Origin of the sequence: Flavobacterium sp. UBA4197 (assembly GCF_002379575.1) — a bacterium.
Taxonomy (GTDB): domain Bacteria; phylum Bacteroidota; class Bacteroidia; order Flavobacteriales; family Flavobacteriaceae; genus Flavobacterium; species Flavobacterium inviolabile.
Genome location: NZ_DFUB01000018.1, coordinates 181,476 through 239,146, shown reverse-complemented (window position 1 = coordinate 239,146; position 57,671 = coordinate 181,476). Strand labels below are relative to the sequence as shown.

Annotated in this window: 49 protein-coding genes, 1 tRNA gene and 1 CRISPR repeat array (2 of these 51 cut by a window edge); of the genes, 26 read left to right on the top strand and 24 right to left on the bottom strand. The window is 35.5% G+C overall.

Translation table 11 applies throughout. The features are described from left to right. The 15 genes from B3394_RS11135 to B3394_RS11065 all read left to right on the top strand — a co-directional run. Positions 1–2,882, top strand: the 3' portion of a protein-coding gene (locus B3394_RS11135) for a hypothetical protein (RefSeq protein ID WP_286920780.1). Its footprint begins 463 nt before the window's first position; 2,882 of the gene's 3,345 nt are visible here — the last part of the coding sequence; the start codon falls outside the window, past its left edge; its stop codon occupies positions 2,880–2,882. A 12-nt stretch (positions 2,883–2,894) separates the two neighbouring features. Next, a complete protein-coding gene (locus B3394_RS11130) occupies positions 2,895–6,434 on the top strand; it encodes a DUF6443 domain-containing protein (protein WP_286920752.1) in 3,540 nt (1,179 codons plus the stop codon). Between the two features lie 6 nt (positions 6,435–6,440). Continuing rightward, a complete protein-coding gene (locus B3394_RS11125; RefSeq protein WP_286920749.1) occupies positions 6,441–6,836 on the top strand; it encodes a hypothetical protein in 396 nt (131 codons plus the stop codon). An 81-nt stretch (positions 6,837–6,917) separates the two neighbouring features. Next, entirely contained in the window at positions 6,918–8,189 is a 1,272-nt protein-coding gene (locus B3394_RS11120; RefSeq protein ID WP_286920741.1) for an RHS repeat domain-containing protein, read from the top strand. 412 nt (positions 8,190–8,601) lie between these two features. Continuing rightward, positions 8,602–9,348, top strand: a complete 747-nt coding sequence (locus tag B3394_RS11115; RefSeq protein ID WP_286920740.1) for a hypothetical protein — start codon at positions 8,602–8,604, stop codon at positions 9,346–9,348. A 301-nt stretch (positions 9,349–9,649) separates the two neighbouring features. Then, entirely contained in the window at positions 9,650–10,393 is a 744-nt protein-coding gene (locus B3394_RS11110; protein WP_286920709.1) for a hypothetical protein, read from the top strand. 44 nt (positions 10,394–10,437) lie between these two features. After that, positions 10,438–10,782 (top strand): hypothetical protein, encoded by a 345-nt coding sequence (locus B3394_RS11105; protein WP_286920708.1) that lies wholly within the window; start codon positions 10,438–10,440, stop codon positions 10,780–10,782. Positions 10,783–10,786: 4 nt separating this feature from the next. Continuing rightward, positions 10,787–11,233: a hypothetical protein gene (locus B3394_RS11100; protein ID WP_286920699.1), complete on the top strand. Its 447-nt coding sequence runs from the start codon at positions 10,787–10,789 to the stop codon at positions 11,231–11,233. Between the two features lie 78 nt (positions 11,234–11,311). After that, positions 11,312–11,809, top strand: a complete 498-nt coding sequence (locus B3394_RS11095; RefSeq protein ID WP_286920673.1) for a hypothetical protein — start codon at positions 11,312–11,314, stop codon at positions 11,807–11,809. A 65-nt stretch (positions 11,810–11,874) separates the two neighbouring features. Beyond that, positions 11,875–12,447: a hypothetical protein gene (locus B3394_RS11090; protein ID WP_286920672.1), complete on the top strand. Its 573-nt coding sequence runs from the start codon at positions 11,875–11,877 to the stop codon at positions 12,445–12,447. Between the two features lie 214 nt (positions 12,448–12,661). After that, positions 12,662–13,030: a hypothetical protein gene (locus tag B3394_RS11085; protein WP_286920671.1), complete on the top strand. Its 369-nt coding sequence runs from the start codon at positions 12,662–12,664 to the stop codon at positions 13,028–13,030. A 66-nt stretch (positions 13,031–13,096) separates the two neighbouring features. Then, complete coding sequence (locus tag B3394_RS11080) at positions 13,097–13,582, top strand: hypothetical protein (protein WP_286920668.1); 486 nt, start codon at positions 13,097–13,099, stop codon at positions 13,580–13,582. 139 nt (positions 13,583–13,721) lie between these two features. Next, entirely contained in the window at positions 13,722–13,880 is a 159-nt protein-coding gene (locus B3394_RS11075) for a hypothetical protein (protein WP_286920663.1), read from the top strand. Continuing rightward, the gene (locus tag B3394_RS11070; RefSeq protein WP_286920661.1) at positions 13,870–14,208 is read left to right on the top strand and encodes a DUF6984 family protein; all 339 of its coding nucleotides are present in this window, start codon (positions 13,870–13,872) and stop codon (positions 14,206–14,208) included. The genes B3394_RS11075 and B3394_RS11070 overlap by 11 nt, the downstream gene beginning before the upstream one ends. 206 nt (positions 14,209–14,414) lie before the next feature. After that, positions 14,415–14,543: a hypothetical protein gene (locus B3394_RS11065; RefSeq protein ID WP_286920660.1), complete on the top strand. Its 129-nt coding sequence runs from the start codon at positions 14,415–14,417 to the stop codon at positions 14,541–14,543. A gap of 103 nt (positions 14,544–14,646) precedes the next feature. Here the strand turns inward: B3394_RS11065 and B3394_RS11060 are convergent, their stop codons facing one another. The 3 genes from B3394_RS11060 to B3394_RS11050 all read right to left on the bottom strand — a co-directional run bounded on the left by B3394_RS11060 (position 14,647) and on the right by B3394_RS11050 (position 15,962). Further along, complete coding sequence (locus B3394_RS11060) at positions 14,647–15,384, bottom strand: YggS family pyridoxal phosphate-dependent enzyme (RefSeq protein ID WP_286920655.1); 738 nt, start codon at positions 15,382–15,384, stop codon at positions 14,647–14,649. Positions 15,385–15,401: 17 nt separating this feature from the next. Beyond that, positions 15,402–15,475 (bottom strand) — tRNA-Cys (locus B3394_RS11055). Between the two features lie 40 nt (positions 15,476–15,515). Further along, on the bottom strand, positions 15,516–15,962 hold the full coding sequence (locus B3394_RS11050) for a GNAT family N-acetyltransferase (RefSeq protein ID WP_177733502.1): 447 nt from the start codon (positions 15,960–15,962) through the stop codon (positions 15,516–15,518). A 91-nt stretch (positions 15,963–16,053) separates the two neighbouring features. Here B3394_RS11050 and B3394_RS11045 point away from each other — a divergent pair, with 91 nt between their 5' ends. Then, positions 16,054–17,502 (top strand): PLP-dependent aminotransferase family protein, encoded by a 1,449-nt coding sequence (locus B3394_RS11045; RefSeq protein WP_286920654.1) that lies wholly within the window; start codon positions 16,054–16,056, stop codon positions 17,500–17,502. A gap of 43 nt (positions 17,503–17,545) precedes the next feature. Here the strand turns inward: B3394_RS11045 and B3394_RS11040 are convergent, their stop codons facing one another. Further along, on the bottom strand, positions 17,546–18,304 hold the full coding sequence (locus B3394_RS11040) for a phosphatase PAP2 family protein (protein WP_286920642.1): 759 nt from the start codon (positions 18,302–18,304) through the stop codon (positions 17,546–17,548). A gap of 9 nt (positions 18,305–18,313) precedes the next feature. Continuing rightward, positions 18,314–19,150 (bottom strand): phosphatase PAP2 family protein, encoded by an 837-nt coding sequence (locus B3394_RS11035; protein ID WP_286920631.1) that lies wholly within the window; start codon positions 19,148–19,150, stop codon positions 18,314–18,316. Positions 19,151–19,220: 70 nt separating this feature from the next. Here B3394_RS11035 and B3394_RS11030 point away from each other — a divergent pair, with 70 nt between their 5' ends. Continuing rightward, a complete protein-coding gene (locus B3394_RS11030; protein ID WP_286920626.1) occupies positions 19,221–19,562 on the top strand; it encodes a hypothetical protein in 342 nt (113 codons plus the stop codon). A gap of 723 nt (positions 19,563–20,285) precedes the next feature. Here B3394_RS11030 and B3394_RS11025 read toward each other — a convergent pair. From B3394_RS11025 to B3394_RS10970, 12 genes are all read right to left on the bottom strand, one after another. Continuing rightward, positions 20,286–20,849, bottom strand: a complete 564-nt coding sequence (locus B3394_RS11025; protein WP_286920621.1) for a hypothetical protein — start codon at positions 20,847–20,849, stop codon at positions 20,286–20,288. A gap of 384 nt (positions 20,850–21,233) precedes the next feature. After that, positions 21,234–22,418: a hypothetical protein gene (locus B3394_RS11020; RefSeq protein WP_286920618.1), complete on the bottom strand. Its 1,185-nt coding sequence runs from the start codon at positions 22,416–22,418 to the stop codon at positions 21,234–21,236. 9 nt (positions 22,419–22,427) lie between these two features. Next, the gene (locus tag B3394_RS11015) at positions 22,428–22,730 is read right to left on the bottom strand and encodes a Pepco domain-containing protein (RefSeq protein ID WP_286920581.1); all 303 of its coding nucleotides are present in this window, start codon (positions 22,728–22,730) and stop codon (positions 22,428–22,430) included. Between the two features lie 123 nt (positions 22,731–22,853). Beyond that, the gene (locus B3394_RS11010) at positions 22,854–23,522 is read right to left on the bottom strand and encodes a hypothetical protein (RefSeq protein ID WP_286920546.1); all 669 of its coding nucleotides are present in this window, start codon (positions 23,520–23,522) and stop codon (positions 22,854–22,856) included. A gap of 173 nt (positions 23,523–23,695) precedes the next feature. Beyond that, positions 23,696–24,208 carry a glycine-rich domain-containing protein gene (locus B3394_RS11005; protein ID WP_286920508.1) on the bottom strand — a complete coding sequence of 171 codons (513 nt, stop codon included), beginning with the start codon at positions 24,206–24,208 and terminating at the stop codon, positions 23,696–23,698. An 18-nt stretch (positions 24,209–24,226) separates the two neighbouring features. After that, the gene (locus B3394_RS11000) at positions 24,227–24,835 is read right to left on the bottom strand and encodes a TauD/TfdA family dioxygenase (protein ID WP_286920479.1); all 609 of its coding nucleotides are present in this window, start codon (positions 24,833–24,835) and stop codon (positions 24,227–24,229) included. Between the two features lie 536 nt (positions 24,836–25,371). Then, on the bottom strand, positions 25,372–25,782 hold the full coding sequence (locus tag B3394_RS10995; protein ID WP_286920452.1) for an SMI1/KNR4 family protein: 411 nt from the start codon (positions 25,780–25,782) through the stop codon (positions 25,372–25,374). Between the two features lie 233 nt (positions 25,783–26,015). Beyond that, the gene (locus tag B3394_RS10990) at positions 26,016–26,435 is read right to left on the bottom strand and encodes an SMI1/KNR4 family protein (RefSeq protein WP_286920439.1); all 420 of its coding nucleotides are present in this window, start codon (positions 26,433–26,435) and stop codon (positions 26,016–26,018) included. 1 nt (position 26,436) lies between these two features. Then, positions 26,437–29,358, bottom strand: a complete 2,922-nt coding sequence (locus tag B3394_RS10985; protein WP_286920438.1) for an HNH endonuclease — start codon at positions 29,356–29,358, stop codon at positions 26,437–26,439. Between the two features lie 49 nt (positions 29,359–29,407). Further along, positions 29,408–30,877: an ATP-binding protein gene (locus tag B3394_RS10980; RefSeq protein WP_286920437.1), complete on the bottom strand. Its 1,470-nt coding sequence runs from the start codon at positions 30,875–30,877 to the stop codon at positions 29,408–29,410. A 616-nt stretch (positions 30,878–31,493) separates the two neighbouring features. Beyond that, complete coding sequence (locus tag B3394_RS10975; protein WP_286920436.1) at positions 31,494–32,174, bottom strand: MBL fold metallo-hydrolase; 681 nt, start codon at positions 32,172–32,174, stop codon at positions 31,494–31,496. A 53-nt stretch (positions 32,175–32,227) separates the two neighbouring features. Continuing rightward, on the bottom strand, positions 32,228–32,815 hold the full coding sequence (locus B3394_RS10970; RefSeq protein ID WP_286920435.1) for a Crp/Fnr family transcriptional regulator: 588 nt from the start codon (positions 32,813–32,815) through the stop codon (positions 32,228–32,230). 254 nt (positions 32,816–33,069) lie between these two features. Here B3394_RS10970 and B3394_RS18175 point away from each other — a divergent pair, with 254 nt between their 5' ends. The 6 genes from B3394_RS18175 to B3394_RS10945 all read left to right on the top strand — a co-directional run bounded on the left by B3394_RS18175 (position 33,070) and on the right by B3394_RS10945 (position 39,131). Next, positions 33,070–33,492: a DUF6597 domain-containing transcriptional factor gene (locus tag B3394_RS18175; RefSeq protein ID WP_414654268.1), complete on the top strand. Its 423-nt coding sequence runs from the start codon at positions 33,070–33,072 to the stop codon at positions 33,490–33,492. Between the two features lie 460 nt (positions 33,493–33,952). Further along, entirely contained in the window at positions 33,953–34,198 is a 246-nt protein-coding gene (locus B3394_RS10965; RefSeq protein WP_286920434.1) for a hypothetical protein, read from the top strand. Between the two features lie 90 nt (positions 34,199–34,288). After that, positions 34,289–34,852 (top strand): hypothetical protein, encoded by a 564-nt coding sequence (locus tag B3394_RS10960; protein WP_286920433.1) that lies wholly within the window; start codon positions 34,289–34,291, stop codon positions 34,850–34,852. Positions 34,853–34,954: 102 nt separating this feature from the next. Further along, entirely contained in the window at positions 34,955–35,512 is a 558-nt protein-coding gene (locus B3394_RS10955) for a hypothetical protein (RefSeq protein ID WP_177733468.1), read from the top strand. Between the two features lie 997 nt (positions 35,513–36,509). Next, a complete protein-coding gene (locus B3394_RS10950; RefSeq protein ID WP_177733466.1) occupies positions 36,510–38,042 on the top strand; it encodes a sulfatase-like hydrolase/transferase in 1,533 nt (510 codons plus the stop codon). A gap of 60 nt (positions 38,043–38,102) precedes the next feature. Further along, on the top strand, positions 38,103–39,131 hold the full coding sequence (locus B3394_RS10945) for a hypothetical protein (RefSeq protein WP_286920432.1): 1,029 nt from the start codon (positions 38,103–38,105) through the stop codon (positions 39,129–39,131). Between the two features lie 626 nt (positions 39,132–39,757). Here the strand turns inward: B3394_RS10945 and B3394_RS10940 are convergent. The 4 genes from B3394_RS10940 to B3394_RS10925 form a co-directional block, all read right to left on the bottom strand. Further along, positions 39,758–40,180, bottom strand: coding sequence for a hypothetical protein (locus B3394_RS10940; protein WP_286920431.1), 423 nt, complete (start codon positions 40,178–40,180; stop codon positions 39,758–39,760). Between the two features lie 197 nt (positions 40,181–40,377). After that, positions 40,378–41,072: a CRISPR direct-repeat array (repeat unit 36 nt; unit sequence GTTGTGTTTACCCTTCAAAATAAGAGCAGTCACAAC). A gap of 112 nt (positions 41,073–41,184) precedes the next feature. Beyond that, positions 41,185–44,700: a type VI-B CRISPR-associated RNA-guided ribonuclease Cas13b gene (gene cas13b, locus B3394_RS10935; RefSeq protein WP_286920430.1), complete on the bottom strand. Its 3,516-nt coding sequence runs from the start codon at positions 44,698–44,700 to the stop codon at positions 41,185–41,187. A 537-nt stretch (positions 44,701–45,237) separates the two neighbouring features. Beyond that, complete coding sequence (locus tag B3394_RS10930) at positions 45,238–45,948, bottom strand: RloB family protein (RefSeq protein ID WP_286920429.1); 711 nt, start codon at positions 45,946–45,948, stop codon at positions 45,238–45,240. Between the two features lie 11 nt (positions 45,949–45,959). Next, a complete protein-coding gene (locus B3394_RS10925) occupies positions 45,960–47,225 on the bottom strand; it encodes an AAA family ATPase (protein ID WP_286920428.1) in 1,266 nt (421 codons plus the stop codon). A 426-nt stretch (positions 47,226–47,651) separates the two neighbouring features. On the opposite strand from B3394_RS10925, the gene B3394_RS10920 reads away from it, so the two are divergent. Beyond that, entirely contained in the window at positions 47,652–48,674 is a 1,023-nt protein-coding gene (locus tag B3394_RS10920) for an HNH endonuclease signature motif containing protein (RefSeq protein ID WP_286920427.1), read from the top strand. Between the two features lie 100 nt (positions 48,675–48,774). On the opposite strand, the gene B3394_RS10915 is transcribed toward B3394_RS10920, so the two are convergent. Next, the gene (locus B3394_RS10915) at positions 48,775–49,368 is read right to left on the bottom strand and encodes a TIGR02391 family protein (protein ID WP_286920426.1); all 594 of its coding nucleotides are present in this window, start codon (positions 49,366–49,368) and stop codon (positions 48,775–48,777) included. A gap of 190 nt (positions 49,369–49,558) precedes the next feature. Between B3394_RS10915 and istA the strand changes: the two genes are divergently transcribed. Then, positions 49,559–51,136 carry an IS21 family transposase gene (gene istA / locus B3394_RS10910; protein ID WP_286920425.1) on the top strand — a complete coding sequence of 526 codons (1,578 nt, stop codon included), beginning with the start codon at positions 49,559–49,561 and terminating at the stop codon, positions 51,134–51,136. After that, the gene (istB, locus tag B3394_RS10905; RefSeq protein ID WP_286920424.1) at positions 51,133–51,930 is read left to right on the top strand and encodes an IS21-like element helper ATPase IstB; all 798 of its coding nucleotides are present in this window, start codon (positions 51,133–51,135) and stop codon (positions 51,928–51,930) included. The genes istA and istB overlap by 4 nt, the downstream gene beginning before the upstream one ends. A gap of 280 nt (positions 51,931–52,210) precedes the next feature. Here istB and B3394_RS10900 read toward each other — a convergent pair whose 3' ends face one another. Both B3394_RS10900 and B3394_RS10895 read right to left on the bottom strand, forming a co-directional pair. After that, positions 52,211–57,328 carry an ATP-binding protein gene (locus tag B3394_RS10900; protein WP_286920423.1) on the bottom strand — a complete coding sequence of 1,706 codons (5,118 nt, stop codon included), beginning with the start codon at positions 57,326–57,328 and terminating at the stop codon, positions 52,211–52,213. Continuing rightward, positions 57,325–57,671 carry the 3' portion of a ComEC/Rec2 family competence protein gene (locus B3394_RS10895; RefSeq protein WP_286920422.1) on the bottom strand. Its footprint extends 700 nt past the window's final position, so the window shows 347 of its 1,047 coding nt (coding positions 701–1,047); its start codon lies off the right edge, out of view; it ends in the stop codon at positions 57,325–57,327. The genes B3394_RS10900 and B3394_RS10895 overlap by 4 nt, the downstream gene beginning before the upstream one ends.

Here is a 57,671-nt window from a genome sequence, read left to right as displayed (position 1 = left end):
TTAAACCGGATATGTTTAATTTTTCCTTTCCCGGTTATTCCGGATCGTTCTATCTGGATGAAAACTTTATACCGCGTGTTTCCAAACTGGACAGCAATATCAAAGTAGAAATCGTTGGACCGGAAGCCGATTTAAAAACCCGTTTCCGTAACCATGCCGCTTTTTGCATTACGACTGCCGATGGGGTGAAATACTATTTTGGCGGCGATGGTGCTACCGAAAATTCTTTTACCGGAACCCATAAAGAAAATCCGAATGCCCCAACAGGCTTCTATCTTACCCAGATTGTCCATCCGGACAATGGTGTGGTTTATTTTGACTATACCACGAGCGTAACAGGAAAAACGGTGACGTTGTCCCGTACCGAAACCGTGAGTAAGATCACCTACGAAGAAGATGCCCTGGGCTGTACCGCACCGGCAGTAAATACTTCGCTGGTAGCCGGGATTACACAAAATACGGTTTTTAACGGAAAAACCCTTTCGAAAATACGGGCCGGAAACAACTATACCGAAGTCGTGTTTAATGTTGCTAACGGTTCGACCGGGCAATATGCCAACATCCTGAACAGTATAGAGGTAAAAGAAGGAACTACCCTGTTGCACAAAGTAAACCTGACGTACCTTTTCCCGAAAGCGCCTACTACTTCCCACCGTTTTTTCCTGACCAAAGTAGAATTTAACAAGGACAAGAACTACGGTACCGGAAGAAAATACGAACAGTACACACTGGAATACAATGACCCGACAGCACTTCCGGATCGTTTGAGCTATGCTCAGGATTTAGCCGGTTATTACAACGGGGTAAATTCCAACACGATGGTACTACCTAAAAACAATGATGATAACTGGAAGTATTATTCTTCGGCTTTAGCCGACAGGAATTCTTCTTTTGGCTATGCCCAGAAAGGATCGCTGAAAAAAATCACCTACCCTACCGGCGGTTATACGGAGTTTGAATATGAGCCCCGATATGCCAAGGAATACGAAAAGCAAATCATTTCGATGAATATCTGGCGAAATGATCCGGGACGTACGCCCAAATCCAAAACAACGGCTTCGAACAGTATCTTAGGAAATTCAATTGTTAATCCCGACGGTTCCTTCGGATTTTCCGGCGCTTTTATAGACGAACAGATTAAAGTGGACATTACACTGACGGCCAATGCCCAGATGGGGCATACCGACCGTACCTATATAAAACTGACCGACAATACCACCAATACTTCCGAAACGAAATTTGTTGTCATGCCCGACGGCAGCCAGGAAATAGGAACCGGTAATTTTAGTTACAGTACCTCATTAACATTCCCGATCCTTAAAGGCCATGTGTACAAGCTGGAATTGTATAACACCTATGTGTCGCTGGTAAAGTTTGATGCCTCGGCAGCTTTTAGCTATACTTCCAATTTCAAACAGATCGAAGATGGCGGTATTCGTGTAAAACGTGCTGTTGATTATACGGCAGCTACGCAAAATGCATTTGTAAAACGTTTTTATTATATGCCGGCAAAGGATCTGTCTAAAGATATTTTTGAGCTGATCCCGTTTAAAACCAATTACCTGGATGCGGTTACCAATCACGTTGTTCTGAAATGTTGCAGCGGTACCGGAGCAATATTGTTCCCTAAAGAAGTAAATTTCAGCACTTTTGCATCCAGCATGCCCAATCTGGATGTATTTGACCAGAAATATGAATATGTGACCATCAGTTACGGAGGCGATAATTTTGAACTGGGCGGAAAAGAAAAACACTTCCACAACCAGGACATGAGCAGCCAGCAGGATATCAATCCTTTCTACAACAGTCCTTTCCAGCAGGAAAGAAGTACCTATAAAGGAAACCTGGAATCGGTATACAACGGAACGCTGTTAGGAGAAGCGGAGCTGATAAAGCGCAAAGACGTTTTGTATAAAACCAATGAACAGTCGTTTACCTATCGTTATGACAATGTGTATACTTATGGCGGTACGACCGGCGGACTGGCTTTTGCCGTTTGTGAGAACCGCCTGAAAACCGTTCAGAACCTGGATATCGGTATTTACAACCTGTATTCCCGAAAAGCAGAATTGATTAAAAAAGAAAGTAAAAACTTTATTGAACCAATTCCGATTACTACCGGAGGCGTTAACGAAGCCAATTATAAAACCGTGGCTTCCACACAGGAATACCAGTACAGTTTGCTGCCGGGATTACCACTGGCCGTAAAAACAGCTACCAGTGACGATACGGTGTTTACAGAAGTACGCAATGTTTATGCCGACCAGCCGAACCTGCTAACCGGATTAACGGCAGCACAGATCAGTGCCTGTAATAAATTGGTAGCACTAAATAAAGTGAGTACGCCGGTACAGGTAAAAACCTTCCGCTATGCCGACAACAATGCCCTTCCTGTTTTAATGGGAACCCAACGCACGCTGTTTAAAAGCTGGAACAACAACCCGAACCTGATCCTGCCGGAGATTATCCAGGCATCAAAAGGAAGCGAAGCGCTGGTGGATCGTGTGGTTATCGAAGAATATGATACGCATGCCAACATGACCCTTGCGGCTATGGTAAACGGACCGAAAACCAAATATACCTACAATCAGCTGGATCAGGTTATGATCAAGATTGAAAACTATATTGCTCCGTCATCCGGCGGCGGCGATACGTTTCCGGAACCGGATCCGGCGGCTCCCTGCACGCTGCATCAGACCTATCCGGAATCGGTGATTTCCTGGTACCAGTATGACCCGGTTACGCATCTGGTCACTCAGTCCATCAATAATAACTGCCGTAAAACGACTTACGAATATGATGCCCTGCTGCGCCTGAAACGCATCAAGGATCACGACGGCAATGTTATAGAAGAGTATGATACCAATTATGTAACCAATTAATACGATAACACCATGAAAAAACTGGCAATACTATTGCTTTGTGCACCGTTATGGGTTATTGCACAAACCACCACACAGAATTACACGAAAAAAACCGTTTACCGGGAAGCCAATGGCAGCCGTCCGGCAAGTACGGTAACCTATTATGACGGACTGGGTCGCCCGGTACAGCAGGTAGCGAACAAGCAATCGGCTACCGGCAAGGATATCATCACCCATATCGAATATGACATGGGGCGCCAGCTAAAGGATTACCTTCCGTATGCAGCTACCACGGTCGATATGAGCTACCAGAACAATGCCCAGCAGGCTACACTCAACTATTCCCAGTATACCGGGCAATATCCGTTTAGCGAAAAACTGCTGGAAGCCGCACCATCGGCACGGCCTTTACGACAGGGTGCTCCGGGAGCCGACTGGCAGCTTGCCCCAAATGAAGAGGTCGATCACAGCGTTAAAATGGAATACCAGACCAATACCGGCAGTGAGGTAAAATACTATGCCGCAGCGACCACCTGGGATGCCGCACAGGGATTATATGTCCCGCAGCTGCAGAACAAAGGCTATTATAAAGCGAGTCAGCTGTATAAAAACGTCAGCAAAAATGAAAACTGGACCTCCGGTAAAGACAATACCGTGGAAGTGTTTAATGACAAACAGGGAAAACTGATCCTGAAAAGGCTTTATAATGACGAGGTGGCACACGATACCTACTATGTCTATGACGAATACGGCAACCTGACCTATGTAATCCCGCCATTGGCAGCCAATCCGGAAACCCAGCTGAACGATTTGTGCTACCAGTACAAATATGATTCCCGCAACCGGATGGCCGAAAAGAAACTACCCGGCAAACAATGGGAGTTTATGGTTTATGACAAACTGGACCGTGTGGTCGCTTCCGGCCCTGCGCTGACACCGTTTGGCGGTACGCAGACCGGATGGATCGTATCCAAATATGACGGACTGGGACGTGTGGTCTATACCGGATGGCTGGCTACTTCCGATACACGAAGTGCTTTACAATCCCAGCGCAATGCGGCCAATACCAATTTTTCGGAAAAAAGAGCTACCGCTACTACGGTGGACGGCATAAGCATCGGCTATACCAATGTGGCCTTCCCGACCAGCGGCATGAAACTGCTTTCGGTATTGTATTATGACGATTATGCCTATCCGAATGCGCCAACTGTACCGTCGCAGGTGGAAGGACAAAACATTACCACAGCCGTAAAGGGACTGGCTACCGGAGGCTGGACGCGTGTACAGACGAATGCTTCCGAAACCTTCAGCGAACAGGGCTATACGTTCTATGACCTGAAATCCAGACCGGTTCGTACCTATACCACCAATTACTTAGGCGGGTATACGCAAACCGATACCAAACTGGATTTTATGGGGAAAACGCTGTATACCAAAACCTATCACAAGCGCAGCAGCAGTGCCACATTGCTAACGCTTACCGATAGCTTTACCTATACCGAGCAGGACCTTTTGCTGTTGCACAAACAGCAGATCAATGGTGGTGCCGAACAACTGTTAGCTAAAAATACGTATGACGAATTGGGCAAACTGATCTCCAAAAACGTGGGTGGTTTGGATCCAACCGGTACCTTCGGTTATCAAAAAGTAGACTACCGTTACAACATCCGCGGCTGGCTGATGGACATTAACAATACCGCTGCCATAGATAGTCCCCGTTTACAAATGGAAGAAACCGACCTGTTTGGGTTTAAGATCAACTATAATGAAGTAACTGAAAGTCAGAATGGCGGCGTTACCAAAACAACAAGCAGCATGAGCGGTAAAGTAAAACCTTTATATAACGGGAATATAGCCGAAACCTTCTGGAAAACCAAAAGCGACTATATCCTGCGCAAATATGGCTATCAGTATGATAATCTGAACCGTCTGAACACTGCTTTCTACCAGAAACCGGAAACCCAGAATCCTACTCCTGGTTCCTATAACGAAACGGTAAGTTATGATAAAAACGGAAATATTACAGCTTTACAACGTACCGGAAACCTTGACAACCCAGTTTTTGCTATTGATATTGACAACCTGAGTTATTACTATAATGGCAACAAACTGATGCGGGTAAATGATGCGACCAACAACCCGGAAGGCTTTACCGATAACGGTTACGGGAATACTTATGACGATTATGCTTATGATGCAAACGGCAATATGATTAAGGATGAGAACAAAAAGATCACGAATATTGTGTACAATCATCTGAACCTGCCGGTGGAAATAACCTTTTCCGGCGGGAATAAAATTAATTATCTTTACAATGCTGATGGTGTAAAAGTACATAAGATCATTACCGAAGGTGCGTCGGTTAAAACAATCGATTATTTAGGCGGATTTCAGTATGTGAGCAATAAATTAGTTTTTTTTCCACATACCGAAGGCTATGTAAAGGTAACTGACGATGTTTATTTTAATTATGTTTTTCATTTTACCGATCATTTAGGAAACATCCGTACCAGCTGGACTCTTAATGAAAAAACAGGTGAATTGCAGATCATGGAAGAAAACCATTATTATCCTTTTGGATTAAAACATAAGGCATATAATACAGAGCAATATACCTATACGATGCCAATGGATGGCACACCGGGATATAATGTACCTGAACTGGCACAGGAAGGAAGTAGAAATCCGAATCCGTTTAAATATAAATACAACGGGAAAGAATTACAAGATGAGTTAGGCCTTAATATGTACGATTATGGTGCTCGAAATTATGACCCTGCAATTGGAAGATGGATGAATATCGATCCATTAGCAGAAAATTCAAGGCGCTTTTCTACTTATGTATATGCTTTAAACAATCCAATGTTCTTTATAGACCCGGATGGTATGCAGGCAATTAGTACCTCCAATATTTATGATGATCGTATACAGATGACTACAGCTATAAATAATGATAAAAATATAGAGCAAGAAGATGGAGTTATATATAAAGGTGGGCATTGGTCTGATGATATTAGAGAGGCTAATAGTGATAAAGAAAATGATACCGATCCTAAAAAAAATATTAAAAGTCTATCTAAAAATGGGGATAAAGTTTTAAATAATGTAACCAAGAAAACTATTTTAGGTAAAATTTGGTCAACAATTCAAGGTCAAAGAGAATGGGCTGATCCTGAAACTGGACTTACATATATGGTGGACGATGAAGGAAAAGTTACCATACCACAACCAATTGGTGGTTTGGGTGTTTTAGAATTTACTGGCGGTGGCGGAGCTTTTAAAGTAACACAAATAGGTGGATTTTATATTAGAGCAAAAACTTTCTTTTCTGGTGGAATTTATACTAAAACTGTTCAAAGTTTAGCCAGTTTAGAAGAAGGTACAAGTATGATTAAATTATTAAAGTCCTTTGAAGCCGAAGCTAAAACAGCAGGTGCAAAAGAAATAGTCATTAAAGGAGTAGATATAGTTGAAAAAAGATTAATAAATAATATAAATTTTGTAAAAAAATTAGGCTATAATATTGAAAAAACTACTGAAACGTCAATAAAAATATCAAAAAAACTTTAAAAAATTATGTTTAGTATATCAGCAATAAAAGGAAAATTTAATCGAAGTAAAATAAATTTTAAGGATACGTATTTATATGATGAAAAGCCATTTTCAAATATTGAAACTTTAAAACAGTTTCAAATAAATGAAAAATGCATTATATATTATAAAAAAAATAATACCTATAGTTGGTATTTAACAAATATAAGATTCATTATACCAAATGAAGGAAGATTTGTTAATCTAACAGATTTAAAAAAAGTAGATTTTGTAAATATAAAAGAAAACCCAAATTTAAAAATGGAAAACAAAGAATTAACCTTATTAACTAGAGATGAAAAGTTTACTTTTTTTGTTGAAGAGAATAGTTGGCATTTATTTTATAATATATTTAAATTTATAATTGAACACAATCACTAAAAAAACATGAATTTTAAAAGATTAAAATATTCCTCAATTATTAAGAAAGGATGAACTAATCTCCATCCTTTTTAATAAACAATGCTCTTCAAATCCTGTGTAGAAGATTATGAAAACAGTATTTTAAAATTTTTCCCGCATGCAGAGGGTTATGTAAATGCCGTTTACGGATTTGGGGATTATTTTTACAATTATGTGTTTCATTATACCGATCATCTGGGGAATATACGCCTGTCCTATACGGAGAATAGTTTTACCGGAGAGGCCACCATTATGGAAGAGAATCATTATTACCCGTTTGGTTTAAAGCATAAGGCCTATAATACACAAGGCTATACTTTTGTATTGCCTATGGATGGAACTCCGGGTTATAACGTACCGCAATTGATGCAGGAAGATGAAATGAATCCTAATCCGTATAAATACAAATATAACGGAAAGGAATTGCAGGAGGAATTGGGATTGAATCTGTATGATTATGGGGCGCGTAATTATGATGCGGCTATCGGAAGATGGATGAATATTGATCCATTGGCAGAGAAATCCAGACGTTTTTCGCCTTATGTATATGCTTTAAACAATCCGATGTTCTTTATTGATCCGGATGGGATGCAGGCGATTAGTACTTCTAATATTTATGATGACCGTATACAGATGACGACGGCGGTAAATAATGAAAAATATGTTGGCCGAGATGATGGAGTTATGTATAAAAGCGGACATTGGTCTGATAATGTGAGAACACAGAAATCTACTGATTCTCCTCCGGACGATATTACTGTAAATTCGAAGGGAATAGTTACTAATGTTGTAAAAAATAATAAACCAAATAGATTCTTTGATGAAACTGGGAAACAATTATTCTTTAATGACCCTGAGAATGATTTTTCAGAAATAGATAGTTGGTCGGTTGGTGATCAACTATATAATCCTATTTCAAGTGAAGAGTTAGCAAATGCAGCTTCAGAAGCGGGGTTAGACCCTCTAATATTAAGAGCTCAAGGAAAATTAGGAAAGGCATGGTTAACAGCTGCTGCAATGTCAAGGGGTAGTGCTGATTTTACAATGTCCTATTTAGTTCCTAATTTTTTTACTGAGGGAGAAAAATCATATTTAGAAACAGGAACTTTAAGAACGAGTTATAATTCTTATATGCATTTTTTCAGGTTTGGAGACTCCAAAAGTATTTATAATCTATATGATGCAGGTAATTTTATGTGGGGCAATTGGATGGGTATGAATGGTTTTAATTATGGATCTATAAAATTTGGTTCACAAACAAACGAATTAGGTAAAGATAGTCCTGAAGACCAAAGGGCTATTAAAAATGGATTTAATTTTAATAAATTTTAACATGAAAAAAAGTGTAATTCTTTCTTTATTTTTCTTTGTAATTGCCATATTGCTTTACTTTTTACAGGTATTTTGTTATCAAGATTATTATAGGAAATATTTTACTATCATTAATTTTTTAATATTTTACCCTGCACTATTACTATCGGTCTTTTTTTCATTAAAGAGTATCCTTTTTTTAATACAAGAAAGAACAAAAAATAGATTTATTTTTTTGACACTCAGCTTTCCTGGCCTTATTTTTTTTCTTTTTTTCATTTGTCAAATGATAAAAGTGATATTGTAATTAGATGGCTCTGAATGAGTTTTATTGCAGGTCAATAAATTTTGGATCAAATACTAATGAAGCACTCAGAGGTTTTGATTCGAAAGAAGACCAAAGAGCAATTAAAAATGGATACTATTTTAAAAAATGAAAAAAATAATTTTGTTAGTGATAATATTCTTCTTTGTGTCTTGTAAAAATGAAAATCAGGAGATTATCCAATATGATAAACAAGGAAAAATGATTTCAAAAGGTTATATGAATGATGATGAAGAATCATTAGATTCAATATTGTATTTCAATGATGGTATGATGAACTCAAAAATGGTTTTTAGTAAGGAAAATAAATTATCTTTTTATACTAAATTTTATAATGAGAATGGATTAGAATCCGAAGGAAATACTATTAATAAGGTAAAGGATGGGAGATGGAAATATTATGATTCTAAAAATAGATTACGAAAAACAGTAGAGTATAAGAATATATGTAATGAAGAATTTGCAAATCAGGAGTTTAATTATGATGAAAAAGGAAGATTAATTGCTGAAAAAAGCACTTATTATACTCATAAATTTAAAGATCCTAAGTTTGAATTAAATAAAGTAAATGAACTAACGGTTAATTATGTTCCTTTTATAAAAAAAGGAACTACTTCCTTATTAGTTTTTTCGCCTGAATTTGATTCAAGTTTTTGCAATATCAATGCCGTTAAAAAAGATAGTGTAAGTACAACTACTCATTTGACGTTTAAAATTGATGTCAGTTTTGGAGATAAAGGCAAGAATAATTTCAGAGGTTATATTTTAGAATACTATTATAAAGAAACTTCTGAGAATGTTTTTACAAGAAGAGAGAAAAAGACTTTTATCAATATTCCGGTTGTTGTTGAATAATTATTAAACAAACAGTATTAAGAAGAACGTTATAGTACTAAAAACGGATGGATATTGTCCATTCGTTTTAATACACAAATACTATTTATAGAATGTAGACTCTCTGACGAGATCTTCAGGTATTTTAAAGTTTCCCCCCACCCACATGCTGACGGTTCTGTAAAAGGTGATCGGTAATATTTATTTTAATAATGCTTATCGTTACTACAGTTATGTCCTGTAAATATGAGTTTATTAAAAGATATCAAACAGAAAATGGAAATGCTGTTTGTAAAATCCGGAAACCAAAAAAAGATACAAAATGAGAATTTTAACGATAATATTAATTTTATTTTTAGTTGGTTGCAATTCAATCAAAAATATTGAACTGCAAAATAGTCCGGCAGGAACCTATATTTTAAGAAGTGATAAGTTATATCAGGCATTATCGGATAATAATTATTCACAACTCGAATTAAATCCTGATGGCACATTCAAATTGTTTAAAGCAGAAATAACATTTAGCCCCGTAGTAGAACAATGTGAAATAGCATCCAAAGGCAGATGGACTGTTTTGTCTAATGATCTTCTTGAATTAAACAGTGAAGACAAGAATCTGAAACAAAAGGGCTTTGAGTATGATTTAAAGAAAGAAAACAAATTTTCACAGGATAGTCTATATATTCAGGTAAACTTTCCTTCTGATTATCATCCTGTCAGGCTCAACTTTCATTTTAACAACAATAACAGTAAATCTGTCAAAACGGACAAAACATTTATGGCTATACCTAAGTCAATGCATTTATGGGATAGAAAAATCACTGCTAATCTGATCCGTTTTAGTATGGATGCCGATGTTTCAGGAACTGCACTTTACAGAGGAAGAATATTGTTTTCAATTTTTGAAGAGTATATAGATACTGAAAAATATAACTGTTTGACGATTACATTACCATATTTTGACAGATGCTTTTTGGAATTTGAACCATATCAAGAATTAATTTATATTAAAGACAAGAATAAACTACAATGGAAAGGTCAAGTTTGGGAAAGGAAAATTAAATGATCTCCTAATGTTATATTCTGTATTTTACCTAAATAGCTATTAAGATGAAAAAAATAATATGTCTTTTTGTTTGTTGTCAATTTTTCTCATGTGAAAAAATAGACTGTGAAAAATTATCACATATAAAAAAAGATTATGAGTGTCTTTTAATCGTTAAAAATCTTGTTGATAGTACTTCTGTATATAATTTTGAAGTTGAAGGAAAAAGTTTAAAAACCAATAAAGATACGCTGTATAAGCAAGAAAACAGATGGTTTTGTACTTACTATAAATATCTTGATAAAGGAGACACAATTATAAAAAAGAAGGGAGAATTAGTATTTTATATACATAAAAAAGACACAATACTATCTTTTAATTGGGAATGTGACAGTAAAATTTATAAATAAATTTATGAGAAAGCTATTCGTTATAACGATTTTATTGGTATCAGTGTTAACATCATGCAATTTTAGTGCTAATGTTAAAAATGATAATGAATTACAAGACAAGCAAGATGCTGAATCCGTTGCCGGATTATTGTATCTCTATACTTCCAGAAAAGAATATAAATCAGTTCTCAATCTTATGAGTACTGATTTTTATAAAGTTGCCTCAAAAGATCAATTTTTAGAATTCTTAAACGCCAAAGAGAAAAAATTAGGTGAATACAAAGATTTAACGCTTTTGGATTGGAAAACGACAAGTCTTAAAGGTACAGATTCCAAAACAGAATATTTGCTAACTTATAAGGTTGTTTATTCCAATTATACTGCTGAGGAAAAAATTTCTATGATAAAAGAAAACAATAAAGTAAAAATTTCAGGATATAATGTTAATTCAGAAGGCTTTATAAAATAATTGAACTTGTAAAATTTGTTCATAATTATACCGTATGATAAACAAGGAAAAAGAATTTTAAACTTTAAATAAAAAAACATGGAATTATCGTTAACACTTTTTAAGCATTTAAAAATGCTGATAATTTTGATTTTTACTTCGGTAGTCTTTTTGGGTTTAGCGCTTTACTTTTATGATGATTTTTCCAATAAAACTTTAGTTTACTTGCTTATCCTTTTTTTTGTGCTTTTTATGTTACCTGTATTGTATTTACATTACAATTATTATGAAAACAGTAAAGGCGTTACTTATGAAATAGAGAAATCAGGATTAATAATAAAGAAAAACAATATCAAAAGAGAGATTAAGATTGATAGTATAAATGAAATTGTGTTTTTTATGACTGCAAATAGACTCCAAAAAAGTGGCTATAGTCAATTTGCATTTGAGAATTACCATTATGCAAAAATCATATTGAAAGACGATGAGCAAATCATAATAACTTGTTTGTTTTCTGATAAGATTGAAGCAATCCTTGAATCGAATTTTAAAGCCATTAAAATCACAAAGATTAAAACGTTTTATCCAGTAATTTAACATCAGAAACAATAATAACGACACTATGTTTATAACATAACGCCAGCCATATTAACAGTAAAACTATGAGAACAGTTGTAAAACTTTTATTGATATATTTTCTTTTTCTTTCCTGTAAAAGCAGTATTAACTCACAGATGATTCAAAAAGGGTTAAAACAAGATGCTATTATAAATGTTGTGAACGATTTTTCAAATATTAATAAGAGTAAAACAAATACTGTATACGAAGTACATGAATTAGAAGAATCTAACAACTTATTCTGTTTTATGATTACTAAGAGAGATAAGGTTTGGCCACAACCACATGATACAATTGGGGCAGTTTCTAAATATTTTCCAACAAAATTTAAAGAAATAAACAAAAACTTATTTGTATGGAATGATTCGACCTCAATCCTTAGTAAGGAACTCATTAGTAAATTACAAAATTATAAAGCAATAGACTCTACAGTTTATAAAATAAAAACCGGAAAATTAGACGATAGTAATTGGCCAATCGTAAAAAGTGATGATTCAAAGAAAGCTGTTTTTTACTTTATATGTAAGGAGAACATATCAAAATTATATAAACAGAATTTAAATACTATAAAGTCTCCTGAGAATTATCCTAAAGTTGATTGTGGTGATAAAAAGTAATATCCAATTAAGGTAATTATATATTTATGAAACATTTAATCATAGTTGCTATCGCTTGTATTTTAATTAATATATCATGTGGTAAAAAAAACTCCGATGGCGCGGATTTGCAATCCGTTTCAATTGTATTTAGTAATAATAAAGGATGGATTAAGGCTTATATGAAGTACGTAATCACGACCCTGCGATTGGCAGATAGATGAATATTGATCCGTTGGCAGAGAAATCCAGAAGATGGACACCGTATAATTATGCCTATAATAATCCGATGTTCTTTATTGATCCGGATGGTATGCAGGCTGTAAGCACCTCTAATATTTATGATGACCGTATACAGATGACGACGGCGGTAAATAATGAGAAATATGTTGAGCGAGAAAATGGTGTTATATATAAAAGCGGACATTGGTCTGATACAGTTAGAGAAGATAATAATAATGATGAACCACCTGTTAATCTTTTTAAACCAACAGCTAAACAATCTAATCAAAAAGTGTTTAATGATGTCTTTAATGAGATGAATAAAAAAGAAAATTATGAAGACGGTGATGGAATATTTTTAATAATAACCAAGGTTATATAGTTACCTATAAAAATGGGCAGGAAATAAATAGAATATTATATAGTGAATATAAAAAACAAAAAAAATATGAAAGGATTTTTTTTTACCACAATTGGAATACTTATTTGTTGCTTTACATCATGTGAAAAAAGAGAGAGCAAGGAAAAAATAGAAGAAGGTATTTCCCCTGCAAAATCATATTTTGAAGATTTCAATAATGACAAGAAAATACGTGAATTATCAGCCAAAATAGCCGAAAAAGGAGATACATTAGCATATAATGAATTAAAAGAGATATATTTTTTTAGCAGTCACACAAGGGACTTTTTACGTAACTCATTATTAATGGCTAATAATTTTGATTATCCAGAAGCATATTTTGATGTATATTTTATTTTAAAGGACGATTTGATTAATGGCTCAAATGTAAAATCAAATAAGCTAGCTAATTTTTATTTACTAAAATCAAAAGAAAAAGGAGTACAAAGTGCTGAATCAATTGTAAAGGAAAGATTTGGAAGCCTGTCTACTTTACCTAAAGCTGATGATTATTGGATAGAAATTAATAGATAACAGTTCCGATGGCGCAGATTTATAATCCGCGCTATCGAATGGTGGTGTTAAACTTGCAATTCAATTTGGAAAAACAGAAAATCAAGTTTATCATGCTTTTCGACATATTGAAAAAATGGGGCTCAATCGTGCTGAAGTTATGAAAGCAATTAAAGCACATTTTCCTTCCGTTTCATCTAAATTAGTCGAAGGAAAACCTTTAAATTCGGTAATAGAAGTTGCAGGGCAAAAAATACAATATTCAGCATTTAAACTTTCAGATGGAACAATTAATATAGGTAAAATACATGGACTTTAAGATTAGAACACTTTTAAAAGATGAAGAAAGGCTTCTTGATTTTTTAATTAAAATGGCTTCAATATCAATCTCAAAAGATTGGCATAAAGATTTATTTGTACGTCAAATGGATGATGGGGGTATGGGCAGTTTAAGATTGTTTCCCCATGGAGTCATTGATGAGGATAGAATCTTTGGTGAGCAAATTTCCGAATATATTTTTGAAGATGAAGATGGTATAAAGGTAATCGCGTCTTTGAATGTCGATGAGGAGAATAATTTATTTGAATTAGATATTTGGAAAACAGATTATAGCCCGTTAATTAAAATACCTAACATTATTAGTTAATTTTTTAAAAGTCATTAACCCCAATTGCGCGGATTTGTAACCAATAAAGAAGCAAACTACACCCCACCGAAATTAACTTTAGCACGGGCGATAGAATTAATTACCTTTACAATGCTACTGGAATCAAGATACATAAAAAAGTAACCCTTTCCGGAAATACGACTGTAACGGATTATTTAAACGCATTCCATTACGAAAATCAGGAGTTGAAATTTTTCAGCCATCCTGAAGGATATGTAGCCGTAACCAGCGGAACGTTCTTTAATTATGTGTTCAATTATACCGATCATCTGGGGAATACACGCCTGTCCTACACGGAGAATAGTTTTACTTGAGAAACTACCTTTTCAATATATCAGTGTCAGTATTCAAATTTTAATATATTCATTAAAACAGCAATCGTTTTTACAAGAGAACCGCAAACACTATCACAATTACCTACAAGCTTTTCCCTTCATTCCAATAGTAACTATCGGGATATAATCTTTGTCCGAAAATTGCCGTACCAACCCTCACGATGGTAGCCCCTTCTTCAATGGCGGTTTCCAGATCGTTACTCATTCCCATAGATAATTCCGTCATTGCTACATCAGGAATAGCCAAAGCGCTAATTTGCTGCTGAATGCTTTTAAGCAGGCGGAAGCAGGTGCGGACCTTTTCGGTTTCGGCACTGAACAAGCCAATAGTCATTAAGCCTTTAATTTTCAGGGTTTCAAATTGGGCTACCTGCCGGATCAATCCGATCGCATCTGCCGGATGGACACCAAACTTGCTATCCTCGTTTGATGTATTGACCTGTATCAGTACTTCGATACTGCTGTTTTCAAGCTGTAGTCTGTGATGCAGTTTTTCGGCTAAATCCAGACGATCAAGCGACTGGATACAGGAAACATTGTATTTCAGGATATCTTTGATTTTATTGGTTTGCAAATGCCCGATAAAATGAGAGGTATGCGGAACGTGTTTTAAGGCTTCATACTTTTCTTTGAGTTCCTGCACTTTGTTTTCAGCGATCAGCGTTTGTCCGTGCTGTAAAGCAATTTTAATACGATTGGCAGCGACGGTTTTGGTCGCTAATAACAACTTTACCTCCTCAGGATTTCTGCCGGTTCGGATACAGGCCTTGGCGATCCGTTCTAAAATTTCATCAATATTCGTTATGATTTGATTTTCCATTTTTTAAGATTTTATCATGGAGGCCGGAAATGGATTCGAACCACTGTAAAAGGTATTGCGTACCCTTGCCTGACCACTCGGCCATCCGACCTGTTAAAACGGTAAGCTGTTTGGACTTACCGTACAGCCTGTTATTTCCACCAATGGTAGTAGTTGTGCAAGCCGTCATACTCGAATCCGCAACGCGGATAAAGCTGATTACCGATAGCATTTGTTTTTTCGGTTTCCAGCATCAGTCCGCATGCGCCTGTTTCTTCACACCATTGCTTACTGCGGTCTATTAATGCCACCGATATGCCCTTTCCTCTATAGTCCGGATGGACAAACAGATCACTCAACAGCCACTGTTTTTGCAGTTTGGTATAATGAAACAATTTGTATAACTGCACAAAGCCCACTGCCCTGCCATCGGCAATTGCTAAGAAAATATCCGATTCGCTGTTTAAGAATCGTTCTTTCAGGAATGCTTTCCCTTTTTCGACATCTGATTCCTGGCGGTAAAAAATACGGTAAAGATTGAATAATCCGGCTGACGCTTCCAGGTCTTCCAGACTGGCTTTTTTGATGTTGTAATGCATTGCTTGTAACTATTTTTAAAATGATAGTGCAAACGTATAACGCTATTGGACTATATTTGCAATCCAGTTTTAATATAACAGGTAGTCCAGAATGTTTCCATTTGAACATATAATCATCCTTGACAAAAAAAGTAAAGTCTCTGTTTACAAGCAGGTTGCTTTTGCGATAATTGATGCCATCAGAAACGGTGTTTTAAAACCCGGAACACATTTGCCCGGCAGTCGTGAACTGGCGGCATTGCTGCATGTACACCGCAAAACGGTCATCGCGGCCTATGATGAACTGGAAGCCCAGGAGTGGATCACAGTCTATCCGAGAAGATATGTAACGGTAGCCGAAAACCTTCCGTTGCTCCAGCCTAAAAAGTGGAATGAAAATAAAACCGGATTTTCCTATGACAATGAACTGAATGTTCCCTATCGGATAATTGACCGGCATGTCCCTTCGGAAAATGGTATTCCTGAAGTCATCATAGACGACGGGCATCCTGATGTCCGCCTTTCCCCTATTTCTGATTTATTGAAAACATACCGCCTGCTTACTTCCCGGACCTATGCCATCAAAAAAGCGCATATCGGCACGGCACAAGGCACGCTAAAACTCCGGGAAGAACTGGTTCATTACCTGTCGGTAACCAGAGGTTTGAATATTTCGGCCGATAATATCCTGATTACGCACGGAGCGCAAATGAGCATTTATCTTGCGGCACAATTGCTCTTAAACAGCCAGTCAGCGATTATCGTCGGGAAACCGAATTATGGTGTAGCCAACAAAACCTTTGCCGAAACCGGTGCAACACTCATTGAGGTACCTGTGGACAAAGAGGGCATCGATACCGATAAGATTGAACAGCTCTGCAAAAAGGAAAAAATCAGTGCGGTATATGTGATTCCGCACCATCATTACCCGACAACGGTAACATTGAGTGTGGAACGGCGGATGAAACTGCTGGAGCTTTCCGCAAGGTTTTCATTTGTGATCATCGAAGACGATTACGATTACGACTACCATTATGCTTCGTCTCCTTACCTGCCGTTGGCAAGTGCGCATCATCAGGGGAATGTGATTTATATCGGTTCATTTTCCAAGATCCTGGATCCTTCGTTGCGAATCGGATTTATGGTCGCTCCGAAAAATTTTGTAGCACAATGTACTGCCCTCCGGAAGATTATAGATGTGGGCGGTGACGGCTATATGCAAAATGCCCTGGCCATGCTGATTAAGGAAGGTGAACTCAAACGGCATCTGAATAAAGCTAAAAAAATCTACCACCAACGCAGGGATTTTTTAGATGAATTGCTGCGAAACAGATTATCCGGGCATGTTACCTACTCACTGCCATCGGGAGGAATGGCGGTCTGGATTACGCTTCAAAAAGATTTCTCTGTGGATGATCTTCAACAGAGCGGGAAATTAAAAATAATCCGAACCGACAGCGAATTAAATGCCTTTCGTTTTGGCTTTGCCTCAATGGACGAACGGGAACTGGAAGCAGCAGTTAACCTGTTGGCCAGTCGGTTGGGAAAACGTGATTTATGATTTTTTAATAAAATCCTGAAAACAAATATTTTCAGGATTTCGTTTAAAAAGTAACCGCCAAGGCACCCCCCATTTGTTTACCATCATAATAAGGTGTAAACATCGCAGTCGTATTCTTTGAACCGGTTTTGAATATATGTTCGTTTAAAAAAGGGTTTACCCAATATGCAAGTTTGGTGCTTAAAATGCCTATGCCGGCACCTGCTGTAACATCTGTTAGCCAATGCTTGTTATTGTAAATCCGGAATGCTCCTGTTATTGATGCTATGCCATAACCCGCTACGCCATACCAACAGGATTTGTCTTTGTATTCCTGAAATAAAAATTCTGCTCCTGCAAAAGCTATTGCTGTATGACCAGACGGGAATGCATACCGGGTATCGTCAGGTCTGTCTATGTTTGTACAGCGTTTTAATGCGGTTACAGAAGTAAAAATTATTAGCATTGATGTACCAAGGATTACACTTCTGTTCTGCAAGTTGTTTTTTCCTTTTATGTTCAGATTATTAAGCACATAAACAGACAATGCCGGAGTATATTGAGAAAAATCATCGACCGTTATTCTCTTATCGATGTCCTTCATAACTCTGCTTCTGATGTTTCGATTTAATTTTTGTAAACCATCATTCTGTAAACCAATGGCTCCATAGCCAATTAAAACAGCAGGAATTAATAATTGTTTGTAATTAAACGCTAAATTTTCAGGGGTCTTTTTACTTAGAGTGTCTGTTTCATTTAATGTTTGAGCTGTAGATGAGAAAGCTATTAAAGCCATTATTATACTCACGATTACCTTATTCATTTGGAAGATTTAAAATGTTACTGTTGCGCCTACTAAAGTGGTGTGATTAATCCGGTTTATCTGATAATCGATTTTATAAGGTTTTTTAACCATTGCTGTCACATTATCTTTTGCTATTTTAGTAATGCGTCTGTTTGCAATTTGTTTACCAATAACATAACCCATAAAAATACCAATGGGATAATCTGAAGTCCAATGTACTTTTCCACTCACCATATTAAAAGCCAGCACACCCATTAGGGAATAACCAACAGGTTTGATCCATTTTATTTCCGGATAGTTTGTTGAAATGATCGTTAACGTTGACATAAAAGTGGCAATATGCCCGGATGGCATAGCATCATAATTAGGAGTATTGCTTTGAAATGCCGTAAAACTTGGAAATGGATTCCAGTCACCACCACTGTTATTATCTGCAATAGCGGCACTTGGACTCTGTCTTCCTGTAATTCTTTTTAACGTTTGTGTGGCAACGCCCACAGATAATAATCCCTCTACCAGTTCACTGGAGGTATTCAATGCTCTTAAATCATTGTTTTTTAGTTTACCGATACTTAGAAAAATTGCACTTAGAATAAGTGTGGTCCCACCATTTCCCGTATAATAAACTGCCGAACTAATGTTTTTGGGAACAATGGTGAAAATCCCGGCAACAGTACCGTATTTACTATCTTTGTCCCAACCACCCATCCGGGATCCGAGTTCTCCGGCTCCGTCCAGTATTTTTTGATCAAAAGGCAATATTGCTGCTGTACTTCCCAGTACTAAAGCATCCCATTTCAGATTTTCTTTTTGTATTGTAAATACTCCGAAATCATAGATATTATGAGGAATGTATTTAACCATATCAAAGAATTTTGGTTTGGAATACTCATAAATATAATGGTCATCTATATTCGTAAATCGTTGGATTGACTTGTCTGCTACTGAATTGGCTTCTGTCTCGAAGCCAGTCCGTAAATCAGGTTTTATATTTGATAAATTATTGTTTTTTAAAGAGTCTGTTTCTGGTGGCACTTGTGCCATTAACATAGAGGAAATAAAAACAGTGATTAAGCTTAGTATTGTTCTGCTCATTTTTTCGAAACTGTATCGTTTTGATTTTAAGGTTTATAAATCGTTTTGGTTTGTCATTATAGTTAATAGTGTGGCTACCATCATTATAGCTGTATTTAAGGTGTTATCACCTATTCATACCAGTTTGTCATTAAAAAGCTATGGCATAATCAGAAGGGGAATAGAAGTAGAAAGGATATAATCCAAATGGGGGCTTTGTATATCGTTTATAAATGAATTAATGTGTTTACAACTTTGGATAATTTATACGACCTCATAGATTCTATAATTACCGAAGATTTTGAAGTTTTAAACATTGTGCGATAGCAGCAGATGCAAATAAGCTAAAAATTATAAATACTCCCGGAAGCATCTATATTGTTAATCTGGTAATAATAAAGTTAATTTAAGGTGAAATTTGAAGCAAAAATAGTAATTAATTTTTCCTACAATTTTTATTAATGTTAATAAATAGCAATTATTTAAATTTTAACAGTACTTCGTTATAGAAAAGCGGCAGACAACTGTTATATATTAACAAACAGTATTTTATATATAACAAGTGGTGATAATTTGCCGGATTGATTAAGTTTTTTTTATTGAGCGCTATTCGATATGATACTTCCTGAATAATTCTATTTTATTAAAAGGCACAGCTAAACAATTGGTAATATGTGAACAAAAGTCGCGTTCAAAAATCTAATTTTATTTTTATAGCTAAAAGCCGGGGTTGCTTTTTATTTCGGCTATTTCCCGATTTTGTAGATTACAGCATCTTTTTCGTATTCAAGACCGCTTTTTCAAGAACTTTTATCGAACCGGCATTTTCTTTTATTGCCGATCCGATTATAGGTTTCAATTTTAGTTTTTCAAATACCTTTTTTAAATTCCACAAAACCGCTGTTGGCAGCTGGCTTATACTTTGTTATATTTCCTGTTTAACTGTTTCTTTTCTATAAAGAAGTAAAGTCAACCCTAAAGAAAAAAGCATGCAGCTTAGTACCATACAAACTCCGTTTTTCAGTATAAAAAATGAAAAACCTACAGCAGGTGCACCCAGTATAACCAGTAAGGCTTTTAGAGTATGGGTTTTAATAAAGTTTGATGCATGAACTGCCAATCCTATAAAGAGCAGGGATGGTCCAATAATAATAAAAGGATACAGAATTGAGGGCGTATTGCTAATGTGTTCGCTTAATTTCATCTTGGCATTATCGTCATTTCCAAAACTCCACATTATAAAGTCAATGGTGCAAAGACCTATATGTGCAATAACACCTAATGCCGTTAGAAAAGAAGCTAAAGTGTTCCATTTGTTTTTGGGAAACACTTTATTAAACGACAGTAGTAATACCGCTCCAATCAGGTTAAACCAATGTGCAAAATCTATGGGTTTCTGAAAATATGCTAGTTTAGAACCTTGCGAAAACATGATATAACTAACAACAAAAAACAATAACCCGATCAAACAAATACTTTTTGGTTTCATAATTTTTCTATAAGGACATTTTTTTGTTACATTAATTTGCCGTTGCCTTTTTTACAAGCTTGCTGTTAATATTGTTTTTTACGAAACTTTCCACAGGCTTATTTCCTGAAAAACTTTACGCTAATATAATTCATTTGGACACTGATATTCTTTTGTGTGTCAGGTATAATTTTTCAGGCTAATTATAATTAATAAGTATGTTATATTTCAATTTTTTAGGATTGGTACATTCGAGTATATAATTATCTGAGTTTATTATAAGCTAGAGTCAGCGAACAGATTAATTTCTGTTAAAGTTAGCATTTTTTGTAAAGAAAAAGAGGCAAGTTGTCGAAGCAACAATCTATTTCACCAAACCGTTAACAGCGGTTGACCATTTAAAAATTATAACCAATGGTTTGAAGGCTTTATATCGTTTTGCTTTAATTCATAAATTTTAGGCTCTACTTTTAGCCATAAGTAATCTATAATTTCTTCCATGACTTTGCTAATTGAGATTATAGCTTTAACTGTTTCTGCATCAAACGATTTAGAAACAACATCTCTTATTCTTTCTCTTCGCATTAATGTTGGCGGATGTGTTTCTGAGAGAGTGTCCATATCAATGGAACCAAATTTAAGAATCGAAAGTGTCTTTTCAACCGCGTCAATGCAGCCAAAAAAAACCTCTATTCCCCAATAACTCAATGAAATATCAAATCCTCTTCGTTGCATAACGTGAATAAGAATATTGGTACCAATAAAGTCTGCTTCAAATTCTTGTTTCCAGTTAGTAATAATTTCATTTGTTTCACTGTTGGCAATATCATATCCTGCATTAATATCGCTATCTAAATGTCCAGCTATTAAATGTCCAAATTCATGGGCGAATACAAAATATTCAAAGCCATTTCTTAACAGATCGGCTAATGGCGTGTAATTTTCTTCCAAAAAATATTGTTTTGCATGATGGGGGTTTCCTAGAACAACATATGAAACTAAAACTTCAAAAAACCTCTCGACAATTATAGAATTCTGGTTTATATGATTTTTGCATTCATTAACATCTGTGGAAAAATTCAACATGCCATTTTCAGTTATTTTAAAAATAAAAGAACTTGCAATGGATTTACACATTAGATTTGCAAAACCGAAAAGTCCAGTTTCTAAAATAACTAGTTTATAAGGATTTTCAGGCACTTTCATTGCCATTCCGTTCACACGATTGGTTGGTAAAGTCCCAAATAAATAATTTTCTGGTGGTTTATAAGATAATATTTTGAAAACTTCTTCAAACTCTTTAACGACATCACTTAGTAGAGAATACCATTCAGCTATCTCATACTTTGTTGTTTTATCCGCTTGACTTTTTATCCGGATTTCTTCCCATTCTTTTTTAAAATTTTCAACGGCAACTTTGTTATAGGAAGTATTTCTTGATTTAAGCCATTCAATTATGAATGCATCATCTACATACAAAGCGTCTGCTTCTCTTTCTTGCGAAATGAAAGGTATATTATAGAAACTGTAAACTTGTTCTTGAAGTTTTTCTAAAAATAGTTTTGCTTCGTATTCAAATTGATTTTCCAAAATTCAAATTTAAAAGGTCACTGTAAACTCTATTCCAGATGTGCCCGAGAGTGCTCCTTTTGCTATTGACATCAAAGCAACTTCTCCCGAAGCGCTAAATGTCAGGGTAAACTTTGCCTCAGATATTTTGCATTTTTCATTAGACATTTTGACATTTGCTAAAATTTCGGTAATATCACTAATTGTCTCCTGAAATTTACTTTTGATGACATCGCTTCCCACATCAATTATCCGTGTTGATATTTTTTCAAAATTTGGAAGTGGTAAAGATGATTTTGTCTCGGGTATTTGTTGATCTACAATAATTTTCATAATATTTAATGGTTTTCGATTAAAAGTTTTTTTGTCATTTGGCGCTAGAGTTGCGGCTAACGTCCCACGACTTTGAGAAGTCACTCACTTATATCTGAGTCCGTCTCTGCTAAGATAGTAGACTTAATTTATTTTCTTTAAAACAAAATTTATATGCCAAACCAACCTTTTAAATGAACCGTTATCTAATGCTCTTTGACCAGTTAGCATACTAGTAAAAAATACTGGAACTCCATCTAATTCTGAATCGATAATCTTATACGTTCCTAAATTGTCATCAAATTCAAAATCAAAGTCCATCCAAACACCTGTATTTTTTTGTTTGTCTTTATCTAAACCCATAAAATGTCTAGACATAGTATTTGTGACCACTAGAATTTTTGGTACCGCATTAGTAATTATTTTTTTTGATAGTTGTAATTGATTGTAAATAAATCCTATTCCGTTTTTGTCATTCAATAATTCGGAAATATACTTTTGATTTGTTTCTCGAAAATATAATAGATCGAAATGTGTCCAAGGCAAATCAATTTCTTTAGAAATTTTTTTGAATTTATTGAAGTATTTATGCATTTTTTCATCATCATCATTATTATTGAAAAAATAGCTTCCCCTCTTTTTGTTTTTACCAGAAAATGAAGGGTTTATGCCAATAAATAAAATTGTATTTTTAATTATCTCATCATGAACTGCATAACCTCGCGATAGCAACTCTTTGTTCTCAATTTTTGCTTCATCCCAAATTTGATCGATTTCAGATTTATAAAAATCCTTTACGCTAAATTTCTCCATTTAGATAGATTATATGTTTTTTACAAAAGCTAACATTAACGTTCTATAACTAACTACAGTTGATTTCAATTTATGAATTATTTGATTTAACGATTAAACTGTTCAAACCTCCACTCGAAATGGGGCTAATAGATACTATTATGGTAAATCGCTGTTAATAGCCGATGATTCTATCATTTATCGTCTGAGCAAGCATGCCAGCAACGGTTTTCGCAGTCGTGCCAGCACTTCATTTCATTATCTCCCCTTGCCATTTCTTCTCTAAAAGTTTCAAGGTAACGGTCTTTTGTCAAGAAGAACGAGTTTTTCAAGTCAATTTCGTCTTGTTCACCTCTCATTCCAAAATAAGGAAAATGGTGCAAGTAATGTCCGAAAACAGTGTCACAGTCTTTGTGATACGCTCTCGTGTCAAGAATATGGTAATGCCAAAACTTGTCCATAATTTTATTTGGCACAATTCCTTTTCCATACTTCTTGCATAAGTGTAAATAGCGTTTGTATTCTACTTCAGCACTTTCACATTGTTCATGTGTCCAGTTTTCACCTTCTTCAGGTTCGCGAAGTTTCATTTTAACCATTTCAAGATCAAGGTTGGCAATTACCGAGTCAATGCTCTTTTGGTTGATTAATGAAGAAATTCGTCCTACACTAATCGGATCAGGATAAATTAAAACAGTCTGCTCCATTTTACTTTAATTTTTGATTTATAATTTTTTTGCTGTCAACCAAAATCTTTTGAGAAAGCGGTCTTTGCTTCCTTCAATTGGTGTTCTACCATGAAAAATTCTATGATTGTCTACAATAAGAATATCCCGTTCTTTCAAGTTTATTCTAATTGGTTTGGTCTGTTTAATAAGTCGCTGAAAATCAAGCATAGCATTATTTTGCTTGTCTTCGTTTTTTACAAGCCAAAATGAATAGTAAAATTTTCTATTTCCTTTTTCATCTGTTGCGACCAAAGGATAACTCTCTTTATCGTCAGGAAAAATTTTATGTTCAAAAAGTTCTATTGTTTTGAGCTGTTGTTTATAGTCGTCTGAAAGTTGCTGGTAAATTTTTTCTACGTCAATTAGAATACTGTCGCCTCCTAAGTCTGTTTGTTTGTAGCAATACCAAATTATGTATTTGGCTTTATGGTGGTCGGTATGAAAGTCAAGTCCACGAGTAGAAGTTACCATTCCTTTACTTTCAGATTTTACGACTACATCAGTAGTAAAAATAACTTCCCCTAACGAATTTATCAAATCGCTTAATTGTTCTTCGGTCTGATCAGTTAAATGAAGAAAACCATTATCTAAAAGTTCTTTTATCACATTGCGAATATATTATATAGTGTCATAATCTTATCTTTTTATAAAACTTTTTCACATGTATATTTCGTAAAAAAGTATATAATCCTATTTCTTAAAGTTGCTTTGTTAATTCACTTAAATAAGACATATACTCTAACAAAATAGCAATACTGTTAAATCCTAAAGAAAGTAATTTATATATAACAAAACAATACGTGTTTTTACGTAATTTACTCATCCTTAATGTTTTTTTTGTATGAACTAAGGAAGTTTTCCAATATATGAATGGGATGTTCTGAGTGATAATAAAGCATAGCTCTATTTATATGAGGAAGAATAAAGTCAATTGAATAATGTGATTTGTTTTTATATAAAAAAATCCGGCAAATTTAAAATTTACCGGATTTTTCGGCCGATGAGGAATTCCCCTTCGGTATAAACAAAATGTTCTGAACCAGCTGAGCTAATCGCTCTTTTGTTTTCCGTAGTCCGTAATGGTGTTACTGATTAGATAATGTATAACCCTGTATTTGCAGTACTAAACGATTTAAAACAAATTATTCAAAAACGTCCGTATAATCTACCAAACTTTCTAAAAATCCGGTAAAGGAAGCTGCTATTTTCGTTAACTCAACTTCTGAGTAATACACAAAAATACTTCCGTATTCTTTTTGATCTAAAGCCATTGCTAAATAACCTGTTTCTGTATAACCGATACTAAGGTAATTCTCTGGTAAATAATCTTGTTTTTCGACCAGTGGTGTACCATATTTTATAGATTTAAAACTTGAAAGAAGTATACCATCATCCGGTTCTCCGAAATAAAGAGAATAACTTTGAGGAAGTCCTCCATTGTATTTTAGCATATGAACCCGATAATCTTCAGGTAAAGTTAACCCTATTTCCTGTTCAAACTCATTTAATTCTTCTTCAGTGATAAGTTCATTTTCTATTCTAAAATCTATCATATTCTTATGATTATAATTATTTAGATGATTATATACTTGAATATACCAATAAAAAATTCAGTCTAAATTCAGTTCTCGACTAGGTTTAGGCTGAATCTTAATGATAATTTAAATGGAAAAAAGCCGAAATAGATTAAAAATTGGATTGGTGTACATTCAAGTATATAAATACCACAGCTCATTACAAAAATGCAGCTTAACTTTTTCTCCTGTTTTTGTTTGCATGTTCAGGATTATTCAGAAGAATAATCAACAAGCTCTTCCAGGAATTCAGAAAAGGAAAGAGCGGCAAATTCCAGTTCTGCAGTAGAATAATAAACATATATTACCCCATAATTTTCTTCCCGTAAAGACATGCAGATATTTCCACCTCTGATACTACCTATATTAAAATAACCTTCATCCAGAATTCCTTCATTGAACTCATTGTTTTCAATAAAATTTGACTCTCCATATTTCAAAGAATAGATTTCAAACACATTGATATCATCATCATAATCTCCTAAAAAAACTTCAGTAGAATCAAAATAGGCACCATTGCTTTTCAATAAAAAAGCTTTATAATCTTCCGGAAATATACTTCCTATTTGACTCTCGACTTCACTGATTTCACTTTCAGTGACAAGCTTATTATTAATCGTTATATCTATCATTTTAATTTAAATTTAATACATTTTCAATTTGAACAAAACTTCCCATATGCGGCAATGTTTTATTATGTGCTTCAGTTCGTATAATCTGCATTGTTCCTTTCAGATTTTCGTCTAAATCATCCAAATGGTGCCAGGTCAGCTGCAATTTTGATTCTAATTTAGCGCCCAATGTGGGATCGATTCCCATCGCTTTCCAGCAATTATCAAAATCTGACCTTCTTACTCCGGTCATATTTACTTTGACCTCTCCGTCAAATTTAATAATTTTATTCAAGGCATCATCAAATACTTGTTTAGAAACACCCGAAATCGTTTTACCGTTTCCTAATTTTCCTTGCGCATTGAGATACATTTTTAACCCCTTAAAATCAGGTGAAGTACCGTTAGCACTTACCGGAACATTATAACCTTTTGCTTTTGCTAATTCCGGATCATATACAACCCGGGTATTCTTTTTTAACTGAGTTTTTGTTGCTTTAATAATTGCAGCCCGCTCAGAAGCACTTTTGCTCATGAACGCTATATATTTTTCAATATGTTCTTCAGTACCTTTAAACAGCACTCTACCGGCATCATCTATTACATCTAAGTTTACCGTTGATTTTCCCCGCTTTACTATAGTAAAGTTTCTTTCGGATAAAAAATCTTTGTGTTTGAGAGAAAGACTTTCTGCTATCTCATCTAAAAGCCCCGGTCCTTTTTTCGCTTTCGTAAATGCTTCTTTTAGGATTTTTAATTCTTCTTTTGTAAGATTATCCACACCTTTAATTATATTTTGCATTTTTAATTCTAGCAAAAACTTTCTGAAAGAAAGTGCTCCCCGCTTGATACCAAGATCAGCCAGGCGGACTAATTTTGGTATAGCTGCCGGATTTATTCCGGAATTAAGTGTTGCTGCTGTTTCTAAAAATTCTTTAGCCGTATTACGGAACTCAATTGTCAGTTCGGCCTGTTTTACAATACTGAGCTGTACTTTATCCGCAAGTCCGTCGATTTTTGCGAGACTTTCTTTTAATATTTTAACATCATCGAAAGTTTTAGAACTTTTATTAAATACGCCTGCAACTTCTGTTATGGGTTCGGCTAATTTAAATACTGCGGCAAATGCCGCAACATCCAGTGCAGCTCCTGCTATCGCTACCACTACCCAAGCAAAACTAGGTTCGTCTTTTAACAATCCGATTTCATAACTATCATGAGCTTTGGAATATTGATCGAGGGCATCATATACATTATAGACACTCATTCCTAATGATACCGCTGTACCGGCAATAACATAAGGAGTTGCCGCTCCCCAGGTGGCCACAACTACTATGATAGAAGCAATAGCAAGACCGATATTAATAAAGATGTCTATCGTCCCGATATCATTGATTTTTTGCTTAATAGCTGAATCAATAATACTACCTTTTACAACACCTTGTTTCTGATAGGAATGTTCCAGTAATTCCTGACGTTTATATATCGCATCCGGATTTTCTTTTAAATCTTTACGAACATTTTTAGCACTTTCCTGTTTTGATTTTATAAATTCAAATAGAAAATTTTCAAACTCTTTTTGAGAGCTTACTTTAGCCAGTCTTTTATAGTCAAATGTTTTGTCTTTAAAAAGGAAGGAGTCCAGTGATTTTACTTCATCAATACCACTTTCCATTTCGGCTTTTCCTTCATCATACATTTTCAGTGCCTGAGTAGAACCATTACTCTGACCAGATATTAGCACAGCATTAAATTGCTTGGAATCTCCGTCTTTTATTTTTTTAGCTGCTCCGCTTTTGGTAAATGCAGTATAAAGCTTTGTCAGAACGCCGTCTTTCTTTAATCGTTCTTCTTCTTTGTATAATAAATGCTCATACTTATCGATATAATCTTCTGCCAAACGAACTGTTTCATCACGGAACGCATCAAGATATTTTTTAATCGTATTTTCAAAATCCTGAATATCTTCAAAGCCATTGTCTTTTGCCTTTTTATCCAGCTCCGGTTTATATGTCATTACAGCTCCTACAGCTGATTCACCACCCAATTTTAATAATTCAAAATACGCTCTATACTCCTTGTAAAGTTCTTCCAGACCAAATAATTTGGCTTCTAAAATATCGAGATCGTTTACGGCTTTTTCCCGCTCTTTTGCTTTCTCTAAATAGTTTCCAATGGACTTTCTTAAGTCGACGGCACTTGTTGTACTTGAAGTGGTTTTACTCTTCATATCATCCCACTGCTCATCGGTGATCCCTAAATATTTTTTCAGACTGGCAATTTCAACTTGACAAAATGTCTCTTCTCCGATGTAATTCTTATACGTATTTTTACCGATATCCCAGTTGATATCAGTAATCTTTCCGAAGATTTTCATATCTAAAAAGTTAAAAAACTCTTTATCACTTTTTATATCCATTGGAACGATACCCACACTTAACCTTATTTTTTCATTCGGAGGTGGTGTTTGTATTTCTTCTTCTTTCTGTACAGAAGATGCTTGTTCATTTTTAGACGCACTTTGCTCCTGCTCTCTTTCCAATTCTCCCAATTCCTCATCCATTTTCAGTAAAGTAACAGCATCAAAAACAGGTATGCCGATAATACCCCGATCGTATTGAAAAGCGGCCAATGCCAACTGTGTTTCCACAGTGAACTCCATTTCTTGTTCCGGTGCATTATAGCCTAACTTACGTAAAGCCTTATTCACCTCTAAAACAGCCAATCCGGTATTTGAAACTGTCAGAATCGATTGTCCGTTCTCGATTTTTTTAAAAGCCCGGTTTTTAAAGGCGCTATATGTGATTTGTGTTACCTCATTTTTTGACAATAGGATCGTAGCATCCTGATTCGTAACCTCTATATAGTTGTTCTCTGTCCGGGAATGCTCATTTTTTTGATTCTGTTCCCCTCCCGTTCTCTGCGCAAATGTTTTTCTACCCATTTTTTATACGTTGCTATACAGCTTATTTTTTTGTTCTGTTGATTTGATTTTATTCCGGTCTCCTGATAAAAGTGTTGATACGGGCTTGGTTTTTTCCGAAAGCTTTTTCGCTTTCAATCGCCAGAAAAGGACTTATCAACTCCTGTCCAATACTTTTTCCACCTTCATTATGCAGTGCTATCGCTACATTTTTCATGATGTTACGGATATTGGAACCGGTATAGGAATAGTCTTTTGCCAGATGTTTTAGAAAAGCTTCGCTTTCGAACATTACATTTTTAGGCAGGTATTGCTTCCAAAGCGCTTCCCGGGTAGCTTCGGTCGGACGGATGATATTAATTGACAAATCAATACGACGTTTAAAGGCTTCATCCATATTGTTTTCAAAGTTGGAAGCCAAAACCGTAAGCCCGTCAAACTTTTCGATGCGTTGCAGTAAATACGACACTTCCTGATTGGCATACCGGTCGTGGGCATCTTTTACATCCGAGCGTTTTCCGAATAACGAGTCGGCTTCATCAAAGAAAAGCATACAGTTTTTGCCTTGCAGGCGGTTAAAAAGAATTTCAAGGTTTTTTTCGGTTTCACCAATGTATTTACTAACTACCTGCGAAAGGTCTACATGGTACATATCAATACCGTATGTATTGGCAAGTATTCCGGCCAGCATTGTTTTTCCGGTTCCGGGCGCACCATAGAATAAGGCAATAAATCCGGATTTAAAATGGTGCTCGTTACTTTTAAAAAAACCGCTTTCCAATGCTTTAATATATTGCCCGATTGGTTTTATCTGTTCTCGTACCATCGGCTCCAAAACAATATCATCCAATGTTAGATCCGATTCGTATAAACTTCCGGGAAAATAGGTTCCGTGATCCAATCGTGGTTTTTTACCCGACAGGAAATAGTTTAAATACGCTTTATCCAACTCAATTTTTCCGTAAATAAAATCCGTTTCCGTACGATTGTAAATAATATCATTTTGCAATAAGACACTTCCCGCTATCAGTTTGGTATTATAAAGTGACCATAAGGACAAATCTTTTCCGGCCAGTAAAAAGAGTGCGGTTTGAAAGGTTGGCTTAAACGATCGGTTTGTTTTATTGTATTCTCCGCCAACATCGATTGCAAATGCGCTACTGCTTTCTTCTATTTGTATAAACGATTTGAATAACGACGGATAATGGGCCGATGCAATACCTAAAGCCAATAAAACCCGATCCATTTCCTGAAGTTGATACGTATTGATAATAATTCCGTAAGGTGAATCCGAATCTGTTTTCGGCAATACAGGGATTTCCTCAACCGGTTCAAAATCGAGTTTTCCTTGTAAAAACAGTTCTTTACAACGTATTGAGATCAAAGATTCCAACCATTCCATTTCTTTATTTAAAGAATCATGATTCACATTAATTGTTTTTGATAGATCAATGTGCGGCTCCACCTTTTCAGTGGTATGTACCTGTTTTTTTATAGGTTTTTCCGGAATGATTTCATTTAAAAGGACAGAATGGCTCATAATTATTTTTGATTTCTAAATATATTCTTTTGAGGTACTATTTATAGCCGTCAAAATTATCAGAAGCAATCTTATCTGGCTAGTTATAAAACCATTGTATTCTGTCTTTGCAGTGAAAAGTATCTTTAGGACACTAAAAAAGGACAATCTTTTGATTGTCCTTATATCGTTGGGATTTCAGAAAAATACCAAATTTGTTTTACTCTGAATTCGGCTCCGGTTGCCTGAAAACAGATTTTAAAGTTTGATAAGAATGGTATCTTCGCATAATGGATATAAAAAGCCCAGATAATATATTATCTGGGCTTTTGTAAAATCAAAAGTTCAGCATTTGAAATAGCCTAGGCGCACCGGAAATAAATGATGAATAGGATGCTAAAAAAGTATTCGGAAACCTGAAACAAAAAGTACTTTCCTTACCATCATCTGAATGATCGTAAGAACGAAAAAAAACTGTATTTATAAATGCTATTTCCTTACCATTTTCACCTTCCCGAACGAAAATATCATTTTTATCTTGCAAGGAACTTCTATCACTTGAGCTAGCAATTATAACAAATTATCATACTCCATCAGATAAGACAAAGCTTCTCTTACTTCTTGTTATCCATCTTTATTAAAGTTCGCTGCATTTCGTCACAAATTGCTCAAACTTCCGATTTTTATTTATCATGATCGGTCCGTGACCGAAACAGATAATGGCCGGATTCAGTTTTGCCAACTTCTGGAGCGATTTGATGTTGCGCTGCTGATCTGTGGTGAATAGACTTGGTGGAAGCCGTAGACCGGTCGCTGTTGTGAGCAGGTTCATATTTGTCGCCACATCTCCGATTATTAGTACACCATCTCGCTCACGGAATAAAGAGATATGACCTGCCGAATGTCCGGGTGTCTCTATTACTTGAAAGTTTCCGATCTTATCGTTTTCAACAATTGTCCGTTGGACTTGATGTCCCTGACCCGCCCAATACTTTTGTTGAAACTTTGCTACCCAATGTTGTGGATCCGGATAGTCCTTGGTTACCATACCCGTTTCGGTCCTAAAAACTTCGCCAGGATGGCAGAGTAAGGGTATCGAGAATTCTTCGCATATCTGATCACTACAGCCCTGGTGGTCTGCATGTGCATGCGTCAGTACGTGTTGATAAACGGAGATTTTTTGGAGAGCATTCTTTACTGTACTATATGAACTCCGTATTCCGGAGTCTACCAATATACCTTCGATAATATAGCAGTTGATACTGTTTCTTGGCATCAGGGAAATCTGAAACACCTCGGGAGCAATTTGATGTAACATAGTTTTTTGTGCAAATCTAGATCACTGATCAGGACTGCATAAGGACATTTGTCCTATAATACCTTGGGTCTGTGCAGTTGCCCCTTCGCCCGTGTAAGCGACCGTTGCGTGATTCCCAGGTATGATGCCAGATCTTGTGTAGCTATGCGCCGGACGAGCATCGGTTCGTTCGACAGGACATGACGGTATTTATCCACAGCTGACCTGTTATTGTAGTTCAGCAAGTAACTTTCCTTTTGCTTATACTCCTGTTCCATCACCGCTTTTATGACTCCGTTCCAGGCAGTCACCTGAGCAAGCAGATCCTGATAGTCCGGGTGGCTGATCCTATAGATTACGCTATCTTCTATAGCCCTGATACTCCTTCTGGATTTTTCCTGCGCCACAAATTCCGGAAACGAGGTTACAAATTCATTTTCAAACTTGAAACAGGTTATATTTTCCTTTCCTTCTTTGTCAAGAGCGTATGCTTTTACAGCGCCAATAACAATAAAGCCAATATGATGGCAAGATTCATCCTCACGGATAAAAAAATCGCCCTTTTTTAAGCAAATCTGTTTGAAGAACTGCACAGAAAAATTAATCTCCTCGGTTGAGAGAGCTCCTGTTGAAGAAATGTAGTTTATTAATAGATCTGTCATTTCGCAATCTTTTTGTTCTTTTATTTTAGTCGGACCAGCTGATTGTGCATAATACTACAAAAATATAAACTTCAAAGTTAATATCTTCAAACTTCTAAAATTAGTAACACTTTCCATAAGATGCTAAAATCCAAAAAATTCAACATAGGGTTCCATTGCTACTCGTCTTATAAGTCTTAAAAGATTTGTATATTTAATTTACCCGGATACTAGAATTATGTACATTTGGAATTAATAAACTCACGGGTTTGATCATGCAGATACTTCCTCCGAAAATTTTGTCGCCATACATCAAGCACTATCTTTTTTTGGAAAGTGGCGTTGATCAACATAAAAAACTGCGTTTATTTTCTGATGGCAACACCGGAATGGTATTTCTGCTAAATCAAGACTGTCTATCCCTTAATGACAGCCAACATCTACCCTATTCATTTTTGTACGGCCAGATAAGCCGTTTTCGGGATTTGTCCCTAAACAAACAAACTTCCTTTATTATTATTGTATTCCAGCCAGATGGCCTTTACAAGCTACTTGGCATATCCGCCCATGAATTAAAGGACCAGATTCTTCCTACCCAAGATGTGTTTGGACAATCGTCAGTAACGCTCTATGACACTCTTACCTATTTAAAGCAGACAACAGAGAAAGTATATACATTAAGGCATTTATATACTTGAATGTACCAATCCAATTTTTAATCTATTTCATCTTTTTCCATTTAATCTATAATTAAAATTCAGTCTAAACCTACTTAAGAATTAAATTTAGACTCAATTTTTCATTGGTACAGTGAAGTATATAATTATCAAGATTTATTATATCCTTTAAAACAAAATAATCTTTTACCATTAGATATTAATTATAAGGGACATTTATATTCCAACTTTAAGTATATAAATCAAGAATTTATAAATGTAGTAACTTCAGAAAAAATATCTAAATTAGGTTCAGATGGTGTTCCTTGTATAATTAATATATTTGATAATATAATGACTTTTTATTTTTTTGAGTGGTATCCGGATAATGATCACTGTTTTGAAATAGAAGATTAAGCATAAAAACGGAATTTCTGTTTGAAAATTCCCTCACAAGTTCAAGCGTCACGCTTGTGACAAAAATTAAAAGGACACGAGCAAGATGCTCGCACCAGCAGATGAATTTACAACAAAAAATAAATTAATGACACATACAACCAAAGGATTATTAGGCATTATAAATAATACTCCAATTACAATAACAAGTAATGCCGTAATTAAATGGAATTTGGAAGATGCTTTAATTATACAAACGATAAATTATACTTTTAAAGAGAGCCTTGCCGATTATGATGTTAAAGAAAAAGACGACCTTAACGAACCTTACAAGTATTATCATAAACTATAAAAAACGACACTAACAAGACTTTTGCGCTTCGATTGCCCGAACGAACAAAAGCCACAAACCATTACCCCCAATACAAAACAGACATAGCGTATGACAAAAAACAGTTTCATCTTGATTTTATTTATTTGCTTGACAACTTGTTCTTGCGCACACCGTTTAAAATCTACCCCAGACAAATTCTTAGATTTTCTAAACAATTACCAAACAGACAGTTTACGGGTATTAGTTGCTGACAGTTTTCAACTTCAACGGACATACATAACTTACAAAAATGACAAGACATCATTTATTGAAGAATACGTTCCAAACTCTAAAAACTTTAACGGAAAATACACCGTTCTAAAAGCAACCTACAACAAGCAGACAACAGAATTTTTAGTAAAAGACCAAAGCGACTATTTAAAATATTTAGACATCGATTATCCGAAATGGAAAATCATCCTAACGACAAATAGTAAAGGCAAAATTAGCAGTATGACTATTGACTCTACTGAAAGTTACCAAACTTATTTGTTGCAAGTGAAACAAAAAGATGAAATTTTTGAAAGTTGGCTAAAAGTAAATTATCCTAACGAGACAAAGGAAAATTTGTATTCAACCACAGGACTTTTGACAAAACGACTTAAAGAATATGCAGAAAAGCACGGCAGGTAATAAGTGGTTTTGTGCTTCGATTTCCCGCCCGAACGCAAAACCCCGAAACGTTGGTGGCAATTATTCAGACAACACACTTACACGAACAAAAACAAATTTAAAATGATAAAAAATAAATATATTTTATCTATCCCATTTCTTCTAACAACAGTATTAAGTTTTGGACAAAAAATAAATGTTAAAAACAGATTGGATTCTTTATCCAATTCAACGGATAGCAACTATTTACCAAAGACAGAAATTGAACTTGAAAATTGGATGAGCGAAAATTGTTTCAATTTCAATAGTTATTCAATAAACGGAAACAGTATTTATGAAGGTTTTGGAATTGACAAATCAGGTGGACTTTTAATTTGGTATTACACCGAACGTGGAAAAAAAGACAATTTAAAATACTTCAAATCAGAAAATGAAATTGTAGAATACGCTTATAATCAAATTAAGTCTGACAAATGGGCAATGACGCATTGTATAGGTTTTTCAACAGATATAAATAAAATTACTGAACTGAAAAGCAAATTACAGAAAATGAATACAGAATTTTTTGAAGACAAAATACCTTATTACGGAATACACAAACCTGTATATAGAATATTTGTATTAGGATGTGACATTAAAAAAACAGAACATTTAAAAGAAAAATATTATACAGAAAAATAAAAACTTCCATTAACAAGGGTTTTGCAAAATGGCGGGGTAAAGTCTAAATTGAAACTTTCGGCTTCGTAATCCGCAAAAGACAATAACGAACGGGAATATTATCAGCTTGCATTTATCGTTAATGAAGAACGAGAGATTTCGGCATTTAGAAACATCAAAGAAAGCCAACCTAAACACCCGATAGCGCGGATTTACAATCCGTGCTCACTAAATCACATATCCTTAAAAACAAAACTACAACTTTTTAGGGTTGTAGTTTTTAGTTTTAATGGCACGATGGATATGCTAACTCCACGCTAAGTTTGCATATCCAAAAGTTATATACCTGTATTTTGTTGTTCAGTAAGAAAGCAATTTATACATCACATAGCAAGACGTAATTTCACCTAATTTATAAGCTATAAAAAGAAAAAGTTCTCAGTTGAACCGAATAAAAAGCTGACTAATCACAAAAATGGAGCTTATAGTAAAAAAAAAATTTTAATCTTAAGGATGTTGCGGCTTGGTGTTCCAAAGTTAGCGGAGACAGGATTATAACGTATTGATAAATAAATACCATGATACATGTTCCAACTTATATTTGTCATATCTCCATCTTGTAAGTCATCTGTATGACTTAATCTACGCAATTTATTTCTGTTTTTATGTAGCGGCTATGACAGAATGATCGATTTCATTCTTGAAATGTGATTTTTTTATTTTACTTATTGCTTTATATGCTTATAAAACAGGTGTTTATACTTAGTATTAGGTCGATTCGCTTGTGTAAATTTATTCCTATTAATTGAATTGATTGATTTTGAAGCTTATTTAATATGTACTGTCTTAGATCAGTTTTACTCGATTTTATATCAGCTTATTTGTGGTGGGGCTCTTAATACATTGGTTTCAATAGTATAATTTCTAAGAAAGCATTTTTAGTTTTATTACAATCATTTTTAGGAAAATATTAGTCGTTTCAAATTGCATTTATATTTAATAATTTAATCAATAAGTAATGGACTTAAAAGAAAAACTCAATCAGATTGGCCCAAAGCCGGACATGATTCTTATTATTACCGACGAACAGCGTGCAACGCAGCATTTCCCGCCGGGCTGGGAAGAAAAAAACCTTCCGACTCTCACATTTCTAAAACAGAACGGATTTAGTTTTGATAGAGCTTTTTGTAATACCTGCATGTGCTCTCCCAGCCGTGCGACGTTATTTACAGGAACCTATCCTGCTAAACACGGAGTCAGCCAGACATTAACCGAAGGAGGCCTTTTATCTCCGCAGGAACCGACACTCAGTAATTCCATCCCCAACATCATGAATGTGCTTTGGGCAGATGGTTATGATGTGCAGTATAGAGGTAAATGGCATATGAGTAAAGGAATAGCTCCCAATGGCACTAAAACTAATTACGATGATTTAACTGCTGCAGATATTTCATTGTATGGTGCAATGGGCTGGATTGCTCCAGATGCCGGTGAAGATGTCAATCCGCTTAATTTTGGTGGCGGATATGCCAATCATGATGCAAAATATACGGCCCAAGCCATACAATACCTTAAAGAGGTAAAAGCGCAAAGAGCATCAGGAAATCATAAACCTTACTGTCTTATCCTTTCACTTGTTAATCCGCATGATGTTTTAGCATACCCAAAATCGGCTGGTAAGTCGGGATATCTTACAGATACCTGGTCGGGCAGGGAAATTGGGCTTCCGGCGAGTGTAAATGAAAATTTACTTGAAAATAAAAAACCTATGGCTCAGGAACAAATTTTACTCAACATGGCATTAAGTCTGGGCGAAATAGCTACTGATGAGGATAAGCTGAACTACATTAATTTTTATGGTTATTTATTAAGTCATGTTGATAAGGAGATTGGGTACCTAATTAAAGAACTATATAAGGAGGATGAGAATGGAAATAAATTGGCAGATTCTTCAATTGTTACTCTTACTTCGGATCATGGAGAGATGGGTTTAGCGCACGGCGGTCTGCGTCAGAAAACTTTTGTGGCCTATGAAGAAGCCTTAAGGGTGCCGCTTGTGATTTCAAATCCAATACTTTTTAAAGATCACAGCATAAAGCAATCAATGGCATTAGCAACATTGGCAGATATTATGCCGACTTTTATCGATATAGCAAATGTATCAAACCCGCCTGCAGGACTTGCAGGTGCAAGTTTGTTTCCCATAATGGAGAATAATACTCCTGTTCAGCATAGCATATTATTTACTTATGACGATATCAAGGCTGGCTCTAATAGTAATTGGACAGTTGTGAAAGCTGCTAATCGTATTCGTTGCATCAGGACGGAAAAATGGAAATTCGATTATTATTTTGATGCGTCAACAGCTTATTTCAAGCAATATGAACTATATGATTTAGTTAATGATCCATTAGAAGTTACTAATCTTGCTTACGATCCGGCATACAGTGAAATCAGAAGAGATCTAGAAGAGCAATTGCATCAGCTTGAGATAGAAAAACTCTGGGTCAATATGCCAGAAGATATTTATAGTCTAACGACATTCAACTGACAAAACAGCTTTAAAAATCTAAAAAGAAACAGTTATAATAATAACAAAAACACATATATCATGTCGCAAAATATAAATTCAGGAGTGAATACAGTAAGTTATACAGATTTTAATAATCCTGCCGGACAAACAACAATACAGGGAATAAGAGGAGTTTCGGAGTCTGAAAACGTGTATATTGCAGGTAGTTTATTAAGTGAAAACAATCTTGTTCAGGGATTAATTTACGAAGGAACGCTTAAAACAAAAGGGAATGAAGGCAAATGGCATGTCGTTAATTTCCCCAGTACGCCAACAGCAGAAGTTGTAAACACTTCTTGTTATGGACCTAATAACGGACCATATGGCACGGTACAAATTGTAGGATCTTATAAGATAACTGCCTCTGCTGATAAAGCCCCGAGCGGAAATCTCGGATTTTACTACGAAGGTCCTATTGATGGTTCCGGAACATGGATTCAGGTATCGCCAAACGGAGGAAATACCAACAATGTATTTGTTCACAGCGTAATGGGTGGACTTGCTGTTGGAAATTATGATATTGAAAATGATAAAAACGGATATGCGTTTTTATATAATACCATCAATAACGAATGCACCGATTTTAAAGTGCCGGATTCACTAACTACTACCTTATATGGTATTTGGCATAATGGCGGGGATAGTTACACTATGGCCGGAGGCTATACCAGTCTGAAACTAGGTAAAATAAGCCAGGCCTTTTTGGCGGATTATAATTCTAAAACAAAAGAAATCACTAATTTAAAATCATTTAGTTACAAGAACGAAACAGCCTTATCTATAATTACTCATTTTGAAGGTATTACCATTTCTGATGAGAATGGCTATAATATGCCGTCGGATTGGATTACTCTAAATAGAGAAAAAACCGGAGCATCATTTGTTTCTGTGAAAAGAAATTCTGATGGATCATTTGGAGAAGCACAATGGATTGATATTGATTTTCCAGATTCAAGTGCTACAAGTGCTAATACGGCATATAGGAATAATATATTAGGGATTTATATGGTCGAAGATAATTCGGGAACCAAAGCAATATCTTCTTTTGTTGCAAAAGTAAGTATTTAAAAAAAGGTGATGATATAATTTGATTGAGTTTTTAAGGTTATATCGGTACTGTAAGAAGTTTAAGTATAATTAAAATGGATATGCTAACTTAGCGTGGAGTTAGAGTTAAATACTAAATCTTAAATTTAGCTGATGAAAGAATGTTGTAAAAAAATAACTATGTATAAAATGTAGCTTAACTTTCCCTCCAGTTTTTGTTTGCATATCCAGTGTTAAGTGAGCCTATTAATATACTTCCCATAAAGCAAGAGAAAGAGGGTATGCCCCCCACTTCGTATATCGCCCTGTTTACAAGCTTTTCTGTATTTTCAAATAAAATGGTAACGATTTGGTAACTAAATTACTGTCATCATTAGGCAGTTGTTGTCACATTTTTGACTTAAAACAACTCAGTCCAAATATAATAATATTATTAGATCAAAGCTACTCATTGATACCTTTCTGATCCATTCGAGCTAGAACATGCGCTAAACCATGGAAGACCTAGTTTCTCAAGAGTAGGAAAATTTTCAGATGTGACGAATAAAAAGCTAAAAAAATATAAAAATGCAGCTTAACTTTTTCTCCAGTTTTTGTTTGCATATCAAGACTGCACTGATTACAAATCCGCGCCACCGGAAATAACTCTAATAATCATCTATAATCTTATACGCCGCTATATATACATTTTTAGATTCCATGATTAAATGAAACTGCTCTGTTTCATTTGATTTTACAATTTTAACACTAAAATTGTCGTTGTAAATCTTAATTTTTGATTTGATTCTAATGGAATCTATGACTCCTTTATTTTCTACAATTTCCCAATGTGCTGACTTATCACTTTCAAAAAAATATGAAGCATGAAACCACGCTGACTTATCATTACAATGAAGACCGAATGTATTGACATATAAATATGGTGCGAAATTTTTCTGATTAACAGTCATTTCTTTTATTGACCATGTTCCACACAATGCTTTCGATTGATTTTGTTTACAGCCAACAAATAAGAAAACTGTTGAAACTATACCTAATCTAATACACTTATTTTGTAATCTTTTTATCATCTATTATCTTGATTGTTTTTTTCTCCCCCAGTAGCGTGTATTTACAATCCGTGCTCACTAAATCACATATCCTTAAAAACAAAACTACAACTTTTTAGGGTTGTAGTTTTTAGTTTTAATGGCACGATGGATATGCTAACTTAGCGTGGAGTTAGCATATCCACAACGCCAGCTATATCCGCCCCAATTGGTTTTATGTTGTGTTTACCCTTCAAAATAAGAGCAGTCACAACTCTAGAAACACAGTACGACTTCAGAGTAAGTTGTGTTTACCCTTCAAAATAAGAGCAGTCACAACACGGGGTGAAAAGCATCAACACTTGCAAAAGTTGTGTTTACCCTTCAAAATAAGAGCAGTCACAACCATTCGAGAATTTTTTAACGCCAAATTCCCGTTGTGTTTACCCTTCAAAATAAGAGCAGTCACAACATAAGAAATGATTGATTACTTAATAAACGGGTTGTGTTTACCCTTCAAAATAAGAGCAGTCACAACGCAACAAGCACAAATTGATGCAATGAACGCGTTGTGTTTACCCTTCAAAATAAGAGCAGTCACAACCAAAATCAATTTATATTTTGTCATCTTTGAGTTGTGTTTACCCTTCAAAATAAGAGCAGTCACAACAAGGTTCTTTATCCGGAACACTTGAGGCATGTTGTGTTTACCCTTCAAAATAAGAGCAGTCACAACTTTAATACCTTCTTTTTCCCACCACTCCAAGTTGTGTTTACCCTTCAAAATAAGAGCAGTCACAACAGAAGCGTTCAATCTTGACTATAGTGTTTAGTTGTGTTTACCCTTCAAAATAAGAGCAGTCACAACAGTTTCTTCATTTTCTGTCTTAGCAGCATTGTTGTGTTTACCCTTCAAAATAAGAGCAGTCACAACCTCATATTGTAAAAGCCTTATCATTAAAGGGAAAAATACATATTTTATAAATGTAAAATTTGAATATTCAAACATTAACAGTCTTATCAAAGAGCAATTTTTTAATCCTAATCTAATCCCTAAACATTGCTATTACACTTCGGGTGAATTCTAAAATAACACTACTAGCTGTTTTATCATTTGACACCCCCACCCCGTCTGGATAAGTATGCTTTTTTATCAAGCTATAAAAAATATCCTTCGGGAGCTGATTATGTGCAAACTTATTTCGAATTATAATCAAAAGAAATGCTTTTTGTATCGTATCTGTTTTGGTGGTTAATTCAGCTAGAGTCAATTTATCAAATTGTTTTTCGGTACAATCTAATAACCACTGAATCTCATCTTCCGGAGCTAATTTTCTTTTCCTTAAAACACCATTTACGACATAGTGCTTAAATTTAGGATTGTTTTCAGACTCTAAATCTGTAGGGTGCTGTTGCCCGTCAAAATTATAGCTCTCGAGTATACTTTTTTCGAATAGCTGGATTTCTTTGATTAGCTCTTCACGTCGTATGGTTTCGTAAGAGTCCCGTTTAATGGAAAGTTCATCTTCCAGTTCTTGTTTTGTCCAACGTCTATTGGGATCATAACTAAGAATTGTCTTTACTTTTGAATCATTTAAAAAACGTCGAAACTTACCGATGTCTTTTAACTTGATACTTTCGGCATAAACTTGTCCATCCTTAATAGAAATAGTTTTACTCCAGATAAAGTTATCCTTGATAATATTTTCGGAAGTATCATTTTTTTGACGCTCACTTTGCCTACGAGCATTAGCTTCTTTTTCCAAGCGCTCTTCTTGTGTAAGGTAAAAATCCGAAAGCGATAAGGAAGCATCGTGTTCGAATGTCTTGTTATAAATAGCTTCTGCAATTAGTTTAAGAAATAGATCCTGATTTTTTACTTTTTTAATTTTTAAATCTTGTTTTAACTGAAACAATTCTAATTGTTCTGCTTTAGACAAGTTTTTTTTATTCGCACTAAAATATTCATTAGACAATTGATTTTGCTCAAAAAGCAAGTCGCAATTTCGTTCAAGCTCATAAAAACGCTGGTACAGGTGCGCTTTATAGGTATAGCGATACCAGTCGGCAAAGGCTTCTGGTTGCTCTGTAAGTTTACTATCTTTTATAAAAGTTGGTTTCTCATCAAAGATACCTCTCGGGAAAACTAGTGGTTTGGCCAACAGTCGTTCTTTTTGTTGATCAATTGGATTAATCTGAAACAATCTTTTATTGAATACCGTCCATATGTTTTGCTGTTCAATCAGTTTTTTCAACATTTTTGTATTGGAGCTAAATGACCGGACACCTTCATACATAGCCGTTAAAGTATCTTTTCGGTTGTTAAGGTATCTTTCCAATAACATATCAAAATGTTTACAGGAAATAAAGGCTTTTTGAATACCGCTATTCCAGTTGTAATTGGTGTCTTTGAAATCCCAAACCGATTGTAATAACGAAAAAGCTTCGCGGGTATTCTGATTAAAATATGCAAGGGATTGTTGTAGTTGACTGTGTTGGTAGCCTTTCCAATTTTCGCGGGCATCTTTAGGCATAAAACGGATCAAATCGTCTGTAAGCCAGGTAGCTTCACTACCCAGTTCTTTATTGGTAAAAATAAACTTCCGTTTATGATAAGGTACTCTTGTATCTTTTCTGTTTTGACTTATAGTTGCTAGTTTTTCGTCACAAATTTTGATTTCTTTTTCAATTGAACGTTGTAACTTTTCAGTGTCGATTTTCTCCGTTACGTCTGATCGTCTTAAATTTTTAGTGATTTGGGATGCCGAAAGTTTATCGGATGGGGCATATTTTTCGATTGTAGAAAAACGATCCATTAGTTTTTGAATCATTGTATTTTCAATGGCTTCTGGAGATACTTTACGAACCAGTAATTCATACAACAATGCCGGTAATTCGTTTAACGAAAGCATCGCTGTTGGAGGACCTATATATATCTTTTCGAAGGTTTGCCCTTTAATGTTGGGATCAATAAGAGTGGTCATTTGTTCTTTGGTATACTTGCTTTCAGCTCTTTGATTGCCATCCTCTTTTTCTACTTTAATCTGCTTACTTTTTATTTGTCCAAATAATTTAGCAGCACCAGGAACTTTACTTTTCTGTAGGTTTATAAATATCGGAATGTTTTCCGATACAAAATTATACGAAGGATTAGGGAAGATTTCCCAACCAGAATCGGTAGCTGATGCTTCATTTTTTTCAAAATAATCTGCTTTTAAATTACCGACTTCTGAAAGGTTACCAAATACATTTATTTTTTCTTTTACGATACGATCTGTTTCAAAACTAGTACCGGCTATATTTTTAATTCGTCTGTCATGTACATAGTTTCCTAAATGAATCTGAAAACGCAACGAGGGAAAACCGGCAAATTCATCGAGATAGCGCAATACGAAATAATTGAACTTATTTTCATAACGCTTTCGAATCACCGGATGTATCACAATAGCATCGTTTAGTCTTTTCGTTTCATTACCTTCTTTTATATATTCGTTAATGTCTTCTACAAATTGTTGTTGTTTTTCAAACGAAAGGTTGTTGTAAACTTCATCGGGAACTTTGCTCAATTCGTCTACTATCTGTATTAACAACGTTTCTTTGTCAAATGCAGTACTTATTTTTTGCCGTATCCCTTTAAAGGCTAAATACGAAAACACCCAATGGGTAGCCATAAAACGGAAGCTATTGTTTTTAGCATTAGGAAATTCGGGGTGGTCTTTAACCACCTTGCCTTTAAAACCTTTTATTTGCGATCGTAAATCTTCACCTTCTTTTTTATTCAGAAACATCCCTAATAAGAAAAGGAGTCCGTTTTGAGATATGGAGATTGTATTTTCATAATGTTCCCCATCAAGCAAAGCCGATTTATAAAACGGATTTAACTGATCTTTTTGGTATAGCAGATGAAAGAAAGCATCGTTAAAAACAGCATTATTAATACTTACGGTATCCAGGCTAACTTTTTTTCCTTTCGCCTTTTTATCTTGTAAATCCTTTTTCTTTAAATTGAAAAGTATAGGATATTCTTCTTTTAGGCTTTGTTTTAAAAATTGTCTGGTATGATCATTTTTTTTCTTCAGACGCTTTACATCTAGTATTACCTGTAAAAAGATTTCATCTACTAATGTAAACAGCTTTTTATCAAACGGTAATGATTTATGATAATAGTGAGTATAAAAATTACGCAAAGAATCAATAGTCTTGACTAACACTTTGAATTTTTCTTTGAAATATAATCTTCTAGCTAAATTTTTGTCTATTTCATTTTTAAAGAGGTCATTTGTTACGGGTAAATCTAAATAACCAACTACTGGAAAATGCAGTTTTAAAAAATCAATACGGTTTATGTAATCCGGTTCAGATAATTTTTTTATATCTAAATTATCAATTACGGAAAAATTATCCTTTTCATTTGCCTTTACACCAAAGCGTACTTTATAAGCCTCAAGTGCCTGGTCTATATTATTCTGTGCTAAATTTAGATAACCTGCGAAAAAGTGTTTGTCTTTAAGTAAAGAGTGATCGAATTCTATTTTATTATTTTTTAGTACAATTTCCTCCATGTTTTACCATTTTTAAATTACAAAAGAGACAAATTATAAAATAAATTAATTCAATATTCACAAGTTGATAACTTTTAATAAAGTCGATTTAAGCAAAAATAAAATAGTAAAACTGAGGCTTATACTGTTGTTACAAGAAAGATCAAACCATTATTAACAAACTGAATCTTAATCAGGAAATTATTTTCTTTTAAACTAGCTTTTATATAGTAATGTATTTATCAAAAAAATGTTTTTGTACCTTAAGTTTGATTAGACTTAAAGAAATGAAAAATCGCCTTAACACTTCAAAGCATTAAGGCGATTTTGTTATTTGGCAGGCAAATGTCAGACTATTTAACGAGAGGAAGGGTATGCACCCTTCTTCTTCTATCGCCCTGTTTACAGGCTTTCCAGATTTTCAAATAAAAATGGTAACGATTTGGTAACTAAATTACTGTCATCATTAGGCTGTTATTGTCATATATCTGACTAAAACAACTCACTTTAAAGGTAATGGTAAATTATTAATAATTCATAAATTCAGAACAACTATTGTTATTCTCCTTTTTGATATTTCTCCTCAATTTCCTTATTCAATTCTTCTGACTTTCCATTCAACTCCTCTACGAGTTTAAAAACTTGAGTTTGTGGATTATACTGAGCAAAATTTTCGCCCACCATTTTATTACTCAAATCTTTCGCCCATCTAATTGCTAAATCCTGATTACCAAATTTCTTTAACAAATCATACATCCCAGGATGATTTTTCACATATTCAAAACGAGGACTTGATCTCGGCAACTTTGCATTTATCGCGTTTTCAATAGCTTTTTCATATTCTTCTCGTTTCATCGCTGTAATTCGATTATGAAAATGAAATAAATACCATAGCTCAAAAGCTTCATTACTCCAAGCGCAATAAATATCATTTGCTTTTGCTTTTAATATAGCACTATTAAAAGATGTTGATCTAAAACTATCTCTATCAAAAACAGCCCATACCCTATCGTACTTTTGTTTAGATTTATTTCTAAGCTCAATTGCCTTCTCTACAACTTTTAAAGTACTAATACCTCCTCCATCTAATTCAATATTATGCACCTTTTTACCAAAACGTCTCGGAAATGATTTAAAATAATTTGGTTCTGTTTTCTTTCCTTCACATACTATTAAAAAAAATGCTTCAAGATCTCTGGGTTCATTCTTTTTATTTTTTTTTGAAAAACGCTTTTGTAGTGCGTTATCAATTTTTATAGTTCTGGCCATTTCCTAATCTATTAATTATTAATATACGGTATAGCTCCATAACGCCCTCTAATATAATTCCTTTCAATATTAGAATCATTTCTCACCTTCCCTCCGTCAGGTAAGTTGAAATCATAAAGTGAATACAGATCTGTCTGTTCAAAATCGTCCTTTTCCGTAAACCAGATTTGATCTCTCCTAAAGAGATCTTCACCTAAAAGATTAGTATCATGTGTGGCAAAAATTAATTGAGCATTATTTGGATTTGTTTCGGGGTTATTAAAAATCTCTACAATATTTATTGTTATTAACGCATGTAACTTAGCATCAAGTTCATCAATTATCAAAACTTTTCCTGAAATTAATGTATCAAAAATAGGCCCTGAAAGATCAATAATTTTATTGGTCCCCTCAGACTCATTATCAGATTTATCAAAGAAAACTTGATCCACAATATTCCTTTTTTTATCAAACTTATTGTGAACTGTCTTCATTGTTACTTGCGTTTTCCCTGTTAGTTCCTTAATTAACTTAGACCTAATTTTTTCTGGCAAAACTTCCGGAAGCTCAGATGGATTAAAAACAGTCTCAATAGTTGTTACATTTTTAAACCCCAAGTTTAATTTTTGAAATAGCGCCAAAGATTCATTACAGCCATCTAAGTTCTCATGGAGCATTCTTAAGGTAAAGCCATTGTAGTCATTGTGGTCCAATCCTGAAAGCACATTCAAATCTTTAAAAAATTCTAATACTTTTTTTGAAATTTTCCCTCCTAATTGTGCTACTAAAGAAATAAATAGTCTGTTATCATTAGTTGATTCCTCCTTTCCAATTCCTTCTTCAAACTTATCTGCTACCCCAATACCATCTTCGGTTCTAATAAAAAAAGGTTTTTCATTTTTTTTAGTTTTTCCTGAAAACAACCATTCATTAACAATATTCTTTTCATTGTACTCAAAGCCATATCTATATCTAATGTCCTCTTTCCAAAATACCGCTTCAAAATAAGTAGGCTCTTTTTCACTTTCAGTTGATAGCAAAAAAGGGCTATAATCTAAATCATCTGAATCATTCAATCTTACAGACCGAATTACCACTTCTCTCATTCTATCAAGAGCTCTAATAAGATTACTTTTCCCACTTGAATTCGCTCCATAGATTACAGCCGAACGAACTATCTTTTCTCTATTATAAGAAATCACATTCTTTTTAAGCTCAGAAATCCCTTTGGCTTCAAGGTTTAATGTTCTTCTATCGTAGAAAGAAAGAAAATTACCAACAGTAAATTGAACTAACATATTGATATAAATTAGAAATTATTAGATAAATATAAAATAAACAACATTTTCAATTGTGTTTAAAAACAAACACATATTGAGAGACATTATCAAATATAACACAAAAATACAAAACAAAAACGCAAAACAACACCAAAATTGAGGAAATTTCTCAATTTGCAACAGAAAGACACAAACAGCCTTAATTGTAACGACAACTTACTTGTTAAATAATCGAAAATTTGAAGAATAATTTGTTAGAGTTTTAATACTTAAATATTTTAAAAGGCAATGGATTACTGTACAACGTTAAATTTTATATATTCGTTATTCCTAAACATCCGACAGATAGATTTATTCATAAGGCTTAGCGGAATGTTAGTGATCTACAGATGGTCTCCCGATGTCAAAATAAATCCAACAGACTAAGAAATTTAAGAGTAAAATATGATTGACCTAGAAGACTTTGAACAAGAAAGGGAATGCGTTTACAAAAATGAACGCTATGCCGTTCGTGACAACGGAGCAGTATTGCGCTATCCACTTGACGGAAGACGATCAAGACCATCCGATAACAAATGGACTTTGGGCAAACTAAACAGTAAAACAGGATATTTAGAAATTGCTTCTATACGAATTCACCGAATAATTGCTACTGCATTTCATAGCGAATCGCCAACAAAGGAACATGTTGTTGACCACATTGACACAAACAAACAAAATAATCGCCCCGATAATTTACGTTGGGTAACAAGATTAGAAAATATTTTACTTAACCCAATTACAGCAAGACGTATTGAAATTATTTGCGGCAGTGTTGAAGCGTTTCTTGCTGGCCCTTCAAAATTTCGAGACAAATTTACAGACCCAAACTATGAATGGATGTGCGCTGTTACAGCAGAAGAGGCGCAAATTAGCTTAGAACGAATGCTGTCCTGGGCAAATAACAACAAACCCTTAAAAGGAGGCTCATTGGGAGAATGGATATATAATCGAGAAATAATTGAAACCCCAACTACCACCAAGCCCAATTACATGCTGTCAAAAACTCCAAATGCCGCACAACGTATAAACTACCTTACTGATAAACCAAACGAATATCCAAGTACTCCCCAAGCGTTTGAAGGCAATCCATTAACTACATATCATAATAATTTGAAAGAGGGAGTACCTTTCTTTAGAAATCATAATGGAGAATATATAGTTGTCAAACACGGATTCTCTAAAGATAAGCACGCGCTATATGTAATGACAAAGTCTGCTTATGTATGGAGAGAACGAGAGAATGGAGAACATATTCCTATACCCGTAGCTGAACTTTCAGAAAAGATTTCGGATAAGGATTTACCTCACTCACTTACCAAAGTAACTTATGAAGATGGTTTGTTTGTACATACAAAGATAGAATTGGGTTTTCACCCAACAGAAGAGTTGTACGAACTATTCGCCGACTATACCGGACAGCTATAAGCCAGTTTGATGACTAACAAGAAGTATTGTCGTAAAATAGACTAACAGTAATGGAAAATAAATGAGAATATTTTAATTATCTAAGTCATAATAATATTTCTCATTTATATCCTGTTTTATATGTTTTATCAAGCTTATTTTGAATTATTGTAGCAACCACTAATACTTCTGTCATTTCGGTGAGCTGTGTATCTTCTAACAGTTTTGGATCATGCGCTTTAGGATTTCTATACATACTAAAAAATCCCTTTATAAAATTAGCAAATCCCTTATGTTCACTTTCATCACTTTCAGATTGTAAAAGATTGAATGCCAACATTGGTTTTTTATCACTCCCTAAACCAAAACATTCATCAACTAATACTGCTCCGTCGGAGATATAACCACTTTTTAGGCGAAGTTTATGAGCAATGCTTTTAGTAATTTCAAGAATAGCATGAAAATAGTTTTCATTAAGCCATTCAGATTCGCAATAGGGTAAAATATCCTGATGAATTCCAATTCCGTGAACTCGTTCTTTTATTTTCATAGCACGCCCCTTCGCTTCGGATATAGTTTTAGCTTTATCTACATTTTTTGGCTGACCTTCTTTATTTATTTCGATTCCTTCAAAAAGTAATTTTTCATTTATAGAAGTCCTATGTTTTTCGAAACTCGATTCACTGTCATAACGTTTAGGGTCTATAATTTTCAAAATAAAGTTTAAAACATTATTACCACAATTATCTTGTTTTTGCCTTGATGTTAACGTATAATAAATTCTATCTGGTTTATTTGTGCCCTGTATATACCGATTGAAAAGTGTACCAATATCCAGTTGAAAAGTGTACCAGTTAGCAAGGATTAAATCGTCCCTTTAGAATGAACTAAAGGGGCCATAATTCATGTTAGAAGTGGAGACAAATCATAAGATTATATTACTCTATTATCGGGAGGGACTAAGCCAGCGGAAAATAGCAAAGCAACTCCATATTCACCGAAGAACCGTTCGGGAGCGGCTGGCAGAATACGAGGCCTTCAAGTCATCTCCGCTGAGTGATCAGGATAAGCCCTCTTCACTGCTCAACCAATATCTCAGGACAGGTTCAGTTTATAATAGTGCCAACCGTTCCAAACGGCGGTTAAACGACCAAGTGTTGGAGGTAATCAATACCTGTCTGGAAGAAAACACGGCGAAACGTCTAGACGGGCGTTCCAAACAACAGCTTAAGAATATAGATATCTTGGAAAAGCTGCATCAACTGGGCCATCAGCTGAGTTATAGCACACTTTGTGATCATATTTCCAAGACTACCCAGCTTGCAAAAGAAGCCTTTATCCGTCAGCAATATGCACCTGGATCTTGTTGTGAGTTCGACTGGGGCGAAGTTAAACTGTATATAAAGGATAAATTATGCAGGTATTATCTGGCGGTTTTTACCAGCGCTAACAGCAATTACCGCTATGCCCTGCTTTTCCAGCATCAGGATAGCCTGGCTTTTAAAGAAGCACACATCTGCTTTTTTGAGCATGTAGGTGGCGTTTATCACCAGATTGTTTATGACAACATGCGGGTGGCGATATCGCGGTTTGTTGGCCGTACCGAGAAGATTCCTACCGCAGGGTTGTTAGAATTGAGCCGCTGGTATCAATATCAATGGCGTTTCTGTAATGCGGCTAAAGGGAACGAAAAGGGGCATGTGGAACGCAGTGTAGAATATGTGCGTCGCAAGACCTTTGCTTTTAAAGATCATTTTGATGACCTGCAGCAGGCACAGAATTATTTACAGTCACGATTGGGTGAATTGAATGAAAGAACATTAACCGGACAGTTGCAAAGTCCGGCTGCAGGTCTTGAACTGGAACGCAATGGGCTGTATTCCTATCCAGGCTGCATGGAAAGCTTTAGCGGGGAAAACCTTAAAGTGGACAAATACGCTACCATCTGTTTTGCAACCAACCGCTATTCGGTGCCCGACCATTTAACTGGAAAAATGGTTTTTGCCAAGGTTTATTCCCAATGGATCAAAATATATGACAGTGACCAGGTGGTGTGTTGCCATGAAAGAATCTACAGCCGGCATGGCTGGCAAATCGATATTGAACACTACTTAAGTACTTTACAGCGAAAGCCCGGCGCTGCTGCCGGTTCTGTTGCGTTAAAGCAGGCACCCGCCTGGGTGCAATCACTTTATCAGGACCATTATTACCAGAATCCGCGTGCGTTTATTGAATTGTTGCAATATCGCCAACAACATCATATCAGCAGTGAGGAACTCTGTGCCTGTATTGCGCTGCTTGCCCGGCAGTTTCCCTCCAATGTAAATAATGAGCATATCATCGCCTTGCTAGGCAATCAGCTGGTACAGGAGCCAGAAATAGATGAGCCGGATGCAATTGCCCTTCGTTCTATGGAAAACCTGCTGGAATTGGCAGAGATGATGAATAATTACATGAACACTGGATTAAATATAACAAGATGAACAAAGAAACATTAGAACACATTCAGCAGATCAGCACTGAATTGAGACTATCTGCTTTTCGTAAAGACCTTGATCAGGTCATTACCACTGCCCTGAAAGAGGGAACCTCTTTTGAAGAGGTCCTTCTAAATCTGCTGCTTGCCGAGCAGCAGATCCGCCTGGTGAACCGACGTAAAGCCCAGCTGCGAAATGCTGGTTTCCCGCAGTTGAAATATCTACAGGATCTGGTCAGAACAGAACTTCCTGCCGATGCCATGGCGCAGCTACCGCTGCTGGAAACCTTGGACTTTATTGATGCCGGACAGAATGTTATCCTGGGTGGAAGTCCAGGAACTGGCAAAACGCATATCGCAATTGGACTTGGAATCAAGGCTTGTCAGCAGGGAAAAAGCGTGCTGTTTACCTCTATTCCCAAAATGCTGACACAAATCAGGGAATGCCATTCTTCCAGAACCCTGCGTGCTCTGGAGCTAAAGTTCGAGAAATATGACTTGGTTATCTGTGATGAACTGGGCTATATCTCCTTTGATAAACCAGGCGCTGAAATGCTCTTCAACCACATCTCATTAAGAACCGGTATCAAATCCACGATCATAACTTCCAACAAATCCTTCGAGAAATGGCATGAGATCTTCGGTATGGATACAGTATTGACAGCGGCACTACTGGATAGGCTTACTCACAAATCTTTCCTGGTAAATATGAATGGAAAATCCTATCGGATGAAGGAAACTAAGAGCATGATGGGGTCAAAAAATGTTAACAAAGCAGTTGAAATAACGGCCAATACCTAAAGAAAAAAATAATAAACTGAGCTGAGATGTGCAGCCAGTAATGAACTAAATATCTTACATTTGAGCCTCGCTAACTGGTACACTTTTCAACCGGAATCCTGGTACATAATTCAACTGGTATAAACATGCCCTCATTAGTATCTATTAAACCCGAATTGTGAAACTGCTCACTAATTTGTTTATTGGTCAAAATTTCCTCTCCTATTATCTTGGAAATACTTCTTAATGTACTTGAATTGAAACTTTTTATCATCTAAATATGGTTCGTTTATAATAATTATTATCCTTTGTTAGAAACAAAATCCTCTCGAATAATATAGGCTGATGAGGATGCTCCTCGGTCAATTAGTGCATCAAGGATTTTAATAAACTGAACCCTTGACTTTTGATTGTTTGAAATTGCCTTACGCAACTTACTATCATAATGTCCCCGTATTATGATACTCTCAAAATAAAACAACTGGTTTTTGTCCTCCCCGTAATATTCTTCTATTCTGCCAGCAAGCCACTCAATTGCCTCGGGCATCAACTCCTTAAAACCGATCCCGGAAATCAGTTTCACAGCTGATGTAAGATCACCTTTCCCCTTAACAAGAGGTCGAAAAAAATCTCTCTTGCCTTCAAGTGGTTTCCAATCCCTAACAGATGAATTAAAGGATACATCGTTGAGAAGTAGCTTTTTGTTGAAATAAAGAATCTCATTACTCAGCGATCTATAAGCCAAATGTTCCCACAATATCCAGAAAGAAACTGTATACTCTTCGTCTTCAATTACTCTCCTGATGACCTCATCTAAGCATTTCTCTACAAATTCATAACATTTATGCCGGTTCTGCCTATTAAATTCAGGATTAAAAGCCCACCCAGTAAGCTGGTCCATAAATTCCTTGGAGATAGTTTCAGGTTGTTTAAGTAGGAATAACGAAAACTTTTCATGGAAAAGTTGTTGTAATTTATAATGTAATTTATCATTGTAAGATTCGCGCTTAGTATTAATATATTGCAGTATAAAGTCCAGGAGTCTACTGTAGAAATTCCTTAGTTCTATGATTGATGTATTATCAGGAATGATTCGTAGTGCTTCAAAAAGATGCCACGTACCTCCCTCATCAAAGTTTACAGGTTCCATGCCTATTGGAATTCCCTTCGAAATGGTTGATAAAATTTCTTGATAACCCTTATCAAACAATTTCTCCTTTTCAGAATACCAATGTTCATTGCTTTGATTTCCTGAAATATTTTTTCTCCGAGACCAATTCCAGTTTTTTAAAAATACCCTTTTTAACTTTTGAAAGTTTGAGACATTTTCGTCGGGTTCCTTTACAAGGCTTCGCATGTTCAATATGTGCCGTAAATGGGAAATCTCACAGTATTTTACCATTGCTTCGATGCAACAGGTCACAAATTCAGGTTCGGCTTTCCAAAGCTTCTCGTTAATCGACTGTATTAGCATATTCCTTGAAAACTGGTCCTCAAGGAATAATAATGAATAGAACACATACTTCCTTAATTCAGTACGCTCTTCCTCAGCAGCGTGTAACAGGAGTACGGGTAATGAATAGAATGCGCCTTCAATTTCAAAACTCGAAAAATTGATCTCCATATCATACCGCTGGCGGGTGAACAGTTGGTAATTAACAATGTGCCCAATTTTTTTTCGGCACCACTCACGCTCCTTTTCATTCATCTCAGTAAAGAAGTCCCTTACTCCGATTGCGGCGAAGGCTCCGGTATTTTTATGGTATTTATGGATGGCATCATTTAGTTCCCCTGTCTGTACCGAAGGGAAATAAAGTGACCATTGATCGTAGTTGTCATTTTCGACGGTCTCATTTTTTTGTTTTTTTATCGACCACATGGATGCCTGAAGGATGCGATTAGCTTCCTCTTGAACTTTTTGCTCGGCTATTACCTTTTCCCTTAGATCTTCAGCAAGTTCAGGTTCGACCAAAAAACCATTTTCTACTTCCTTGACGACTTTGTATTTCCTACGATCCATTTTTGCAAGCATAAACCGCCACTTTTCTTCCGTAGGATTCTCCGCATTGAATTGGTCGAGTATTTCGAATATTTCTTGATGGAGCTTGCCAAGGCTGAGATTAATTACAAGCTCACCTATATTGCCATTTCTGTGATCAAGGAAATTGAACTTATGCAGTTCCTTTTGTCTCCTGAAGGAGTCCTTACCTACACTGGATGGACTAAGGGCCTTTCTTTCATTTACAGATCGCAAAAGGTCCCAATCATATATTTTTTTAATCCTAAGTACCGGAAGCATATGTATTCCTGCAAGGTTACGATAGGCATATGTAACACTGAGCAACACAGCCGTAGTCATTACATTGTTACTCTTGGTAAGTAGTTTTACGAAAAAGTCATCCCAAACTTGTTTAAGTACTCCCCTATAACTATTTTCCTCTACTTCAGAGACATCCTTACCAAGGGACAACAAGAAACTTTCGAGTGCCATCAGCACTGATTGTAAAAGATTAGGGATTGCCACGGTGGTGCCCCTGTAGGCCGTCCAGAGTATAGGACTGGCATACTGCTCATACACCTTCCCATCTGGCATAGTTAGCTGAATAACTGAACGCTCTTCTTTAACAGGTATAAAATCATTATTGATTCCATAACTTGATTCCACGTAGGTATTCGCAACATGGTTTAGCATCTTGATAATGAAGTCAAGTGTCTTGTAGGGTTTCGCATATAGCAGGTTTAATATCGGGGTCTGCTTTGGGCTGGCAGGAAAATAGGTCATACCTGTGCTTTCCTTAAGCCCGAACTGGCTTTCTTCGTGCATCCCACTACCCGGCAGCGACCTGAATGGCGCTTCGCGCATCATTTCTTCTATTTCCTCCTTCGTAGGAGCATAATAGAACCACTTTTTCTCTGCTATTTGCATTACAAGCTCGGGAAAATATTGACAGATTCTCACGCTTTCATGTCCATCAAGTACGATATCTACAATTTTGCCGTACAGTCCAATCACCCTGTAATCGTCATCCCGCTTATGACATTGGAATGCAGTCTCAATCAATGTTTTGAGTTCATCTTCTATGATTTCTGTTAGCCTAAAAAGCAAGTGTATCCCATCGTACGTGTTGACACCGTAGGTCTTACGTTTCTCCCTGAATTTATTGTCTCTCACATAAAGGTCATAATAACGCAAAAGAATAAGGCCCGCTGAACGTGCTTCGCTGGGCAAGGGTTCAAAATCGTTTAGACCTTTCTCCCAATTCATCAACATCATAAATACAAGATGCATCTGACTATTTAGCGCATCGAGGTTGATTACAATAAATTCGATCAGGTTACGCCAGCCTTCACCGTATGGTTTGAGATTTACATTGTGGTAAAGTTTTAGCCGTTTGGCAGGTTCAATCTGGTCAATAAAGCTAAAATCCGGCTCTTGACAAGCAACCTTTAGAAGAAATACTACCCTTTTGAAGAACTTAAACTTATCTAAAAAAAGTAACTCTTTGTTCTCACTTAGGAATTGCATACTATATGATGATTGCATAGCAGCAATGATGACCTCATCTTTCCAATGGTTTGGCACGTCTGTGTCGTCAAGCGTAGCGGTGAGTAGCTCCCCAACATTTTCTGATCCTGATTGTATAAGGTCTGAAACCCAAAGCCTAAAAGCCCTGCGGATAGCTGCTCCTGACCCCAATTTCTCAAAAAAAACTGCTTGATTATCATTACAGGACAGATGTATTTGATAGCCGATCTCGATATACCTTGTTATTGCCCAGTCCTCATAAATATCATGTGCCGCAGCATAACTTTTCCGAAATACGGGTTCGGGATCGATGATATTGTCGGCTACGAGTGCTTCTGCAATTTCGGGACTTAAACCAGCTATAGTTGTATAGGGACTCATAGAAGAGGCTCGCTGTATGGCGATATTTGAAAATGCTTCTCCTCGCTGTTTTCGGATATTGGCATCAGGCTCTTTTTCTTTTCCTTCTACGACATACTCCCACATTAGCTCCCTGAATTTGGCCTCGGAAGTTATTTCTAATCCTAATTTTATCTTCGTCAGGATTGTCGCCTTGTCAAGATTGAATGGTATTTCCAATATCTTGGCGATAGATTTATTTTGAAGTAGGGATTTCACCACTGGATACTTGTCAGCAACAACGTGTAACTCGTCCTTGCAGAGAAGCGGTATTTCAAATGGAAGAAATGCCGGAAAATCACGTAGAAACCTTATTTTCAATTGTTCTACCGCATAATTTCTGCACGTGAGAACCAACTTTATATCATTATTTTTTGAAACGAGTTCAAAGAAATCTAGTATCGTATCAGCATTTCCAGTTTCAAGCAGTTTTTCGATACTGTCAATGACCACTATTTTATTTTTTGCGCATGCTGGTGAAAAAAGTACATTTTCAAGTCCATTTACGAGCGAAAATGGCTGTGCAGAAAATATTTCATCGATACTTTTGCGATCAAGCTGCTCTCCTTGTATCGCGATAATTTGATGATCTGTATCAAATTTAGATAGGGCTTTCTTTATAATAGCGGATTTCCCACTACCAGGTTTTCCACTGATTAGCGTCAATCCTACTTTTGTAATTTCGGCAATTACTTTCTCAGTAAGATCACTGCGTTCAAGCTCTAACTCTCCAATACGCATCCTTATCCTTGAGAACACTCTTTCGCTATTACTTTCTAGTCTCTCAAGGTCTTTGAATATCGACTCGTTTGTTTCTATTTGTTTAAGGTCTATACTTTTTTCACCTAGCTCATCGAGTAACCTATTGATTAGTTTAAGGTCTATTCCCTTTATCCGTCTAGTCGTTTGCTCATAAGCTAGAAAAACACCTGTGACGTATTCGGTTCCACCTGCCACCACAAGTATTGGACTGCCAGAATATCCTTCGACCAATATATCGGAATTGTAATGACCTATGACCGGATCAGAAACCTCTATCTGGATTTGGTTTTCGTAATCTTTATCCCCCATCACCGTTAATTGATAGAGACTCCTTTTAAATTCGTAGTCTACGGCCCGTGGGAAACCAGTAATCTCTATTTTTGCTCCTCTCCCAGGGAAGGCACTAGTTTTCAGTGCAAATTTAATATCAACAGAATCCGGAAGTGCTGACTTTGGGATGATAAGCACGCCAATATCCTCCGTTAAGTTATTGCTACCGAAGGCGATCTTATCGGTATTAATTACCTGATATTCCGTAATATTTGCATGTGAAAGGAAACCAATGCAAATTTCCTCCTTCTTCCAAGGCACATCATTCTTACGATCTACTAGGCAATGTCTTGCTGTTATGACATAGGCAAATCCATCATTTTCTTCGGGGCATATTATGAAGCCACCGCCACTTCCTATTGGATTAGTTATTCTTACTATAAATGGGCTTATATTATTCATCCGAGTGTAAAATGTAGAAAATTGTTACTCCCTTCTGGAAATCGTACATCTATGTTGTGATCTGTATCTATTTCAAAAATAGAGGTCGTGAGGGCGTTTTTCTGAGTTATATGAAAGACAATATCTTTATCAGGGTTCGCAGACAGGATCTTCACGAATGTTTCTTTGTTCGGAAGATTGAAACGGTTATAGGCATCAGCAGATACTATGAACTCCCCGCAGTCTATAAGTTCAAGTAGTGCAGCACTTATATTGCGTCCACTTCCATGATGTGGCACTTGCATATATTTCAATGTAAGCTTTTCTTCCGGCCACAATCTACTTATGGATGCAGCTACAACCC

What these genes read in the sequence shown, in the direction of transcription:
- B3394_RS11090 (WP_286920672.1), top strand. Translation starts at nt 11,875, where the DNA reads ATGAGAACAGTTGTAAAACTTTTATTGATATATTTTCTTTTTCTTTCC.
- B3394_RS10940 (WP_286920431.1), bottom strand. Translation starts at nt 40,180, where the DNA reads ATGATAAAAAGATTACAAAATAAGTGTATTAGATTAGGTATAGTTTCA.
- B3394_RS10980 (WP_286920437.1), bottom strand. Translation starts at nt 30,877, where the DNA reads ATGAGCCATTCTGTCCTTTTAAATGAAATCATTCCGGAAAAACCTATA.
- B3394_RS11075 (WP_286920663.1), top strand. Translation starts at nt 13,722, where the DNA reads ATGAAAGCAATTAAAGCACATTTTCCTTCCGTTTCATCTAAATTAGTC.
- B3394_RS11015 (WP_286920581.1), bottom strand. Translation starts at nt 22,730, where the DNA reads ATGAAAATTATTGTAGATCAACAAATACCCGAGACAAAATCATCTTTA.
- B3394_RS11105 (WP_286920708.1), top strand. Translation starts at nt 10,438, where the DNA reads ATGAAAAAAATAATATGTCTTTTTGTTTGTTGTCAATTTTTCTCATGT.
- B3394_RS11100 (WP_286920699.1), top strand. Translation starts at nt 10,787, where the DNA reads ATGAGAAAGCTATTCGTTATAACGATTTTATTGGTATCAGTGTTAACA.
- B3394_RS10995 (WP_286920452.1), bottom strand. Translation starts at nt 25,782, where the DNA reads ATGATAGATTTTAGAATAGAAAATGAACTTATCACTGAAGAAGAATTA.
- B3394_RS11040 (WP_286920642.1), bottom strand. Translation starts at nt 18,304, where the DNA reads ATGAATAAGGTAATCGTGAGTATAATAATGGCTTTAATAGCTTTCTCA.
- B3394_RS10955 (WP_177733468.1), top strand. Translation starts at nt 34,955, where the DNA reads ATGATAAAAAATAAATATATTTTATCTATCCCATTTCTTCTAACAACA.
- B3394_RS11060 (WP_286920655.1), bottom strand. Translation starts at nt 15,384, where the DNA reads ATGGAAAATCAAATCATAACGAATATTGATGAAATTTTAGAACGGATC.
- B3394_RS10930 (WP_286920429.1), bottom strand. Translation starts at nt 45,948, where the DNA reads ATGGCCAGAACTATAAAAATTGATAACGCACTACAAAAGCGTTTTTCA.
- B3394_RS11080 (WP_286920668.1), top strand. Translation starts at nt 13,097, where the DNA reads ATGAAAGGATTTTTTTTTACCACAATTGGAATACTTATTTGTTGCTTT.
- B3394_RS11095 (WP_286920673.1), top strand. Translation starts at nt 11,312, where the DNA reads ATGGAATTATCGTTAACACTTTTTAAGCATTTAAAAATGCTGATAATT.
- B3394_RS10985 (WP_286920438.1), bottom strand. Translation starts at nt 29,358, where the DNA reads ATGGGTAGAAAAACATTTGCGCAGAGAACGGGAGGGGAACAGAATCAA.
- B3394_RS10990 (WP_286920439.1), bottom strand. Translation starts at nt 26,435, where the DNA reads ATGATAGATATAACGATTAATAATAAGCTTGTCACTGAAAGTGAAATC.
- B3394_RS11050 (WP_177733502.1), bottom strand. Translation starts at nt 15,962, where the DNA reads ATGCATTACAACATCAAAAAAGCCAGTCTGGAAGACCTGGAAGCGTCA.
- B3394_RS10975 (WP_286920436.1), bottom strand. Translation starts at nt 32,174, where the DNA reads ATGTTACATCAAATTGCTCCCGAGGTGTTTCAGATTTCCCTGATGCCA.
- B3394_RS10945 (WP_286920432.1), top strand. Translation starts at nt 38,103, where the DNA reads ATGTCGCAAAATATAAATTCAGGAGTGAATACAGTAAGTTATACAGAT.
- B3394_RS11130 (WP_286920752.1), top strand. Translation starts at nt 2,895, where the DNA reads ATGAAAAAACTGGCAATACTATTGCTTTGTGCACCGTTATGGGTTATT.
- B3394_RS11010 (WP_286920546.1), bottom strand. Translation starts at nt 23,522, where the DNA reads ATGGAGAAATTTAGCGTAAAGGATTTTTATAAATCTGAAATCGATCAA.
- B3394_RS10965 (WP_286920434.1), top strand. Translation starts at nt 33,953, where the DNA reads ATGCTCGCACCAGCAGATGAATTTACAACAAAAAATAAATTAATGACA.
- B3394_RS11125 (WP_286920749.1), top strand. Translation starts at nt 6,441, where the DNA reads ATGTTTAGTATATCAGCAATAAAAGGAAAATTTAATCGAAGTAAAATA.
- B3394_RS10960 (WP_286920433.1), top strand. Translation starts at nt 34,289, where the DNA reads ATGACAAAAAACAGTTTCATCTTGATTTTATTTATTTGCTTGACAACT.
- B3394_RS11045 (WP_286920654.1), top strand. Translation starts at nt 16,054, where the DNA reads ATGTTTCCATTTGAACATATAATCATCCTTGACAAAAAAAGTAAAGTC.
- B3394_RS11110 (WP_286920709.1), top strand. Translation starts at nt 9,650, where the DNA reads ATGAGAATTTTAACGATAATATTAATTTTATTTTTAGTTGGTTGCAAT.
- istB (WP_286920424.1), top strand. Translation starts at nt 51,133, where the DNA reads ATGAACAAAGAAACATTAGAACACATTCAGCAGATCAGCACTGAATTG.
- B3394_RS10900 (WP_286920423.1), bottom strand. Translation starts at nt 57,328, where the DNA reads ATGAATAATATAAGCCCATTTATAGTAAGAATAACTAATCCAATAGGA.
- cas13b (WP_286920430.1), bottom strand. Translation starts at nt 44,700, where the DNA reads ATGGAGGAAATTGTACTAAAAAATAATAAAATAGAATTCGATCACTCT.
- B3394_RS10970 (WP_286920435.1), bottom strand. Translation starts at nt 32,815, where the DNA reads ATGACAGATCTATTAATAAACTACATTTCTTCAACAGGAGCTCTCTCA.
- B3394_RS11070 (WP_286920661.1), top strand. Translation starts at nt 13,870, where the DNA reads ATGGACTTTAAGATTAGAACACTTTTAAAAGATGAAGAAAGGCTTCTT.
- B3394_RS18175 (WP_414654268.1), top strand. Translation starts at nt 33,070, where the DNA reads ATGCAGATACTTCCTCCGAAAATTTTGTCGCCATACATCAAGCACTAT.
- B3394_RS11005 (WP_286920508.1), bottom strand. Translation starts at nt 24,208, where the DNA reads ATGGAGCAGACTGTTTTAATTTATCCTGATCCGATTAGTGTAGGACGA.
- B3394_RS11035 (WP_286920631.1), bottom strand. Translation starts at nt 19,150, where the DNA reads ATGGTTAAATACATTCCTCATAATATCTATGATTTCGGAGTATTTACA.
- B3394_RS11025 (WP_286920621.1), bottom strand. Translation starts at nt 20,849, where the DNA reads ATGAAACCAAAAAGTATTTGTTTGATCGGGTTATTGTTTTTTGTTGTT.
- B3394_RS10950 (WP_177733466.1), top strand. Translation starts at nt 36,510, where the DNA reads ATGGACTTAAAAGAAAAACTCAATCAGATTGGCCCAAAGCCGGACATG.
- istA (WP_286920425.1), top strand. Translation starts at nt 49,559, where the DNA reads ATGTTAGAAGTGGAGACAAATCATAAGATTATATTACTCTATTATCGG.
- B3394_RS10920 (WP_286920427.1), top strand. Translation starts at nt 47,652, where the DNA reads ATGATTGACCTAGAAGACTTTGAACAAGAAAGGGAATGCGTTTACAAA.
- B3394_RS10925 (WP_286920428.1), bottom strand. Translation starts at nt 47,225, where the DNA reads ATGTTAGTTCAATTTACTGTTGGTAATTTTCTTTCTTTCTACGATAGA.
- B3394_RS11115 (WP_286920740.1), top strand. Translation starts at nt 8,602, where the DNA reads ATGAAAAAAATAATTTTGTTAGTGATAATATTCTTCTTTGTGTCTTGT.
- B3394_RS11120 (WP_286920741.1), top strand. Translation starts at nt 6,918, where the DNA reads ATGCTCTTCAAATCCTGTGTAGAAGATTATGAAAACAGTATTTTAAAA.